Below are 57671 nucleotides of genomic sequence, written 5' to 3'. Positions count from 1 at the left end.
GCGAATACCATGTATTTGAATTACTTTGGGTTAAGCGATAATCCGTTTTCAATCGCACCAAACCCCGATTACCTCTATATGAGCCCGCGGCACAAAGAGGCGTTAGCTCACCTTACTTTTGGGCTAAGTGAAAGTGGCGGTTTTGTTATGCTTACCGGCGAGGTAGGTACAGGGAAAACCACGGTTTCTCGTAAGTTATTGCAACAATTGCCGGATAACACCCAAGTAGCAATGATACTAAACCCAACGCTTTCTGCGCTGGAGTTGCTCGCCACGGTATGCGATGAACTTGGTTTACCGTACCAAGAAGAGAAAGCCAGCTTAAAATACTTCACCGATTTGATTTTATCTAAATTGGCAGAAAATCACCAACAGGGCATGAATACGGTGTTGATGGTTGATGAAGCGCAACATTTATTGCCTGAAGTGTTGGAGCAGTTGCGGTTACTCACGAATCTAGAAACCAACCGCGAAAAATTACTAAAAGTGGTATTAATTGGTCAGCCTGAATTACAGCAACTATTGAAGCGTAACGAGCTAAGACAGCTCGCTCAGCGTATTACTGCGCGCTATCATTTACTGCCCCTTACCGCCCCAGAAGTTAGTGCTTACATAGCGCATAGGCTTAGTGTGGCACACGGTGATGTGAGTATTTTTAGCAAATCTACTTTGCGGGCAGTGCATCAAATAACCGGTGGTATTCCAAGAGTTATAAACTTGCTTTGCGATAGGGCATTAACGCTTTCTTTCACCAAACAACATGCCGTAGTGCAAAAGCCTATTTTCCTTGCTGCGGCACAGCAAATTCTTGGTGAAGATGTGGTCAGCCAGCGTATACAGGGTAACCGTAAATGGTGGCTTGCTAGCGCATTTGTAGTGGCTGTGTTTTGTGGCTATGGCCTAGGGAGTTTATATGTCTAACATTCTTAGTATTAGTGACCTAAAGCCCGGCATGGTGATTGTTAGAATTACGCAACAGAATGGCCCGGTTAAAATTCGAAAATCCGGCCTGGTCTCCAGTGATGCTATGGTGGAAGGCTTAGCAGAAATGGGGGTTCAGGAAATAGAAATAGATCCCGATCAAACCGTAGAGATTGCGCCTGCAGCGACAGCTGGCGTCGGACATCGAACGCAAACCCAAGCGCTATTACGTGGCCAGCACGATACCAGCGCAAAGTTCGACAAAACGCTATCTGACCAATTTAATCGCAGTTTGTTTTTGCCTACCGTGCAAGGGCTGCCTTCCATGTGGAAGGTATATGGTAAAGAGCTGGCGACTTACTCAGCGATTGTTGCAGGTGGTTTATGCTTAGGGTTTCTGATTGCCACGCGAGGGGAGTGGTGGCCTACCGTTACTGCGTCGGTTGTGGAATCTATTCGACCTGAAGCTCCAAACACCATTGGCATCTCGGAGCAAGGCTCCCAAGCGCTTGCACAAGCCCCTTCACAGTTACCTGCGCAAGTGAACTCTCAAGGCAGCGAACAAGGGGCTGAACAAACTACAGCGCCTGAAACTACGCCACTAATGGTGCCCAATGCATCTGAACAAGTATCAACGACTAGCGATAATTCACCTTCTGAAAATATCGCTTCGCAAGAAGATGGTTCAGATCGCATAGCGCAAGCCGCTAATACCAACCCAAATTCGCAGTCAGTGCCAAGCCAAGCACGGACGGAAAACCCATCACGGACGGAAAATCAGACGCGGTCGGGAAATCAAAATGACGCTGATGATACCCTCGACTTAGCCGCGGCTGAGGAAGAAGGGCGGGTGCTTAATTCTCAAGGTAACCAAGATGACAACAAGATTGAAGTATCGCCAGAACTGTTAGCGCGTTTTAATCAAGCGGTGGCAGCGCTTGATACTCAAGCTGAGAACAATGATTTTGAGCCGGAAACGAAAGTGACGGTACGAGATAATATTCAGCGTGTTGATCAGTTGCCTGTACGGCTATTAACGCGGTTGCCCTCTATGAATTTCAGTGCGCATATGTACGCTTCACGACCAGACGATCGTTGGGTGCGAGTGAATGGCATACAAATGAGTGAGGGTGATTGGATTGACGATAAAGTGCAAATTGTCAATATTGAAGCGCAGCAAGTGGTGCTAGGTTTTGAAGAAGAACTCTTCACCATGGCGGCGCTTACTGACTGGTAGTAAAGGCGCTAGGTAATGGGTATTGAAGTGAATGTTAATACCCTTGGCTTATAGTCAGGGTGCTCATTAGTCTGGCGCTTGATTTACCAATACGTCTTGAAAGAAATTCGACAAGTTCACGTTGAAATCATCGGGCCGCACGCCCGAAACAATTTCATCGTCATTATCACTTAAATCTAACCGAGTAATATCATCATATTGCTGGGATGGAACGCTATAAAATGTCATTACAATGGGACTCATTGTACTAAGTGGGTTTTGTTGGCTGACAATGGCAAGTTTCCCACTTTTTAGCCTAACAATTGAGCCTACAGGGTGCACTCCCATGCATGTGACAAATTGGCTAACCAAGGCTTGATCGAGGCTCTTATCTTCCGTTAATCGTTTGAGGGCCTGGGTGGGGCTAATACTTTCTTTGTGGGGACGATTGGACACCATAGCATCGTAGGTATCAATAATACCTGCAATGCGCGCAAATTCTGAAATTTCCATGTCTTTGAGTGCTTTAGGGTAGCCACTGCCGTCTATGCGTTCGTGATGTTGCGCAATAATCGATAACACTAAATCCGAAATATCACCGCACTGCTCCACAAGCTCAACACCAATATCAACATGGGTTTTCATCACTTCCCAATCTGCCGCTGACAAGTCTTGAACACTGTTGTGAACATCCATAGGTAACGACGACATGCCAACGTCCATTAACAATGCCCCTAGACTCGCTTGGTCTATGGTTCCTCTGTCATAGCCAAGAAACTGGGTAAACATGCCCATTAAAATACTACAGTTGATAGAGTGTTCTAGCAGGTAAGCGTTATTGTTTTTTATCAGGGTTAAGCAGGACAGGGCGTCCTTGTTATCAAATATACTATCGATAAGGCTCTGAGCTAGTTCTTTCACTAATTTTAAGTCGTTTACCGCACCACGATTAAGTGCAGATAAAAAACCGTTTTGTATATTTATCGCATCAAAGTAAAGCCCATTAGCTTCTTTCATTGCGTTTCTTGTAAGGCTATTTGGGGCTGGCGACTGCTCTTCTTTTACGTTAGTAGACGCTTGAACGATTGTTTCTGAAGTGGGAAGGGGAGCTGAGTCGGTTGCTGGTTCGTGAATAACAGACTTCTCGAAGTCTACTTGAACAATCTGTATCCCGCGAGATTTTAAGGTGTTGATGACCGTTTGATGTTTTATAAGGCCCTTTGAACGCATCCGTAAGCTGCCAGTTTGTTTAAGTACTTGGTTGATGTACATCCCTGGTTTGAGATCATCAATAGGTACTGCTTTCAGCATAAAGACTCCATTCAATTTTTTGAGCGATGTTAATTACTTACTAAAGTTAGGCGAAGTACGAGTACTTCGCCATCACTACGGCGCAAAATTCCACTGAACGATACTAAAGTTTAAACTTTACGTTTAAGAGTGAGTATTTTACAGCCAGTATTTAAATCCAAGCAGGTTGCTTAGCTTCGTAAGCCGAGATTTTGTCGGTAAGCTCAAGCGTTTGGCCAATTGCATCTAACCCTTTTAGCAAGTTAGTTTTATGGTGATCCGCAATGTCGAAGCTAAAGCTATTCTCACCAAAAGTTACAGTTTGCTCTGGTAAGTTAACCGTAATTTCTAGCGCTGGATTGGCTTCTACTGCTGCAAATAGCGCGTCCATTTCACTGCTGGCAAGCGCAACTGGCAACAATTGGTTGTTAATGCAGTTGCCGTAAAATATATCAGCATAGCTGGTGGCAATAATGGTTTTAAAACCAAAATCGTTCAGCGACCATGGCGCATGTTCACGGCTAGAACCACAACCGAAGTTTTCTCTGGTAAGTAGAATACTTGCACCGGCAAACTCAGGTTTGTTCAATGAGAACTCAGGGTTAGGTACTTTTTCTTCTAAATCCAAATAACGCCAATCGTGGAACAAGTGCTTTCCATAGCCCGCACGGGTTACACCAGTTAGAAACTGCTTAGGAATAATTTGGTCGGTATCTACGTTAGCTTGGTCTAGCGGTACCGCTGTACCTGTATGCGCGGTAAAACCTTGTGTTGTATCAGACATTATTTACTCCTGAAAATCTCTAACGTCGGCGAAACGGCCCGTAATAGCGGCGGCAGCTGCCATCGCTGGGCTAACCAAGTGGGTGCGTGCACCACGGCCTTGGCGGCCTTCAAAGTTTCGATTACTGGTTGATGCGCAGCGATCGCCAGCCACCAGTTTATCGTCGTTCATACCCAAGCACATAGAGCAGCCCGGCAAGCGCCACTCAAAGCCAGCATCGGTAAAAATTTTATCTAACCCTTCAGCTTCCGCTTGTTTTTTCACATGACCTGAACCCGGAACCACAATGGCGGTAACCGAATCGACCACTTTGCCGTTTTTAGCAATATGGGCAGCTGCACGTAAATCTTCAATCCGACCATTAGTACAAGAACCGATAAACACATGGTTTACGGCAACATCGGCAAGTTTATCGCCTGCTGATAATCCCATATAGCCCAAGGCTTTTTTGGCACTTTCTTTTTCGATAGGATCAGAGAAATCATCTGGGCCCGGCACGGGTGCATCAACACCAATAACTTGGCCTGGGTTTGTGCCCCAAGTAACCTGAGGTGCAATGTCAGCCGCTTCAAGCTCTACTACTGTGTCAAAGCTTGCGCCTTCTTCAGTGTAAAGGGTTTTCCAATAGGCTACTGCGTCTTCCCAGTCTTGGCCCTTCGGCGCATATTCACGGCCTTTAAGGTATTCAAAAGTAGTGTCATCTGGTGCAATTAAGCCTGCTTTAGCACCGGCTTCGATACTCATGTTACACACGGTCATGCGCTCTTCCATGGTTAAACCGGAAATAGCTTCACCCGCGTATTCAATAACGTGCCCCGTTGCGCCTGCGTGACCAATTCTACCAATGATGGCAAGAATAATGTCTTTCGCAGTAATACCAACAGGAAGCGTACCATTTACCTTAATAAGCATGCTTTTCGCACGGCTTTGCTTAAGGGTTTGAGTTGCTAATACGTGCTCAACTTGAGACGTACCAATACCAAATGCTAGGGCACCGAATGCGCCATGGGTGGCAGTGTGTGAATCGCCACATACTACTGTCATGCCCGGTTGAATCAGGCCTAGTTCAGGGCCCATAACATGCACAATACCCTGCTTTTGATGGCCAACAGGGTACAGCTGAATACCGTGTTGTTCACAGTTATTCGCAAGGGTGTGAAGTTGAAGCGCATTTTGCGGGCCGCATGCATCTATCGCCAACGAGCGAGTAGAAATACTGTGATCCATGGTACCAACAGTGCGCTCAGGGCAACGTACTTTACGGCCTTTTTCATTTAAGCCAGCAAAAGCCTGAGGCGAAGTTACTTCGTGTATAAGGTGGCGATCGATATAAATTAAGCTGTCTTCGCCCAATTGATCGATAATATGTGCTTGCCACACTTTGTCGTATAAGGTCTTGGCCATGGTGTTAATTACTCCTGCGCCATTAATTGTTTTACTATTTCATCACCTACTTGTGAGGTGGTAGATGCGTTCTCTCGCTTATCATCAGGAAGGAGTTCGCCTGTAAGAACCCCCGCTTCTAATGTGGCAATAACCGCTTTTTCGATAGCGTCGGCAGCATCAGTTAGGTTCATACTGAAACGCAACATCATGGCGGCAGAAAGCACCTGTGCAATTGGGTTGGCAATACCTAAACCTGCTATGTCAGGTGCAGAACCACCCGCTGGCTCGTATAAACCAAAGCCATCTTCATTCATACTAGCAGAAGCCAATAAGCCCATAGAGCCTGTCATCATGGCACATTCGTCAGAAACGATGTCGCCGAATAAGTTTGAACACAGCATTACATCAAACTGCGCTGGGTTCTTCATGATTTGCATTGTCGCGTTATCAATGTAGATGTGGTCAAGCTCTACATCAGGGTAGTCTTTTGCCACTTCTTCAGTCACTTCGCGCCATAAGCGGCTGGTCAGTAATACATTGGCTTTATCGACTGAAGTTACTTTACCACGACGTTTCTGTGCAGCTTCAAAAGCGGCAACTGCAATACGGCGAATTTCGCGTTTGCTGTAACGCATAGTGTCATAAGCAAACTCTTCTTCGCCTTCACCTTCGCGACCCTTGGGCTGGCCAAAGTAAATGCCGCTGGTAAGTTCACGAACCACCAACACATCTACACCCGATTTAGCAATGTCTTCACGCAGTGGAGACAAGGCTTCTAACCCAGGATAAATGCGGGCAGGGCGTAAGTTACTGAATAAATCAAAATGACTACGCAGTGTTAGTAACGCAGCGCGCTCTGGGCGTTGCTCTAACGGTAAGGTGTCCCACTTAGGGCCGCCAATACTACCAAATAAAATGGCATCGGCTTGCTCACAACCTAACAAGGTTTTTGAGGGCAGGGCTTCACCTTCAGTATCGATAGCATAACCACCTACAGGGTAGGCTGTGCGGTTAAATGCTACGTTGAATTTCTTTTCTACCGCATCTAAGACCTTGTTAGCCTCTTGCATTACTTCTGGGCCTATACCGTCTCCGGCTAATACGGCAATTGAGAACTGGCTCATTTAAACTCCTGCAACGCGTTCTTGTTGATTTTTCTGCTGGTCAATTTGATCAGCTAAATAAGTGTTGTTTAGTACGAAAATAAGGGCTTTAACACCAGCTTCAACAATATCGGTGGCAAGACCAATGCCGTGGAAACGACGCCCTTTATAAGTGGCGATTACACTTACTTGTGCTAGGGCATCGGCCCCTTCGCCTTTTGAATCTAATTTGAAGTCTACAACTTCAACATCTTCATGGCCCAAGATGGCTCTAATCGCATTGTATGCTGCATCAACAGGGCCGTTACCAATACTAGATTGGATAATCTCTTCTTCACCTACCTTCAGTTTAACCGTCGCGCTTGGAATGATTTCTCTTCCTGACGTTGCTTGAAGGTTCATCAATTGATAGTGAGCGTGGTCGTGCTTTTGCTTATCGAAGAATAATAAAGCTTCTAAGTCGTAGTCATAAACTTGACCTTTCTTATCAGCCAACTTCAAGAAGGCGTCGTAAACCGCTTCTAAGTCGTAATCTTCTACCTTGTAACCCAATTCAGTTAAGCGATGCTTAATCACATGGCGTCCTGAACGAGAGGTTAAGTTTAGGTTGTTTTTATTAATACCTACACTTTCCGGTGTCATGATCTCATAGGTATTTTGCGCTTTTAATACACCGTCTTGGTGAATGCCCGATGAGTGACTAAATGCGTTCGCACCTACAATGGCCTTATTCGCTTGAACGGGCATGTTACACAATTGGCTAACCAACTTAGAAGTACGCGAAATTTCTTGCGAATTGATGTTGGTGTTAATACCCAACATGGCTTGACGGGTTTGCAAAATCATTGCAATTTCTTCAAGGGACGCATTACCCGCACGTTCACCAATACCGTTAATAGTACATTCAACTTGGCGTGCACCTTGTTCTACAGCGGCTAACGAGTTAGCTACTGCTAAGCCCAAATCGTTGTGGCAATGCACAGAGATAATGGCTTTATCGATATTTGGAACGCGGTTAAACAACTGCTGAATAATGCCGCCGAATTCTGTTGGCGTTGTGTAACCTACCGTATCGGGAATATTCACCGTGGTAGCGCCGGCATTGATGGCGGCTTCTACCATACGGCATAAATAGTCTATGTGAGTACGGCCAGCATCTTCACATGAAAATTCAACGTCATCAGTGTATTTGCGAGCATGTTTAACTGCTGCAACTGCCATATCTACTACTTCATCGTGAGATTTACGTAATTTCGCGCCTACGTGAATTTCTGATGTAGCAATGAAAGTGTGAATTCTAAATTGCTCAGCCACACTAAGTGCCTGTCCGCAGGCATCAATATCGCCTGCCAATGCACGAGATAAACCACAAACTACAGAGTTCTTAACTTCTTTTGCGATCATTTGAACCGAGCGGAAATCACCAGGCGATGAAACAGGAAAACCTGCTTCAATGATATCAACACCTAAACGTTCGAGTGCTAGAGCGATCTGCAGCTTTTCTTTGGCACTTAAGCTTGCAGGTAAGGCCTGCTCACCGTCTCGCAATGTGGTATCAAAGATTTTCACTTGATTTGTCATAACGCTCTCTCGTTTATAAAAGTTAAAAAAAAACCCGTGCTAAGCACGGGTTTCTGTGTAATTAATCGCTGGTCGCAATCTACCCGTGCAGTCTTGCTGCCATAAGGAGTAGAGTTAGAAGAAAGCGATTGCGCATCATTTGCGTATTTTCTTTGCCGACCAGTTGATAGCGACAATGTACCGATCCACGCCTTTAAGGTCAACCTTTGATTCTAATAATGCGTATAAATTTTGGTTATAAATAATGGTTTTTTGAAAATAGGGTTTTTATCCTACTTTTTGTTGTAATTTAACACTTTCATTTCACCTGCTTTGAATCCAGTGGGTAAAAAGCGGGTCGTTAGGATGTATATACTAATTTCATCAAATTGGTGAAGCGCTGGTATTGCCTATTCAATTAGCCAAATTGCGATGGAACAGCGAAATTTGCTGCTTAATCAAGGCGTATTGTTTTAGTGATTTTGATAGGGTAAATCACTTACTATCTTCTTGAGAGCAAAATGATGAAGCGCGCTATTTTTTCTTTAGGTTATTCGTTTCTTATCTTCACGTTTTCAACCATTGTTTTTGCAAAACCCTTTTCGAAAAATCTAACCGACTTCGAGTATCCCTTTGATGTTCACACTTTGACATTTGAATCTCAAGGGCGGGGATTGAACATGGCATACATGTATTTGCCGGCAGAAGAAGGGCAACCAACAGTACTGTTGTTGCATGGTAAGAACTTTGCCAGTAGTTATTGGGAAACGACAGCTAATTGGCTACACAATCAAGGATATGGGGTGGTTATTCCTGACCAAATTGGCTTTGGCAAATCAGATAAGCCGGTTAATTATCAATACAGCTTTGCAGCATTAGCGAATAATACCAAAGATTTGCTCACCTCTTTGAATCTAGACGATGTGATTGTGACAGGTCATTCAATGGGCGGCATGGTGGCATCGCGATTTGCACTGCTTTTCCCTGAAATGACGAGCAAATTGATATTAATCAACCCTATAGGGTTAGAGAATTATCTGCATTATGTTGAGTACAAAGATGTGGAATTTTTCTATCAAAATGAACTGAAAAAAACGCCTGAAGATATCGTTAATTATCAAAAGAAAAACTATTACGATGGTGATTGGAATAGTACCTATGCGGAACATGCTAGTTTTCTAACAGGGTGGATTGAAGGTGATGATTGGCCTCAGCTAGCCAAAGTGAGTGCGTTAACCTACGACATGATATTTACTCAACCGGTTATCGAAGAATTCGATAATTTACAAATACCTGTCACCTTAATTTTAGGTACACGGGATAGAACCGGACCTGGGCGAGGTTGGAAAAAAGAGGGCGTTACGCGAGAGTTAGGTCGTTACGATAAACTTGGCGCTGAAGTTAAAGCCCGCAACACTGCCATAACGGTGAAAGAGCTTGACGGTTTGGGGCACTTACCACACGTTGAAGCCTTTTCTCGCTTTATAAAGCGCTACGAAGAAGCGTTGGATTAAATACCGACACTGTGCAGGGAAGTATGTATCAAGGTAATCATTGCGTTGTTGTTAAAGCCTGCCATAGGTGTGCCTTAAATAAGAACTCGGCTTAACCTTTCAGGGTGAAATTTTTCCAGTTTATGTGAGTAGACAGACGCATTTCTCGCAATGAAAGTGCTCGAGGTGCTCCCTTCGATTTATGTCGCCACATATGTCCGCTGCACGCAGATGCCATAATTGCCGTCGTAGGTTTTAGAAGTTGCCGTTTTAATACCGCATTTGCGTCGGTGAAGCAGGGAGTGTCTTTTTCTGGGGTGTACTGATTGGTTTCAATCTCACTATGCGCCACCTCGCCGTCAAGAGAAAACCATCCGTGTTTATTAGTATGAAGCGTGTTTGTGGTGCGGTTCACGCTATCTATTGAGTCGAGCTCTATATGCATACCTTCTAGCGTAGTGATGCATATCGGTACAACCAAACCGTAATCTGCATATTGCCTATACCACTGATATTTTTTATCAATAGATTGGGTGATCCCAGGGCACTTTCCAGGTTGCTTGATAAACCAACTTCCATTGTGGGGATCGATGTCTAGCGGTGAGTTATTGTCAATGAGGTATCGCGCCACACTTCGAATATGGTGGGGCAGGCCGGCTAATCGGCGGCGCAGTATCGACACATTGGCTGGGCCCTTGTGCGCGATAAGCAAAAGCTCTCTTTCGTATAACGCAGTACAAATTTCAGTGAACTGTGGTTGTGCACCACCTAGCTCGCCTGAATTGCTAAAAAAGCCTGATTGTGTGGAAGACGTATGTCCGTCGGATGCCATAATACTGGTAAGACAATAAAAAAGACGCAATAAACCTACGTTAGCAGGATTTAGGCTGGGTATCCAGAAACCCAATGCTACCAACTAATAAATATAAGTCACAGTTTGGCAGCAGGAGAATTATAGGCTGCGTGACTGAATTAACAGCCTTGAAACGCTAACTAGTTTTTCTGTAATGAATGCCCACAAATGAAAGTATCTATCCCGCCAGCGTACGGCAACAATAGCCGTAAACATTTTACATTACCAATCTAGTCGCATCGAATATATTTATATAAGAAATTAGTACTACCGCTTTCGAATTGGTCTTCATTTGACGAATCAATACTAAAGAATAATTATTTAATTTATCTCACGTTTTCTACTTAAAAAATAAACTCAAATTGTAGCTTTTTATTGCTAACCGTTTGATAACTATATGTTAGTATCTGATTTAGATGGTGAGTGCTTTAATTGGTTAGTTGTTTGGTTATTAATTGGTATTACAATTGGTATTAATGAATCTGTGTTTTTGAGTGATCAAAGGTTGACCATTGTATGTTTTTCGTCTGGCTTTGTAATTATCTTGTAAGTGAAGTGTATCTTTAATGGTGCAGGGTGTAACCACACATAACTTAGCAACGCTGATTTGAAAGCCTAAAAGCTCGGTTCAAAACGCTGCAAGAGGAAACACACATTATCTAAGATTACCTTAGCGATGTTATCTGCAACATCGTTGAGTTTTGCCACTTCTACCCTTGCTCAAGACGCTCAACAAGAAGCTGAAAAAGACGTAGAAGTTATACAGGTTTCTGGTATGCGCGCCTCGCTTGCCAGTGCACTAAACGAAAAACGTTTTACAAACAATTTAGTAGAAGTCATTGAAGCTGAAGACATTGGTAAATTGCCTGACCAAAACTTAGCGGAAGTGTTAGAAAACATCACGGGTATACAAATTACGCGTGAAGCGGGTGTTGGGACAGGGGTTCAGATTCGTGGTACCGACGCTAACCGAACAGAAATAAACGGCGTATCTACAGTGGGTTCAGGCGCAGGCCGAAGCGGTATCGATTTTGAAGATGTGTCAGCAGCAATTATTGCCGGTTTGGAAGTTACCAAGTCACCAGATGCGAAAACAATTGAAGGTTCTGTTGGTGGTACCATCAACCTTAAAACAATTCGTCCTCTTCAATTAACTGAGAGATTGACGTCGATTCGTATTCAAGGTGAAAACAGCAGCTTGTCTACAGACAGTGGTTTCCAACCTCATCTTTCAGCGACGTTTGGTGATAACTGGGAAAACGATCACGGTAAATTCGGTGTGGTAGTGAGTGGTAGTTATTCGGAGCAAGATGTATCGGCGTTCAGACCACGTGCTGACCGAGATAACTTAATTGCATCAGATAGCGGCGTGGCCAGTGCGCAATCCTTCGATTTCCTACCCATTCAGTTTTTCGTACAAGATTATGATAACTACGAATATGAAACGAAAAACTTTGTAGGTACCTTTGAATGGCAGCCAAACGACAACACTAAGTTTTTCTTCGATGCAATCATCAATGACCAAGAACGTTTGCAAGAAAGCTCACGTGTTCAAGCGTCAGGCGTAAGTGCACTTAACGATATTTCAGTACCGGATGCCTTCGAAACGATTAATTTCGGTTCTTTAGGTGGCACTGATTTAGGTTCAATGCAGGCTGCTCTTCGCGGTGTCATTCCAGTCAATCTTGATAACGATGACGACGATCCTAATCTTCGTTTGTCTACCGATACAAACTCTCGTATTACAGAGAGCCAAATCTTTAGATTAGGTGGTGAGTGGCAAGGCGAGAAATGGTTTGTAAGTGCTGAAGTTGCCTCTTCATCTTCAGATACTACCACTCCTAGCTTTAATACTACCCTTAACTTTATCAACCCCAATGCACCGCTAGATGCTGGTGGTGGTAACGACAACAGTGTTCCGTTTGAATATGACTTATCTGGCGGTTCATTAGCGTTCGGAATTGCTTCTGGTGCAGAATACGCACCAACAGTAGAACAGCTTTTAGACCCTGCTAACGTTGTTTTACGTGATGTGAATATAGGTAGAGATACCACTGAAAACTCAGAAGATGCGATCCGTTTTGATTTTTCTTATTACGTAGACTCGATGATCACGTCAGTTGACTTTGGTTATCGCTACAATAAATCAGCGAGCACCCGTGACGATGTTAACACCAGTGTTGGTTTAAGAAGTATGGAAGACAGCCCTCGAGGTGATTTGTTCTCTGAATTACTAGTCGCTGGGCCTAATAACTTCAACGATGCGGATGGTCGCGAACTTTACGTTAGAGATTTCTTAATCATTAACCCTGAATTAGTGGCTTCAGATCCAGATGGCGTATTAGCTACACTACAACAAGCTATGGACGCACACGGTTCGACGGCTACATTGAATGCGCCAACATCAAGTTCATCAGGTTTCTTCGACATCGAAGAAGAAACACATGCACTTTATGCGCAAGCAAACTTTGAATATGAGATGTTCCGCGGTAATTTTGGTTTGCGTTATTTGCAGACAGACGTTACCTCTGTAGGTAACTCAATTACTGTTGACGGTGATGGAAACGAATTGGTATCGCAAGTAACTAATACCGGTGATTATGATTTCATTCTACCTCGATTAAATATTGTTGCTGATGTGGCTGATGATGTTGTCCTTCGCTTCGGTGCCGGTAAAGATATACGCCGACCTGACTTCGACGACTTATCTACTTCAGTAACATTTAGCACAAGCCCTAACCCAAATGTAGCTATCGGTAACCCTGGTTTAGAGCCTGAAGAAGTAACCTCTTTCGACTTAGCGGCAGAATGGTACTTTGCTGAAGCGAGCGTGTTAAGTGTTGGTATATTCCATAAAACACGTAAAGCGCTTCATGTTGACCAGATTGTAAGTGCATTTGAAGATCCAGTAACAGGTTATCGTGATCTTACCGACCCTTGTGAAGGTGGCGGTGTGTTTAACCCAATTGCTGATATCAACGTTTTTGGACCTGAACTAGGCACAGGTATTTGTGTAGGTACAGAAACTAAGATTAACGACGCTGGCGAAACCACGCAAAAAGGTATCGAAATTGCGGTTCAATATGACCTTTCAGGTTTTGAAAAAGAACTTGGTTGGGCTTCAGGTTTCGGTGTACTTGCTAACTACACGATTCAAGAGTTCGATGGTGGTGATTCAGAGAATACAGCCACTAGTCGTGCGGCAAATGTATTTGCAGCTTCTACGGGTATCGATGATATTGAAGTGTCAACAGTTCAAGGCTTACTAAACTTATCTGAAAATGCCTATAACTTTACCTTGTACTACGAGAAGTTTGGTTTGTCAGCCCGTATGCGTTACACATGGCGTGAAGCGTACCGCTCGGACGACTTCGGAAGCACATCTAGTTTCCCTTGGGGTTTCCCAGTAGTTCAGGAAGACCGTGGTCAGCTTAACGCTAGCATCAACTACGACGTGAACGAAGACTTGAACATAGGTATTGAGGCGGTAAACATTACTGAATCAGAAGTTGAGCAGTCTTGTATTAATGAAGGTGCACTGTTGTGCTTCCAAGGTCTTACCGACCGCCGAGTGACTTTAGGTGCTAACTACCGCTTCTAAATAGCGTGTAGCTTCGCTAACAACACTAAAATTGAAATACCCCAGCACGAGCTGGGGTATTTTTTTGTCTTAAATTAAGCTCGCTAGTCCTTAATTATTGTCATCTTTTTTGAAAGGGACGTTATTGAAGGAGCATTATTGAAAGGGTGTTAGGAAAAGGCTTCAAGCAGACACAAAAAAGCTGCGTTAAGAGACCATAAAATATGGGCCTTAACACAGCTTTCAATTAGATAAGTAATAAGCGCTTATTTAATATAAGCGCGTGCTATTACTGACCTTTAATTTCAGAGCGACCTTTATAAGTTGCAGCATCACCTAGCGCTTCTTCAATGCGAAGAAGTTGGTTGTACTTAGCAACACGGTCTGAACGACATAGTGAACCAGTTTTGATTTGGCCAGCCGCAGTACCTACTGCTAAATCAGCAATAGTGGCGTCTTCTGTTTCGCCTGAACGGTGAGAGATAACAGCCGTGAAGCCTGCATCTTTCGCCATCTTAATTGCGTTCAAGGTTTCAGTTAGTGAACCAATTTGGTTGAACTTGATAAGGATTGAGTTACCAATACCGTTATCAATACCACGCTTAAGAATCTTGGTGTTAGTTACAAATAAGTCGTCGCCAACAAGTTGTACTTTTTCGCCAATTTTATTGGTCAAACTTGCCCAACCGTCCCAATCACTCTCGTCTAGACCATCTTCAATAGACACAATAGGGTACTTGTCAGAAAGGTCAGCTAGGTAATCACCAAAGGCTTCAGAATCGAAGCTCTTGTCTTCACCAGACAATACGTATTGACCATCTTTGTAGAATTCAGATGCCGCACAATCGAGTGCTAGCGTAATATCTTCATTCATTTTGTAGCCAGCGTTTTCTACTGCTTCAACGATAACCGCTAGCGCTTCAGCGTTAGAGCTAAGGTTTGGTGCGAAACCACCTTCGTCACCAACAGCCGTGTTTAGGCCTTTAGCAGAAAGTACTTTCTTCAGTGAATGGAAAATTTCAGCACCCATGCGAAGGGCTTCTTTGAAGCTCTTTGCGCCTACTGGCTGTACCATGAATTCTTGAATGTCTACGTTGTTGTCAGCGTGCTCACCACCATTGATGATATTCATCATAGGTACTGGCATCGAGTATTGACCAGGAGTGCCGTTAAGATCTGCAATGTGCTCGTAAAGGGCAACGCCTTTCTCTAAGGCCGCTGCTTTAGCTACTGCTAGCGATACCGCTAGAATGGCATTTGCACCATGAGTTTCTTTATTTTCTGTTCCGTCTAGGTCAATCATGATAGCGTCAATATCAGCTTGTGCTAGTGCGTCTTTACCTAAAAGCGCAGGGGCAATTTCATCGTTAATAGCGGCTACGGCTTTCATTACGCCTTTACCTAAATAACGAGACTTGTCACCGTCACGAAGTTCTAATGCTTCGCGGCTACCTGTTGAAGCACCAGATGGAGCAGCAGCACGGCCCATAACGCCTGATTCTAAGTACACATCGGCTTCAACGGTAGGATTACCGCGTGAGTCCAAAATTTCGCGACCAATAATGCGACTAATTTTCGCCATGTTTTTTCCTTAACAATTGTTTGGAAACACAAACGGGAGCAAGTGTTCCCTTATTAGAAATTAATGATTCTCTTTTTGATACTGTCCAGCAGCAGCGACAAACCCTTTAAATAATGGGTGTCCATCACGAGGGGTTGACGTAAATTCAGGGTGGAATTGACCCGCGATAAACCAAGGATGGTCAGGTATTTCGATAACTTCTACAAGTCGTTTATCAGTGGACAAACCACTTACCTTTAACCCTGCGGCTTCAATTTGTTCACGAAGGTTGTTGTTAACTTCGTAACGATGACGGTGGCGCTCGTAAATTTCAGCACTGCCATACATTTCATGCACCTTAGTGCCCTCAATTAAGTGGCAAAGCTGACTGCCTAAGCGCATAGTGCCGCCGAGGTCTGAATTTTCACTACGTATTTCTGTGGTACCTGCTTCATCAAGCCATTCTGTAATTAAACCAACAACCGGATACGGTGTCTCAGGATCAAATTCAGAACTATTGGCATCTTCCATACCCGCTACATTACGCGCAAACTCAATAAGCGCTACCTGCATACCTAGACAAATACCTAAATAAGGCACTTTGTTTTCACGGGCATAGCGTGCAGTGGCAATTTTGCCTTCGATACCGCGCTCACCAAAACCACCAGGCACTAATATAGCATCTAGTTTTTCTAAAATTTGCGCGCCTTTACTTTCAACGTCTTGAGAGTCGATATAGTGGATATTTACGGTTAAACGGTTCTTCAACCCAGCATGTTTAAGGGCTTCGTTAACTGACTTATAAGCATCCGGCAATTCAACGTATTTACCAATCATACCGATGTTAACTTCAGCAGTAGGGTTAGACTCTGCATAAAGTACCTGTTCCCATTCTGATAGGTCGGCTTCTTTACAGTCTAAACCAAAACGGTCTACCACAAGCTGATCCATTCCTTGCGCTTTAAGTGCTGCTGGAATGCGGTAGATGCTGTCTACGTCTTTAAGCGATATGACCGATTTGTCGTTTACGTTAGTGAACAACGCAATTTTAGAACGCTCAGTCGATGGTAATGCGCCTACAGAGCGGCACACTAGAATGTCTGGCTGAATACCAATCGAACGAAGCTCTTTCACTGAGTGCTGGGTTGGTTTCGTTTTTACTTCGCCTGAAGCTGGCATATAAGGCACTAAGGTTAAGTGCATGTACATCGCTTTTTCTCGACCTAGTTCGGTGCCTAGTTGACGAATTGCTTCTAAGAAAGGTTGTGATTCGATGTCACCTACCGTTCCACCAATTTCAACAATAGCCACATCGTGGCCTTCAGCGCCTTCAACCACACGGCGCTTAATTTCGTTGGTAATGTGTGGAATAACCTGAATAGTGGCGCCTAAGTAGTCACCTCGACGTTCACGTTTTAGTACTTCTTCGTATACCCGTCCGGTAGTGAAGTTGTTACGCTTGGTCATACGGGTGCGAATGAAACGCTCGTAGTGACCAAGGTCAAGATCGGTTTCTGCGCCATCATCGGTAACAAATACTTCGCCATGTTGAATAGGGCTCATGGTGCCTGGGTCGACATTAATATACGGGTCGAGTTTTAACATGGTGACGGTGAGCCCGCGAGCTTCAAGAATTGCGGCTAACGACGCAGCGGCAATACCTTTACCTAGCGATGAAACTACACCACCGGTGACGAAAATATAATTTGTCATGCGAAACCTAGAACGTTGAGTTGTATTGGGTAAATATGAGTGTAGTTTAGGAACTAAACTACCCATACTTTGGACGGGTTAATAGTATACGCAAGTTAGTGTGAGCAAACAATCTGTTTGCCCACACAATCGCTTCTTTTACCTATTTGAGCGTGGCTTTCGCCGCAAGCGCTGTTTTTTATGACTGACTTAAACGCTTGAGCGTGTAAATAAGGTCTAGTGCTTGGCGTGGTGAAAGTTCATCTGGGGATAAATTTTCCAACGCTTCTACAACCGGATGGGGTTTATCTGGGAACAACAGTTGTGACTGAGATTGTAAGGAACCATGCGCCGTTGACGCTGCTTTTTTGTTGGCGCGTCTATCGTGCTGCTTGCCAGTTTCATCCCCAATGTTAGATGATTTATCAGTTTTAATATCAGCACTGGATTCAGTTTCAGAAATAAGATGCGCGTTTTCCAAAATAGCGAGTTTTTGCTGCGCCGCTTTAATAACCGGCTTAGGTACACCTGCAAGTTGTGCAACCTGTAAACCAAAGCTTTTACTCGCCGCGCCATTTTGTACGCTATGCATAAACCGGATGGTGTCGTCGTGCTCTACCGCATCCAAATGAACATTAACTACACTTTTCTCGGAATCAGGTAACTCGGTAAGCTCAAAATAGTGAGTTGCAAATAAGGTGTAAGCATTCAGTTTTTGGGCGAGGTAGCTGGCGCACGCCCATGCGAGCGATAAGCCATCGTAAGTACTGGTACCGCGGCCAATCTCATCCATTAACACTAACGAATGCTCGGTGGCATTGTGCAGAATGTTGGCGGTTTCCGTCATCTCTACCATGAAGGTTGAGCGACCAGATGCTAAATCGTCAGAAGCGCCAATACGAGTAAATATTCTATCAATTTTACCAATATGGGCGTTTTGTGCGGGCACATAGCTGCCAATATACGCGAGCAGCGCAATTAACGCGGTTTGGCGCATGTAGGTTGATTTACCGCCCATGTTAGGGCCGGTAATAATAAGCATGCGCTGGCTATCGTTAAGTGTTAATGGGTTAGCAATGAACGGGTCTTTCATAACCTGTTCCACCACAGGATGCCGACCTTCTTCGTAGGTCAGCGCGCTTTCCATACTTAACCTTGGGCGATACCAATCCAGACTTAACGCGCGCTCGGCAAAACAGCATAATACGTCGAGTTTGGCCAATGCTGCGGCCGTTTCAATTAGCGCATTTAGGCTTGGCGCGACTTCATCGAAAAGTGCTTCATAAAGCTGTTTTTCGAGGGCTAGCGCACGACCTTGACTGGTAAGTACTTTATCTTCGTGCTCTTTAAGCTCTGGGGTGATAAAGCGTTCAGTATTCTTAAGCGTTTGCCTGCGAATATATTCGGCGGGCGCTTTGTCGCTATTGGCACGACTAATCTCGATAAAGAAACCATGAACCCGGTTGTAGCCTACTTTTAGGGTTGAAATGCCTGTGCGTTCACGTTCGCGTTGCTCCATGGCGTCAAGATAATCAGTAGCACCTTGAGACAATTTTCGAAGCTCATCTAATTCGCTATTAAAGCCTTCAGCAATAACCCCGCCATCGCGAATAACCACAGGCGGGTTATCGATAATCGCGTTATTTAATAAAGCTTGTAGCTCTGGGTAAGTACTGACGGCCTGTTTTAATTCATTTAGCTGTGCAACGTTATACGCCCCCAACGCTTCTTGAAGGTCGGGCAGGGTATTCAACGCGTTTTTAAGTCTAGCGAAATCCCTGGGCCTTGCTGAACGTAATGCCAAACGTGCCATTATGCGTTCAATATCGCCAATCGTTTTTAAATGACCGCGAATAGCATCTGGCTCATTGTCGATAAGTGCTTCAATGGCATCTTGACGGTTATGTAATTCGTGTTGATCGGTAATAGGCGAGTGAATATAGCGTTGTAGTAACCGGCTACCCATGGCGGTAGTGGTCGTATCCATCACGCTAAACAGGGTATTTTCAATGCCGCCGGCTAAATTGTGGGTAAGCTCTAGATTTCTGCGGGTAGCTGCATCTAATTGTACGCGGCTGTCTTGCTGTTCTTTTTGAATACGGCGAATATGGGGAAGGGCTGTACGCTGGGTATCTTTCACATATTGAAGCACACAACCGGCGGCGCCAATGCCTTTGGTTAAATCTGATACCCCAAACCCCGCCAGTTCTTTCGTTTGAAACTGAGCGGTTAATTGTTCGGTGGCGGTATCGATATCGAATTCCCACTCGGGCCGCCGACGCAAGCCTTTACGCTGTTCAATCAAGGGTAAGCTTTCAAAGCCTTCAGGATAGAGTAGTTCAGCAGGATTAATTCGTTGTAGTTCACCTAACAAGGCATCGTCGGTGTCGCACTCGACTACTACAAACCGGCCACTGGTGACATCTAATGTAGCCACGCCGTAATGCATACTGTGACCGCAAACTGCCGCTAGTACATTATCGCGGCGTTCTTCTAATAAGGCTTCATCGGTAACCGTACCTGGGGTAACAATGCGCTGAACTTGGCGCTCAACTGGGCCTTTGCTTGTAGCTGGGTCGCCAACTTGTTCGCAAATCGCCACTGACTCGCCCATTTTCACCAACCGGGCTAAATAGCTTTCAACCGCGTGGTAAGGAACGCCAGCCATAGGAATAGGATCGCCACCGGATTTGCCCCGTGCGGTTAATGATATATCAAGCAGTTCTGCGGCTTTCTTGGCATCATCGAAAAACAACTCGTAAAAGTCGCCCATACGGTAAAACATAAGAATGTTAGGGTGCTGCGCCTTTATCGTTAAATACTGGCGCATCATAGGAGTGTGTGATTCCAAAAAATGCCTCGTGCTTTTTATTGCTGCTACTTGCGATAACTCAATTTGTTATATTAACAGAAGAATTATTAACAGAAGAGTGATTAAAAGAGCAGGAGTGCTAAAATAATCACTTTTCGTATTTGCTGTGTATTATTGATACGAGTATGGAATTTTCAACCATTTCCTGAACTCATTAGTTAAATGATAGCTCTCACCAATAAGTACATCGGCACAGCCTAATGCTTCAAATTAATGCTTTAACGGCCGAAGCTGATAATAGCGCTGATAGCGATAAAGGACATTCATGGTATCTGACAATATAACAGAGATGGTGACGGCGCTGGGTAATGCGCTTCGCCGTAAAGGCTGGACGGTTTCAAGCGCAGAGTCTTGCACCGGGGGCGGCGTTGCGTTCGCCTTTACCAGTATTGCTGGCAGTTCGGATTGGTTTAATCAAAGTTGGGTGACGTATTCAAACGACGCAAAAATACGTGAATTAGCTGTAAAGCCAGAAACTCTAAATGCACATGGCGCGGTGTCAATGCAGACCGTTGAAGAGATGGCGGCGGGCGTTAAGCACAAGAGCGACGCGAATGTCGTGGTAACCGTAAGCGGTATTGCAGGCCCAGGTGGCGGCAGCGAAGAAAAGCCTGTGGGTACTGTTTGGTTTGGGTTTATCTGTGGTGCTAAGTCAGAAACGATTAAGCAGGTTTTTGCTGGAGACCGAGAGACTGTTCGTCTGCATGCAATAGAATTTGCGATTACCCATCTATTGGCGATGTTGGCTGATTGAACAGACGGTCATCTAAGATGCTGCCAATAAGAACCCATTAAGCAAAATAAAATGAAAACTCAGGTTGAAACTGTATGCTTGTACAGTATAGAATGCACGCAACACTTGGTAAGGTGTCGGTAAGCAAATGTTGATGCAATGAATGCTAGCTGTATAGATGAATAATACTGTTAGTAAAGATAGCTAGTATAAATAGCAAAGGCAGCTTCAACAAAGACATCACCAACTAAAGAATTTAACCGCTAATCCTAGAGGATATTGACGTGGACAGTAATAGATCTAAAGCTTTAAGTGCCGCACTTGGGCAAATTGAAAAGCAGTTCGGTAAAGGCGCTATTATGCGTTTAGGCGACAACCAAGCGATGGACATTGAGGCTATCTCTACTGGTTCACTCACCATTGATATCGCTTTGGGCATAGGCGGTTTGCCATGTGGTCGTGTGGTAGAAATTTACGGACCTGAAGCCTCGGGTAAAACGACACTTACCTTGCAGGTAATTGCAGAGGCTCAAAAGAATGGTAAAACCTGTGCCTTCGTAGATGCTGAGCACGCACTTGATCCAATTTACGCGTCGAAGCTAGGTGTAAACATCGATGAGCTTTTAGTTTCTCAGCCTGATACGGGTGAACAAGCGCTTGAAATTTGTGACATGCTGGTTCGTTCTGGCGGTGTTGATGTCGTTATTGTTGACTCGGTTGCTGCCCTTACGCCAAAAGCGGAAATTGAAGGCGACATGGGTGACTCACACGTTGGTTTGCAAGCGCGATTAATGTCGCAAGCATTGCGTAAACTTACCGGTAATATCAAGCGTTCAAATACCTTGTGTATCTTCATTAACCAAATTCGTATGAAAATTGGTGTAATGTTCGGTAGCCCAGAAACAACAACCGGTGGTAACGCACTTAAGTTCTACTCTTCAGTACGTTTAGATATCCGCCGTATCGGTGCGGTCAAAGAAGGCGATGAGGTAGTAGGTAACGAAACTCGCGTTAAAGTAGTGAAAAACAAAGTAGCACCGCCATTTAAGCAAGCTGAATTCATGATTCGCTACGGCGAAGGTATAAGTAAAGAAGCTGAGCTTATCGACTTAGGTGTTAAGCAGAAATTGGTTGATAAGGCCGGTGCTTGGTACAGCTACAAAGGTGATCGTATCGGTCAGGGTAAAGCGAACGTAATGAAGTTCCTAAAAGAAAACCCAGCTATTGCCGATGAGATTGAAAAACAAATTCGCGCTGAGCTACTTTTACCTAAGACAGTGAAAGTAGAAGAAGCACCTGCTGCAGAAGATGATCAGCAGTAGCTACTAAACTGACTATAAAATAGCGCATTTGTGTTATTTAAAAGCCCACCAAATGGTGGGCTTTTTTGTGTTCAAAAAACATACTTTTTAACACTTTAATTCTATATCTTGGATTGAATTAAAATAAAAAAACAGTAAAGCTGTAATAAAAATAGAAAGGCAAAGACTAGTACTGTAAGCATTCGATTTAAATAATAAAAAAAGGGAAGGGATAATGATTGATATATCTAGTCTTGCTAAACGCTTTGAGGTGGAGAACCCCAAAAAGCTAAGTGAGCAAGAGAAAAAGGATCCACGATTAAAAGGGCGCTACTTTCAATCAGTGAAAGATGTATCGTTTTCATGTGGTCAAGGAGAAGTGCTTGGTTTGCTTGGCCCTAACGGAGCAGGAAAAACCACTACATTACGCATGCTTTCAACCGCACTTAAGCCAGATAGCGGCACCGTGGTAATTGATGGTGAAGACGTGCTAGCCAACCCAATAATTGCGCGTAAAAAAATAGGTTTTCTGTCTAGCTCAACTGGTTTATATGGCAGGCTGACTGGGCGAGAAAATATTGCTTATTTTGGCGAATTACACGGCATTACTAAAGCGATAATTTCTGCACGTATTGAAGAAATGGCTGACTTACTCGACATGCAGAGCTTTTTAGACAGACGGGCAGAAAACTTCTCATCTGGTATGAAACAAAAAACAGCCATTGCCCGCGCTGTTATTCATGAACCTTCCTTAGTTGTGCTTGATGAGCCTACTACAGGCTTAGATATTATGGCCACCTCAACAGTGATGGACTTTATTCAGCGCCTTAAAGATAAAGGAACGCCAGTTATCTTTTCTACCCATCATTTGGATGAAGTTCAAATGCTTTGCGACCGTGTAACGGTGATTAATCAAGGCGAAAGTGTATTTAATGATTCCCTTGCTGCTTTTAGTGCGCTATCTGACGGACAAATGCATAAAAGCTTTTTGCACACTTTAAAAATGAATACAGCGGAGGTGGGGCAATGTGGTTAATTTTTAAAAAAGAATTCAAAGAGTTATTGCGCGACCGTAAAACTATTATTTTTATGATTGTGTTGCCTTTACTGCTTTTCCCATTAATTTTCGGTGTCGCCATGTTTTTCATGAATTCCGCCGCTGAAAAGGCCGAAAACGTTGTATTGAAATATGCCATTGTGGGCGAGCAATATGCGCCAGACATGTCGCAACAATTCGCTAATGAAACTGACAAATTTACGATGGTGGATATCCAAGGTGAAGCTGACTATGCCAAGCTCATTAAAGATGAAACACTAGACTTCGTTTTAGTTATCCCAGAAACCTTTAACAACGAGGTGCTCACTTCTGGTCAGCATAAGCTGCAATTGTATTTAAATGACGCAGGCTTAAATAAAGTGTTAGGAAGAGTGTCTGAAATTGTCGATGTTTACACTGATGAATTTCAAAAAACGGCCTTTGCTAATTTAGGACTGAATGAGTCACAGCAGCAAGCGTTACTCGCGCCTATTGTCATTGAAAAAGAAAACATAGCGGATGATCGTGAAGTATGGGGTGAACGCTTGGGCGGGTTATTACCTTATTTCATTTTCATTTTATGCCTACAAGGTGCTATGGCACCAGCATCAGACTTAGGTGCGGGTGAAAAAGAGCGGGGTACGCTAGAGACACTATTAATATCGCCGATGGAGCGTTATAAACTGGTTTTGGGAAAATTCTTTACCATCGGTGTCGCGGGTCTAATTACAGCACTTATCACCGTATCTTCCATGGCCATATGGGGCATAGTTTTGTCTCAAGGGTTGGCAATTGAATTTGTAGCAGAGGTGATGGCGATGATTGGCATCATTGATTTTGTGCTTATCTTTTTAATGCTAATTCCGGTAGTGGCAATATTTGCCGCGGTCTTATTGTCTCTTTCTATTTATGCTCGATCATTTAAAGAAGCCCAAAGTTATATGGGGGCACTTGTTATGGTAGTAGTTTTCCCTGTGTTAATTGCAATGATGCCGGGTGTTAAATTAGAAGGTGGTTGGATTTGGGTGCCACTCACCAATGTAGCATTAGCGATGAAAGAGTTATTCAAAGGCACTATGGATTATTTTGCCTTGTTCGGCATATTTACTTCTACAGTCGCCATCGCCGCCGCACTCATTGCATTTTGTGTGTACTGGTTTAATAAAGAGAAAGTACTATTTAGATAGTAGGGTAAATCAACCCAACATAACTTAAGATGAAAAGCAGCGACTTTGATAATTTCAAAGTCGCTTTTTATACCTCATAATTTATATGCTTAACCACACCTTCCCAGCCAGGCGGTATTTTTCCTTGTAGTACATAGGAATATGCTAGCAGTTCGGCGATAACAAAATACAACGATTCGGGTATATCTTGCCCTAAATCTAAGGTGCTAAGCACTTCGCTAAGATAGGGGTCTTCATGAATAAGAATGCCAGACTCTTCAGCCATGGCGATAATCGCTTCTGCAAGATCTCCGTAGCCTTTTGCGACAACTTTTGGGGCTGTTTTTTTATCGCCACCATCATACTTAAGCCCAATCGCACGCTTTGCTTTCTCACTCATACTCGTGTCTCAAAAATTTGATGTGGGCGTTTATTTAGTGTGTCAGGAATATGACCCCGCTGAAAACTCATTTTCTCGACATTCAGCCCTAAATCAGCCAATCGTCGTTCTAAATACGGCAAGGTATCAGCAACACGAGTCAGTACGGTTTCGTTGGAAGTATAGAGGTCGATGGTAATGGTATCGGTGTCTATCTTGGATTTAGCGAGGAGTTGGCCCGCATCACCGATATCTAGCTTCATTGTGACATTCCATAAACGTTTCTCGCCATCTTTGTCTTCTTTTCCGTGTTGTCGATCTGGCTCTCTTTGCACTAAAAGTTCAGCCGGTGCGTAATGTTGAGATACAGAAGGTAATGCATAGAAAAAACTATCTTGCCCCTGAACCCGGTTTTCGGCTTGAGCCACTTTGCTGTGTTGATGGTTCGCTAATAAGGTTTTTAAATTAGCCAGTAAGTTTGTGCGACTATCAAGATTGGCAACATCTTGCGCAACGCGGCTAGAGGGGGCAGAACCAGAGGTATTCGTTATTGTTTTACTTATAATGCTATCAGGTGAATCAATTTGTACTTTGAGAGATGGCTGTCTCGATAGTGCTCTACCCGCTAAAGACAGTTGTAACAATGCCACTAAACCTTGTACAAAATTAGAGGCGGCAATGGGGGACGTCAATGATAACGGCGTTACCGCGATAGCGGGAGCGTTAAGTAAACCATAAATGCGCGACGCTATAGATGAATCGGTATTATTTTGAGTCGCCTGCATGCTCTGTTGGTTGTTTGGCGTTGAGGTTTTTGCCTCTACATTATTTTTCTCTATATCCTGTGAACCAGTAACTTGATTTGCAGTTTTATCGTTTGTAGTGGGCGTATTTGAAGCTGCCCCAGTGTGATTACCTAGCGTATCTTTACCTTGAGTGGCAGTACCTTGAGTAGCAGTACCCTGAGAGCCTGTACCTTGAGAGGTATTGCTCTGTATAACATTACCGCGAATGCTGTTCCCCGAGCCACCGAGCAAAGCTATTAGCTGAGAAATGCCTTTTCGTAAACTGTTATCCGCGTTACCTGTATTAACATCCCCAGCGCCCGTTTTTAAACCAACAGTATTGTCATTTGTAAAAGCGTTAGTCTCTTGGCTCGAGTTAGGTGAAGCAGGTGTGGTAGTTGCATTCGATACCTGCGGTGCTATTAATGGTCTAGCACTGGGCAATGCGTTGCTGTTTATGCCTGTAATTTGCTTTGCTATTTGACTTAATACGGCAGTGGTTTTATCGCTGCCTTCTGCAGTCCCGCTAAGTATTGATGTCAATTGTGTTAGCGCTTGTTGAGTGGACCCCGTCTGACTAAGTAATGCTCGAGATAAAGTAACAATAGCCTTGTGAACATCGGTCCCTTGTATCGAAGCACCTTTGCTATCTACCGCAGTTGAGAATTCTGGTGACAACGTAATTGATGACGAATTTGAAGCATGATTAGCACTGTCTGTTTTTGCTCGTTGAGCTACATTTTCACTACCATTTGCCGAAGTTTTTCCTGTAGTCTCAGTCAAAGCGGAACTATTTCCAGCCGTTTTTTCAACCATAGCTCCCACAGGTATAGCTGAAGCACTAAGTTTGGCGGCAAGCTGCTGTGAAGCTCTTGGAATGACAGTACCGCTATCGGATGTGGGGAACGTCAATACTGCCTGACTGGCAGCGGAATACGATGTTAACGTATTGCCCTTAGCGGAATACGATGTTAACGTATTGCCCTTAAGGCTGAGCATAGATACTTGCTGCAAAGTATTTTGTGATTGAATATTAGGGAGTAGCTTAGCGATGGCATCAGGCACATTCCCGTTAACAGGGTTACCATGCCCGAAGGCGATACCTTGGGAACGCAATGCATTGGTGAGCACAGTCGTAATTTTGCTGTCGGTCACTGATAGAGGCGCGGCTTGTAACGTGGAAGCTGCTGATTGAGTACCTTGACTCGCTAAGTTTGCTTGTTTCGCTGACGTTACTGAAACAGTCAATTTACCAGTATCACCAGGCACTTGATTAAGTGAAAGTGAAACCAGCTTGCCATTGTTTTTGATATCGGCGCTCAATTGCGCTGCGGCGTCAGGCTTTAGTGATAAATTTAACGGCTGGCCATCTGCTAGCGTTAGACTCAGTTGATTACTCGTTAATTGCGTAACCGTTGCTTGCACGCTAACGCGCATGCTCTGTTGTGGTGTCGGCATAGAAGCCAGCATCGTCGCAAGAGAAAGTGAAAGGGTTTTAAGCTGCATCGCGGTAACTTGACTGGTACTCATGCCTGTTTCAGTGCTAATAAGGGCAGCTTGAGTTACTCCACCTTGGCTGAAAGAGGTTAATTGAGGGCGCTGTGGCGGCAATAAATCTGCGCTTTTCAACAGTGAAACCCGAGTTGCCGGTTGCCCTTGCGTTTGAATAGCAAGTATCTGTTCAGGCAATCGCGCCACAGTTACCTTTGCGGCGGTATCGAGCGCCGCAGCTTGGGATAAATTATTCAGCACTGATGCTGCCGACGATTTCGACCCTGAAGTACTTTGAGTTATATTTGAAAGCAGTGCGCTTAACTGTGATGTCATATGGAGCTTATCGGCCAGGTGAGCGACGAGTTTAATCCGTAATGGAAAGTATAGGTAATAAGCGGGGCATATCATCGCGTTTGTTGTTGAAGTAAATCATATTTAATCATAATTCGCGACTGCGAAAGAAACTTACTGTGATAAACTACGCCGGTTTTAAACAGTGAATAGTAAAGGAGCGTGCGTGTCCGGTTTATGTGCATCTGGACTAACTTGCATAAAACGCGATCGTGTTTTGTTTGACGACTTTTCGTTAAATCTTAATGCAGGGGAATTAGTATATTTGCGTGGGCCTAACGGTGCGGGCAAAACCAGCTTATTGCGTATTCTTACTGGCTTGAGTTCGCCTGAGCACGGTGACGTGATTTTCAATGGCGCGAACATCAGCAGCAACCCTTCATTATATTATCAAACTCTTATTTATTTAGGCCACAAAAGTGCATTAAATGGCGCTTTGTCTGCCATTGATAATTTGCGCTTTTGGTTAGCGCAACACGGTATTCAAAATAAGGATGTTACCCAAACATCCGATATCGAAAGCATTTATCAAGTGCTTGAACGCTTAGGGTTAGTTGGCCTTGAAGATGTGCCTGTCAGATTCTTATCCGCTGGACAACAACGTCGTGTTGCACTGAGTCGGCTGTGGCTCAAGAGTGCAACGGTATGGGTATTAGATGAACCTTTCACCGCACTTGATAGCGCAGGTGTAATATTACTTGAGCGTAAAATGAAACAGCATGTGGCAGACGGCGGCATGATTATTACTACTTCCCACCAAGCGCTGTCTCCTGAAGCGGGTACGCACCGCTGTGTTGATTTGGAGTACCGGTTTTGAATCCCTTACTACTCGGTATCTTCAAACGAGATATGCAGATTGCGTTTCAGCAAAAAGCTGAGTTGGTTCAACCCCTCATGTTTTTATTGATGGTGGTTACCCTATTCCCCTTGGGCGTGAGCCCTTCTCCAGAAACACTGCAACGTATTGGCCCAGGCGTTATTTGGATTGCGGCTATATTGTCATCCTTGTTAGGGATGGAACGGCTTTTTCGTGATGATTTTATTGATGGTTCTTTAGAACAATATACCTTAAGTGGCATGTCATTCCCGGCCGTTGCGACGGTTAAAGTACTGGCACATTGGCTGGTGAGTTTTGTGCCCTTATTGATTCTGTCGCCGTTGCTTGCGATGTTTTTAAACCTAAGCACGGATATGTTTATAGCATTAATGCTTACTTTGCTAATTGGCACACCTTTGCTGTCGCTAATTGGTGCTATTGCAGTGGGATTAACGGTGGGGCTAGCACGGGGCGGACTGCTTTTAGCATTGCTTTTAATCCCCGTTTTTATTCCGTTACTGATTTTTGCCACGTCTGCTGTAGATTCTGCCGCACTGCAATTACCTTATCATCCTCAACTTGCTATTATTGGCGCCATGCTGTTACTGGCTGCTGCCGCTGCGCCGTTTGCCATAGCTTATTCTTTGAAAGTGAGTCAAAACTGATGTGGAAGTGGTTACATCCTTACGCTAAAACAGAAAATGCTTACCAATTGTGCCTAACTTTGCAGCCTTGGTTGTGGCTTGGTACATTGTTATGCTTGGCCGTAGGCACAGTGTGGGGGCTAGCCTTTGCACCACAAGATTATCAACAAGGTGATTCGTTTCGCATTATCTACATTCATGTGCCTAGCGCAATGTTGTCTATGGGCACCTATGTGGCTATGGCGATTGCGGCCTTGGTAGGAATGGTATGGCAATGGCGAACGGCCTATATGAGCATGATAGCCATGGCGCCAGTGGGTGCCGTCATGACTTTTATTGCGTTATTTACCGGTGCAGCCTGGGGTAAACCTATGTGGGGCGCGTGGTGGGTATGGGATGCACGCCTAACCTCAGAACTTATTTTGTTGTTTTTGTATATCGGGGTTATTGCGCTTTATGGTGCCTTTGAAGATAAACAACAGGCGGGTAAAGCAGCAGGGGTGATGGCTTTAGTCGGCGTAGTAAATATTCCTATTATTCATTACTCCGTAGAATGGTGGAATACCTTGCATCAAGGGGCCACCATCAGCAAATTCGATCAGCCTTCTATTGCGCCTGAAATGTTGTGGCCGTTATTAATTAGTTTATTAGGTTTTGCATTTTTTATTGGGGCAGTGACTACGGTAAGGCTACGCAGCGAAATTGTGCGCCGTGAGATGCATCGCCCTTGGGTGCAAAAGTTAGCGCACGCAACAAGTGAGAATAGCTAATGCAGTTTGATTCATTCTCAGCATTTTTAGACATGGGAGGCTATGCCTTCTACGTTTGGTTATCTTTTGGTGTGACCTTTGGAGCAATGATACTGCTAGTAGTATTAAGCTTTCGGCAACATAAAGGGTTACTGAAGTCGGTTTTAAAAGAACAACAGCGTCAGGTGCGAATTAAAGAAGCGAGAGAAAAATCACACGCTTCATCAGCACAGTAAGTTGTAGTCAGTAGTTTTTAAAGTGAGATAGTGGCATGAACCCTAGAAGAAAGCAGCGTTTGGCGGTAGTGAGCATTGTTGGGCTGTTAATCGCCAGCGCAATTGGTTTAATGCTTTATGCATTAAACGACAGTATCGATTTATTTTATACACCAAGTGAAATTATTGAAGGTAAGCAAGGGCAAATGCCACATGTTGGTCAACGTCTTCGTATTGGCGGTATGGTCGTACCGGGTAGTGTGAGCCGAGACAGCAAAAGCCTAGCGGTGTCCTTTGATTTAATAGATACGGGGCCCACCGTTACGGTGACCTACACGGGGATACTGCCTGACTTGTTTCGTGAAGGCCAAGGGATCGTGGCTACCGGTGTGCTTACTTCGGCAACAGAAATTACTGCGCAAGAAGTTCTTGCTAAGCATGATGAAGAATACATGCCACCAGAGCTGGCAGAAAAAATGAAGGGCATTAAGCATGAAAAACCTGCCAATATGCCCGTCACCGATGCTTCATCTTCTTATCAGTATGAAGCAAGTCCAGAAGTAGCGTCAGAAACAGCATCAATGACGGTATCAGAGCCAAGTTCAAAGCCAAGTTTAAAGTCTAAACCAGGAGGCCAGTAACCATGGTGCCTGAGATTGGGAACATTGCATTAACACTCGCCCTAGTATTATCTATTTTGCTTGCAGTTTACCCGCTTTGGGGGGCTCATCGTCAACACGACACGCTAATGGCTACCGCAAAGCCCTTGGCGATTGGATTGTTTGTTTTTACCCTAATCGCGTATTTGTGCTTAACCTATGCCTTTGTTACCGATGATTTCAGTGTTGAGTATGTGGCGCAGCATTCCAACAGCCAGCTTCCACTTGTCTATAAAATTACTGCAGTTTGGGGCGGCCACGAAGGTTCGTTTTTGCTGTGGGTTTTAATGCTGTCAATTTGGACGGTAGCAGTCGCCATATTTAGCCGAGGTATTCCTCTTACAATGGTTGCAAGGGTGCTATCGGTGCTAGGTATGGTTGGTATTGGCTTTTATTTGTTTATGCTGCTTACCTCAAATCCCTTCAATAGTATGTTGCCGTTTTTCCCTGTCGATGGCCGAGATTTAAACCCGCTTCTGCAAGATTTTGGCATGATCATTCACCCACCAATGTTATACATGGGGTATGTAGGCTTCTCAGTGGCGTTCGCTTTTGCTATTTCTGCATTGATTTCAGGTCAACTCGATTCCACATGGGCGCGTTGGGCTCGTCCGTGGGTTATTGCTGCCTGGGCGTTTCTTACTGTGGGTATCGCCCTTGGTAGCTGGTGGGCTTACTACGAACTTGGCTGGGGGGGCTGGTGGTTCTGGGATCCCGTAGAAAACGCATCCTTTATGCCTTGGTTGGTGGGAACCGCCTTGATGCACTCTTTGGCGGTAACGGAAAAACGAAAAGCCTTTAAGTCGTGGACGGTATTACTCGCTATTGCTGCGTTTTCGTTAAGCTTGTTGGGAACCTTCTTAGTTCGCTCAGGAGTGATTGTTTCCGTTCACTCTTTCGCAAGCGACCCAACCCGTGGTCTATTTATACTCGGTATTCTTATCGTGTTGAGTGGCTTTGGCTTGTTACTATATGCCATGCGCGCTTCGGCTTTAAAGAGCCCCGGTCGATACCAAGCGTTTTCTCGTGAAGTATTGCTCATGGGTAATAATGTATTTTTGTGTGCCGCTACGTTAGTGGTGTTACTTGGTACCTTATTGCCACTGGTTCATAAAGAACTAGGGCTAGGCAGTATTTCAGTGGGGGCGCCATTTTTTAATCAAATGTTTACCCTGTTGATTGTGCCGTTTGTGTTGTTCTTAGGCCTTGGCCCTTTAACTCGCTGGAAACACCAGACTGCAGGTGCACTCAAAAATCAGTTGCTTGTCGCTGGTGGAATTGCAATAAGTGCAGCGCTTTTGGTCAATTTTAGTTACGACACGGCACAGTATATGGGTGTACTGGGCATGATACTCGTGTTTTGGATTTTGGTTACTACCGTGCAAGAAGTGTTTCAGCGCGTTAACGCTAACCCAAGTAATACCAGTACATTTACAAAACTACGCAAGCTTACGCCAAGTCATTGGGGCATGGTATTAGGCCATATCGGGTTTGCCATCAGTATTATCGGCATTACTTTAGTGTCTAACTATGAGTTAGAGCGGGATGTGCGAATGGAAGTGGGAGAAACTGTAGAGCTTGGCGGTTATGCTTTTACTTTTACCGATGTTAAGCCATTCCAAGGCCCTAATTACACCGCTGATGTGGGTGTATTTGATGTGAACAAGGCGGATGAATTTGTTGTACATTTAGAACCAGAAAAGCGTATGTATACAGTTCAGCGTATGCCAATGACAGAAGCAGCAATTCATTCTACGGTATCGCGGGATTTATTTATTGCCATGGGCGAGCCCCTTGATGATGGCGCTTGGGCAGTTCGTATTTACATAAAACCGTTTGTAGCATGGTTATGGGCGGGCGCGGTTGTCATGGCGATTGGCGGTATATTCTCGATCAGCGATAAACGCTATCGCATGACCAAAGTGAAAAAAGTGGCGAAAGCTATTAACCGCATGACAGGAAAGGCACACCCCCTTGAAGCGGATAAGAAAAATACAAGTGATGCCGGCAGTCAGGAGGTCACACAATGAAAAAGGCGCCTTTAGTTGTCATTCCATTGGTGCTGTTCTCTATGCTGGTGATTTTCTTGTTCCAAGGGTTGTTTTCAGACCCACGAGAGCTAGATTCACAAGTTAAAGGCAAGCCACTGCCCGAATTTACATTACCCGATTTAATGCAACCCGATACCACCTACACCCCAGATTCACTGAAAGGTGAGGTGACTATTGTGAATGTATGGGGAGTGTGGTGCGTAACCTGTGCGGTAGAAATGCCGTATTTAACCCAGCTTAAAAATGAGCTAGGAGTAAAGTTTGTAGGTTTGTACTTTGACCAAGATCTTGACCCTGACTTTGGGACAAAAACACTCACCCGAGTGCAACAAGAAGTTACTAGTATGCTAAGGCGTTACGGTAACCCTTATGCATTTAATATTTTTGATGTATATCGCGATACGTCTCTAGATTTAGGGGTTACTGGCGCCCCAGAACACTTTGTACTGGATGCTAACGGGGTTATTCGCATGCATCATATTGGTGATATCAACGAACGTGTATGGCAAAACAAAGTGGGGCCGCTTTATCAACAGTTAGTGGCCGAGGCCGATGGTAAAAAGGAAGCAGAAAGCACTAAGAGAGTCGGCGAATGAAACGTTTACTATTCGTTATCACTTTATTTATCGCTTTTTCTGCTTGTAGCGCTGAAGATAACTTTGCGTTTGATACGCCTGCGCAACGTGCTCAGTTTTTGAGTTTAACCGCCGAACTACGTTGCCCTATGTGCCAGAACCAGAATATTGCCGACAGTGATGCCATGATTGCCCACGATATGCGCCGTAAAGTTTATGCGTTGTTGAAAGAAGGCAAGTCTGAGCAGGAAGTTATTGATTTTATGAAAGCCCGTTACGGGGATTTTGTGCATTACCAACCACCGGTAACCATTGCCACCATGTGGCTGTGGGCTGCACCTGTGTTGTTTGTCGTTTTCGCGATTTTTTTTGTAGTACGCCGGAAGTCTTCGACAGCTCCGCAGGATATCAAAGCCAAACTGGCTAAGGCAGATGCATTGCTTGAGCAGGAAAAAGAATGAGTTGGACTGAGTTTTATATTGTTGTTTCAGGGTTAATTACCTTAGTACTTATGCTGTTGGCATTCCCTTGGCTTCGTAGAAAAAATCACGCTAAAGCGGATAACCTAAGCAACACGCAAATTGTAAAGCAGCGATTGCAAGAGCTTGAAAGAGAAGTGCAAGAAGGCTTAATCACCGAGCACGATATGCGAGTGGCTGTTGATGAACTAAAAGTCGCATTGGTTGATGAAAGTAGTTTTGAATCAACACGTACTGGCACGGCAGGTCTTCCTTTACTTATTGGTGGTCTAGTCGCCGTCGTTGCGGGTGTAGTGGTATACGCTTCGGTGAATCAATTTAGCCAAGTGCAGCGTGCCTCTGATGCTATTGCAGCGTTACCAGAGTTAAGCGCACAATTAGCCAGTGGCAATGGAAGTGATTTAGGGCCCGAAGACGTGGCTAATTTGGCATTGGCCATTCGTCAACGCCTACGAGAAGCCCCTGAAGATGATACGGGCTGGCTATATTTGGGGCGGCTTATGTTAAGCCTAGGCCAAGAAGTGCAGGCCATTGAAGCCATAGATAAGGCCGTTGCGCTAAAACCTGGAAATACGTCTCACCAAATTACGCTAGCCCAAGCTTTGATGACTACGGGTGATGTGAATAACCTCAATCGCGCACAAGGTGTGCTTAAGGGGTTATTACGCAGTACGCCAGAAAATGATAATTTAGCGCTAATGATGGCGGTGGTTTCTGCGCAGCTAGGCGATTTAGAAAACCTAACCCGTTATTACGGGCAAGTTAAAGATAAGCTACCTGCGGGTAACGATATTGGTCAGCGACTTGCCATGCGAGAGCAAGAACTTCAAGCGCAAGACGGGCAAGTGCTTGTACTAGATAATAGTCCCATAGATGAATCATCTGGTACGCAAGCGCCCGCGATTGAAAAGACGACTAGTACGAAAACAGGTTTTAATATTACCGTTAATGTATCTGATGAAGCCCGTTCAGCGTTACCGCAATCCGGCTTTCTTATTGTGTTTGCGCAAGATGCTAACTCAGAAAACAGAATGCCGGCGGCCGTGGTTAAGATCCCGTTACAAGATTTTCCTGTCACTATTGCATTAGATACGGATAATGCAATGATGCCGCAATACACATTAGACTCACTCAGCAAAGTTACGCTTACCGCTCGAGTATCTGCTGATGGCGATGTATCTGTATCGCCTGGGGAATGGGAAGGTAGTCAAGTTACCGAGGTGGCACCTCAAAACGTGAAAGACATCAACGTGATGATAGAGAAGGAATTATTGTGATTAAATTTTCAAAATGGGTCTCGGTAAGTGCGCTTTTATTAGCGAGTTTGTTAGGCGGGTGCGCAAGTCAGCAAGTGTCTCAACAAGTTGAACAAAATAGTACATCCGTTCAAGATACCAGTGATCCTAGAGATCCCCTAGAGCCTGTGAACCGCGTGATGTGGGATTTCAACTGGGAAGTATTAGATGCCTATTTACTGCGACCCATTACAGTAGGGTATGTCACGGTTATGCCTCATTTTGCACGTGTTGGATTGTTTAATGCTGCAGAAAACCTTCAAGAACCAGCAAACTTTATGAATAATATGTTTCAAGGCAAGGTAGACGACGGTTTAGATAGCCTTGCTCGTTTTGTGCTTAATTCGACCGTTGGCCTATTCGGTACTATTGATGTTGCTAACCATATAGGTATAACTAAAAAAGAAGAAGAGTTTGGTGAAACCATGGGAACATGGGGTGTAGGAACGGGGCCATTCTTAATGTTACCCGCGCTTGGCCCAAATGACCCACGCAGTTTTTCCGGTAACGTTGTAGACGGCATGGTATATCCTATGGCGATTATCGATGGGCAGTTTGCTATTGCACGTTATTTGGTTTCGTTGTTGGAAGGGCGAGCTTCATTAATTGACCAAGAGCAACAACTTGAACAGTCAGTCGATGACTATGCATTTGTAAAAAATGCGTACTTCGAAAACCTCGCATTTAAAGTTACCGATGGCAAAAGTGGTGATAAGGCATTAGATGAAGAGCAGCTTGATGATTTTGCTGAGTTCGAAGCCATGCTGGAGTATGAAGAAACGGATGTTGAAGATAACACTTCGACAGATGAGCCAGAAGAAGATGGCCCTCAAGGAAACGAGCTTTAACGAGAAGTTGCCCTAAGGGGAAAATAGCCCCTGAAGCTAAAAGGTAATTAGCCCTAACGTAGCTTTTAACTTACACAAAGAATAAAGCCCCTTAACGAAATGCCGTTAAGGGGCTTTTTTAGGTTCAGTATTCGGTGCTTGCACACTTCACTTCACGGAAGCAGCAGCATAATGTCACTAGCCTTTAGGATATCCTTGAGGGTTTTGTGATTGCCAATTCCATGTGTCTGCACACATGGCCTCTAAGCCTTTCTCAGCGTGCCAATTAAGTTCAGTAGCTGCCTTAGTCGGGTCTGCGTAACATGCCGCTACATCGCCTCCACGGCGCGGTGCTATAGCATAAGGGATTGTTTTACCCGATGCCTTTTCAAACGCTTTGATCATATCTAACACTGAGTAACCTTGACCAGTTCCCAAGTTATATTTATCAAGGCCCATATTCAAAGCAATTCTATCAATCGCTTTCAAGTGCCCATTAGCCAAGTCTTCTACGTGAATATAATCACGTACACCAGTACCATCATGGGTATCGTAATCGTCACCAAATACGCTGAGTTTTTCTAATTTTCCCGTAGCGACTTGTGAAATATAAGGCATGAGGTTGTTTGGAATACCGTTTGGATCTTCACCAATGCTGCCTGATGCGTGTGCGCCTACTGGGTTAAAGTAACGAAGTAGCACAATGTTCCATTCGCTGTCTGACACAAACAAATCAGCCAACACATGCTCTACCATTAACTTAGACATACCGTAAGGGTTGGTTGGGTGTCCCGTGGCCATGTCTTCGCGTAAAGGAAGGGCTGCAGGATCGCCATATACTGTAGCAGAAGAGCTAAACACAATATTCTTAACGTTGTGCTTTTGCATTGATTTACACAGGGTAAGCGTGCCATACACATTGTTTTCATAGTAAGACAGGGGCTGCTGAACCGATTCTCCTACGGCTTTTAGGCCCGCAAAGTGAATAACCGCATAAATCGTATGCTCGCTAAATATACCATCAAGCACAGCAGTGTCGCGAATATCACCTTGAACGAAAGTGACGGATTTTCCTGAGATAGCCTCAACACGTCTCAGTGACTCTGCACTCGAGTTCGCCAAGTTGTCCAAGACAACAACGCTGTAATCTTGTTCGAGTAGTTGAAGTACAGTATGACTTCCAATGTATCCTGCGCCACCGGTAACCAAGATGGTTTTCATGCATGCTCCTTGTCTGAATTAGGTGCCAAATGTTTAGCACAGATAGAATGTTGTATAGGCTTAACTAAAAGCGGGTACAGCAAAAATACGAGTCCCGCCCACAACAGTGATGTCCAGTTCGATGCGGTTTGTAATATAAGCACAAAAGCGGGTATGAAAACCAGTAGCTTGAGCACGTTCATGAGTGTTTTTTCTGGAACGGTCATTCGTGAAGCTGCTCTGTCTAAACGCTTAACGCGTTCAGTAAGAGGGAGACCTTTTAGCTGAGGAATATTTCGGGTGGAAAAATAAAATTTCATAGCGTACTCAAATAAAAACCGCCGACACATATTGTGTAACGGCGGTTATTGTAGGTGATTGCAGGAAAGGTTCAAACCGTAATTGGTCTAATGAGCTCTTTTCAACAAAAATTTAATCACCTGTTCCTATCTTTATTAATCAACTTAGGCTTGCGACTCAACGCCAGCTTTTTCCCAAAAACGTGATTTGAGACTCAGCAGTGCGATCACAATACCGATAGCAATACTAAACAACGCGATTTGTAGGTAAAGGTTAGGCATTTCGGCTACATTTTCAGGATCGAAATTACCTGACAATAGGCCGGCAATAATGTTACCGATAGAGTAGGTTAGAACGAAAACCCCCATCATTTGACCAGCAAAACGCTTAGGCGATAGTTTACTTACCGCACTAAGTGCAACGGGGCTTAAACATAACTCACCAACAGTATGTAAGAAGTAAGTAGTGACCAACCACATAGGGGCTACTTTTAAACCTTGAGCAGCGTACTGAGAGGCCATAAACATTACCAAGAAGCCTGTTGCCATAATCACAAGACCAATTGCACACTTAAGGGTATACGAAGGGTCAATCATACGCTTAGCAAGGTTAATCCAAAGCGCAGCGAAGAAAGGCGAAAGGATAATAATAAATAGCGAGTTAGAAAGCTGGAACCATACGGTTGGAATGGTAGAAAGCCCGAACCATGACGTGAAAATTGAACCAGCAGATAAAGCTCTGTCGGTATAGTTTTGAGCGAACAAGTTTAAAGATGAACCGGCTTGCTCAAAGCCTGACCAGAAACAAGCCGAGGCAATACAAACTAAAAATAATGCCCACATGCGTCTTTTTTCATTGTCGCTTAATGCGCCTTTGAAATAGATAAAACCAAAATAAGCAAAAAATACGACAGTGAAAAATACAGCCACTTGCTGAGCGAGTGCAAGAGGGTCAATAACAATTGTCCCCATGTGAGCAAGAACAATAACAACGACAGCTAACGCTACGGTTGTAATAACGGCTGTCCACGCGGTTTTCTTAGCGCTGCCTGTGTAAGGATTAGTTGGAGCCGTTGAGTCTGACGCTAGCGACGAGTTGGTGAAGTAATATTGAATAAGACCAATAGCCATACCAATCGCTGCCGCACCAAAGGCATAGTCCCAGCCCCAGTTTTCTTGTAGGTAACCTGTTACCAAATAGGCAATAAGAGAGCCGATGTTGATACCCATATAATAAAGGGCATAACCACTGTCCCTGCGAGCATCATCATCGCCATACTGCTGCCCTACCATGGCCGAAATATTGGGTTTTAATAGGCCAGTCCCAGTTGCTACAAGGATTAAACCTACAAAAAATAAGTTCTGTAAGTCGATAGCAAGTACCACATGGCCTAAGAAGATGATAATACCACCGTACCACACGGCTTTTTTACCACCGATGAGACGGTCAGATAACCAACCTCCTGGTAAACCTAAAAAGTAAACTGCGCCGGTATAAAGGCCGTAAATTGCCCCTGCGGTGGCTACCGTAAAACCAAGCCCTTGAGTTTGTAGGCTGGCTGTCATAAATAAAACAAGAAGGGCACGCATACCGTAATAACTCATGCGTTCCCACATTTCTGTGAAAAACAGCGTTCGAAGGCCCCCTGGATGGCCGAAAAAGCTGGTGTCGTTAGATTTTTTTATAGTCACGTTATCATTCCATATTAATTATGGTTGTTATAGTAGAGTGCTTAATGCATACACTCTTTTGATATAGGTCCAATAAAGGATAAGCCGTTATACTAAAGCTCGAGTGAAGACACAAGATTTGGGCGATAAACTCTACTTTTAAGCCTGTCAAAAGCACGTTTTGTTTGAAAATTGAGCGTTGCCGCTTGGGTTGCTCTTTATGCTTTTCGCGGGCTGGCGCTAAAAATATGAGGGAATAGCTTACTGCCTGTCGTTTACTTGAAAATTTGTATCGCACTCTTTTTTACGACGAATGTATTACTACGAATGCTATTAAGAATATAGCAGCGAAGTGCGATACAAATCAGGTTTCAAGGTATTGTCCGTTATAGCTCTCTAATTGTAGCTAATACAATTCGAATGATGCCATAAAGCAATAAAAGTATTACGCCAAATAACACCAAATTGTAAACCACTGTTGGGTACTTATTGTCATCCGGCAGAGTAGGCGTCTCAATAGTTACTAAGTGCTGTAATTTCTGATAGGTTTCCACTCGGGCATTTTCAAGGGTAATCAGTGAAGAAGAAAATGCTTGTATAGCTAACTGTAACTGAACCTGTAGGTTGCTGTATTGCGCCATCAGTTCACCTACGGAAAGGTCAGTATCAGAGCTATCTGGGTCAGTGGTACTAATCTGCTCTTTGCGCTTATTAATTTCACTCTGCAGTGCACCAATTTCTCGCTTGATATTAATCACCTCAGGAGCAGCATCAGACATCATGGTTGAAATGGTACTCAACTCTGCTTTCTTTTGTGCCAAGGTGGCTTCTAACGAAAATGCAATTTGCTGGAAAGCTGCGCCTTCTGCGGTAGGGTCAAGCACATTATATTTTGACTGAAAGCCTAAAATTTCTGTTTTAGCTTGTTGAAGTTTTTGCTCAACAATCTCGTGCTCACCCTTAGCGAAGGTTAGCTTTGATTTGGCTAGATTGTTGTTGATATTGTTTATAAATTCTTCCGCTTTTACCACAATAGCTTGGTTTATGACTTGCGCGAATTCGGGGTTAAAAGCACGGGTACGAAGTGAAATAACAGAAGAGGCTGAATCTACACTCACTTCAACGTGGTCTAAGTAAAACTGATAGAAGCTTTCCTGCTTATGAGAACTTGATAAGCCGCTAAAAAAGTCGGCCTCGTCAGACATGTAATGTTCTCTTAGGTTAATGGTCTCATCCAAGTACTTAATCATGTCTGCAGATTTGATATAAGCTTCTACTAGTTGGCTTTCATTTCCCATGCCGCCAGAGCTAATACCTGCCGACATCAGTAATGAAGATGGGTCGAAACTACTGCCGCCATCACTTGATTTTACGATTAACTGACTTTGGCTTTCGTATTGAGGTGCAGCCCATACAATGAGATAGAAGGCATATAAAAACCAAGGCAGCACAAGCAAAAGCGTTTTATGCTGTTTCATCAGTTCATTCAGCTTAGTAAGAGTTTTTTCCACGTGTAATAAACCTATTTTAACGATTTTTTGTTAGCTGCATCTTGCGTGTACACGTCAATGCCTTCTTCGAGATCAGCGTAATACGATAATTTACCATCATCTATAATGACGGCGGATGTACAGAATTCTCGAATTTGATCGAGTTCATGACTTACCATGATAACGCCGGCAGTTTCACTTTTTTCTTTAAGTGACGCTCTGGCTTTTTTTCTAAAAAGTGGGTCGCCTACAGAAGTGGCTTCGTCAATAAGATAAATATCAAAGTCAATATTCATACAACAAGCAAATACAAACTTAGCCCGCATACCTGATGAGTAAGTGCGCACGGGTAAGTCAAAGCGCTTATCTAACTCAGCAAAAGCTTGAACCTTCTCTTCGTATTCCGGTAACGACGCCACGTTATTGATACGACCGATGAAACGTGTGTTCTCACGGCCTGTCATTTGGGGATGCACGCCTGTTTGCAGTGCAACTGGCCATGACATCGCTTTATTAGTAAGCACGCGCCCTTTATCAGGGTATTCACTCTTCGCTAACATGCGAAACAAGGTGGATTTACCCGCACCGTTTTTACCCAATATGGCTACGTTGTTCTCGGTTGGAAAATCAAAGTTAAGATTTTTAAATATATATTGGGGCCCCATTTTACTTGGGTAGCTTTTTGTCACGTTCTCTAGTTTGATCATCGTGACAATACCTTTTTCCACGTAATGTGATACAGAGAAAGACTCAAGAATAAGAATACAATGGTAATTTCTACCACAAAGCTAAACGATACCCCTTTATGTCCGTAAGACTCAAAACAAGCATATCGAGCAAGCTCGTTAAAGTGGACTAGTGGATTCCAAGTGAAATACGGCCAGAGGTATTCGGGCAAATCTTGAAGGCTGAAAAATACACAGGAAATAAACATAAGGGGGCGTGTAAGCATTGATTTTATTTTGTCTACTTCAGGAACGAAAGCAAGCGCAATACCAAACACCAAACCAATTGAAACAGAGAATAGCCAAAGTAGGATGTAAAGGGTGATCAACAGCAGTGGGTCATGAATCTCAAAGCCATCACCCAAAAGATAAAGTGACAACGCAAGGAGTGCAATCACTACGGTTTTTATCGATAATTCTACAAAGCCCGCAGTCACTACAGCGGCAAGCGGTTGAACCTGCCTAAACGCATACAAAGGTTTATTGCGGCGAATAGACGTGGACACTGATTGAAGGTTGGTGGTTAGGGTTTGCAGACCAACGAGCCCAATCATCATAAATATGAATAATGGTATAGAGTGAACATCGTCACCGCTGATCAAGCCTCTTATAAACGAAAGGGCAGCAATGAAAATAAAAGGCTCTATAAAGGCCCAGCTGAGCCCAAATTTATCATTGAACTTACTTTGAAACTCACGCAGGAAAAGTGCGAAAATCACACTTCTCCAAGCGTAAACTTGTTCTTTGAACGTTACCATAACTAGTCTGTGGCTACGTTCGCAGCAATGGCGATTTGATAGACAATTTGCGTAATATCTTTTACTGCCTGAAGCACTTTGGTATCAATAGCCGGCAGTACAATGATTTGATCGCCAGGTAATAATTTAGCGCCACTGCCGTTAGCCGTTAAAATACCATTATCAATATTAGCAAACGCAACGTTGCCATTTTTGCGCACAATCAAGATACGCTCATCTTCAGCCCGTTCGGTAAAACCGCCAGCCCATGCAATATAATCTTCAGTATCTGCGTCAGGGTTAAATACAACCGATTGAGGGAGTAAAACTTCGCCACCAATATGAATAAGATCCGTAATTTCTGGGATCACAATCGTATCATTAGGTTCTAAAAGAATGTTCGCAGTGTCGCCATTTTCAGACACAACCACGCGGCCTTGGGGTTCAACTTGGCGTGCTCTGGCAATAAAATCAGCTACAAGTTGAGCTTCCTGTGCGCGAATAGCACCTTCACCGGTAGAACTGATAGGAGCAGTATACATACTGCGCTCTAATCGCTCTAAGCCTTGCTCGATAATTTCTCTTTGCTTTATAGCAACACTTTCTCGCAGGAGATAAATATTCTGCGTATCGGACAAGGTTGTATCAGCTTCAATATGATCAAGCACATCAAGCAAGCGTGTACCTTTGTCTACCATCAATTGTGATGCACCTGAAAATGCGCCAGCTACATTAATACGATAAATTTGTGCTTCATTATCAGCCACGTACTCTACTGTATCGCCGGCTTTTAAAGGCAAGCTTTCAAAGTCGGTTAAGCTTAAGTAACGTGCAAACTGTTTATTATCTCTTACGCCAGCGACAGAAGCATGAGAAGCAAATTCACCCGGTCGTGCAAAGTAGTTCACTACCTCGCCAGTGAGTTCCTCATCTGAAAACTCAAAGGTGAAACTATTTCTGGCACCGGTTTCCACCACGATAGTATTGCCGATAGGGCGAACTAATATGGTGTCACCATCTTTAAAAGAAATTTTTGGAAGCTTGCCGTTCCTGAAAAATGCATATAAATCAGCGGTTGCAATAACTTCGTTGTCGCGAATAACATCTATTTTACGGAAGCTACCACGTTGAAAATCGATACCTCCCGCCCGTTTCAAGTAATACAGAACACTATCAGATGCTAAGCCCGCATATTGCCCAGGACGTAAAATTGGACCAGAAACATAGACTGCCACAGGTGTTGAAGTAAGTAGGTTGACGTATACGTTTACATCGTTGGTATAAACCTGACGAATTTTACTACTGACTGTCTGGTTTACTGAACCCGCTGGCGTGTTAGCAACCCGAATTGGGCCAATATTGGGTATAAATATGTTGCCTTGGTTATCAACAGTAGAAACATCTGAATAATTGATTGCACCCCAAAGCCATATAGAAATTTTATCCCCAGGCGCAACCAAGTAGTTATCGTTTAAACCTGTGGTTCTTTCTGACTCGAAGCCGCCAAGAAAAAGGTTCGCAGCAAACGGTGGGTTAGCCATTGCTTTTTGTTGGGGGAAAACACTTTCAATAGTCGGCTCACCCGGAAGAGAAAGGCCGTCTCTTGGCTGAGTGCTAAATTGCCCCATTGTACTTTGTGCGCTACCTGCGCCGGGCAGTGTACGTTGACTCTGAACGCTGAGAGGGGACACGCCAGCTGCAGTACTAGAGGTTGATGACGAGCCTGTTTGTTGGGCGCGTTGTCTTAACTGTTCTATTTGTTCCGCACTCTGCGCGTAAACTGTTTGAGAAAATAAACTGATTGAAAGTACAGCTGCAGCGGTAAAAGAAACTAAATTTAACAACTTCAACTTATTCTCCTCGTGATTGAGCCGAGGCTACTAATGGGCTCAAAATAGACCAAGCTCCGTCGCGTTTACAAACGGTAACCTTGTCTTTGGTATATTCATTTTTGGACTGGGTGGCAGAAAGTGTAGCTTGAAAGCGAATGCAGTCGTTACCGGTTGCCGAGGTATACAATTTAGTCGCCTCGTAATCAATGCCTTCAAGCATAATTTGAATGCTCTGGCCCTGACTAAACGAAGAATTTAAATTTGGAATGCTTATTGCTACACCTTCTTCGGCAGACAAAGAGTATGCTAGCGAAGCGTGTACTAGTGGAATATCGGCGGTTGTCGATTTAGGCACATTACTGCACGCCGCGAGCAAGCTGGTAAGCGCAACAAGTAAGAAAGCCCTATTTTGCGTATTTAACATTGACTGTCATATCCATATAGCAATTTGGCGCTAGGATACCATAAGAATAAAAAAAAACATGTTTTCGTCACGGGTTCGGCATGAATTACGTTTTGATGGATGCTTATTTGCTCTAAAGACAGTGTTCACAAGGCATTGTGTATGAAATTTGTTCAAAGTGTTGTGTTAATTAGCCTGGATTCATTCTGTTACAAAAGTTTTTGCTACTAAGGGTGGTTACAACAAAGAATGTTTATTATGATAAGGAGGGTTTTCCTATCCTGTTTAAATAAAAGAATGAAACCCTCGGTAGGTCGTTAAAGGACGTTGTTTTAATATGGATACCAATTTGGTTCACATGTCACACTTTAGAAGAACACCTATCAGTGAAGCACTGATTGTTGGTGGTATGGGCCGTGGTGGCACGAGGTTTTGTTTAATATGTTAGCGTACCTGCAGTTTGTTCCCCTTTTTACTGCGTTTTTTGTAGCTCTCATTTTGTTAGTGGTGATGACACCGTTAGCACATCAATTTGGCTTGGTTGATCAACCAAGCGCAAGAAAGCGCCATGCGGGCATTATCCCATTGACTGGCGGCGTCGCCATCTTTATGGCGGTATTGGTTGCGAGTGTTGCTACTGATGTATGGATGAAAAATAATCCTCTATTTTTTACTGCTTCTGCTTTTGTTGTGCTTCTTGGTATGCTTGACGACCGTTTCGACTTAAGTGCCAAAGGACGTCTAATGTGTCAATTCGGTGTGGCTTCAATTATGGCGTGGAGTGCGCAAAATTATGTCACCTCGTTAGGTAATATTTTTGGTAATGGCGATATTGCGTTAGATATAAGTGGGTATTTCTTTACTGTTATTTGCGTAGTGGGTGTTATCAATGCCTTTAATATGATTGATGGTATAGATGGTCTTGCAGGAGGCATGAGTTTGGTCATCCTGCTTACCTTGGCGGGGTTTCTCACTGCTACTGGCAACGGTGCTGCCATTATGGAACCGTTAATTATTGTGGCTGCCATCGTACCTTTCTTGGCCTTTAACTTAAGTTGGAAGGGTTTTAAAGGAAATAAAATATTTATGGGCGATGCGGGCAGTATGTTCGTGGGCCTAACGATAGTATGGTTATTAGTCGACCATACCCAAGGTGATAGTGCTGCATTTAGACCGATTACCGCCGTGTGGTTGGTTGGATTGCCATTGATGGATATGGCGGCCATTATGTACCGTCGTGCACGCAAAGGGCAGTCTATGCTCCGCCCCGACCGCCAACACTTACATAATATTTTTATGCGTGCTGGGTTATCGAGTCGTCAATCTCTCATCGCGATACTATGCATGGGCGCCTGTTATTGCGTAATTGGGATCTTGGGTGAAATATACCTTGTGCCTGAATACGTCATGTTTTGGGGTTTTATTTGTTTACTTGTCTTGTATAGTATCGTCATTCAGAACATTTGGAGCGTACTTCGCTTTATCAAAAAGCGTTAGAGTAATATTTCTAATGCGTTGATAAATTGAATGCTAGAAACAAATTTCGAACGCCGGTGTAATAAGATTAGAAAGCGCTTTTCTTTTACTTTCCCATGTATCAACGCTTTAAAATTGGTAATTCTGTTTGGACTCAAACCTTTCAATTCTTCACAACAACTATAAGAAAAAACGTGTTGAAACCTTAGTCGCCATGGCGGTTTACGGGGGAGACAAGGTTGAGTGGGTAGAGCAAGCAATTGATAGTATCCTCAATCAGACCTATCAAGACTTTGTCTTTACCATTGTAATTGACGGGGAAATCTCCGTTAAGATGATGAATAAACTCAAAGATAAAGCCTTTTCTGATCATAGGATTATACTAGCCCAAAATGTGACTAAACCTGGTTTGGCTAGCTGCATGAACAAAGCGGCTGAATGGGGATTATCGTTGAACCCTTCCTACTTCGTGAGAATGGATGCGGATGATATCTCGATTTCTACTCGACTCGCACGGCAAATAAGTTACTTGCGAAAGCATGCTTATATATCAGTACTGGGTTCAGCACTGACAGAAATAAACGAGCATGGTGGCAAAGTGGGGGCGCGAGTTATGCCTTCATCTCACAAGCAAATTGTCAGCATATTACCACGGCGGTGCTCACTGAATCATCCAACTGTAGTAATACGTTACACGGTGTTTGAACAGGGTTATAGATACGACAGCAACCTAATGAACACACAAGACTATTTTCTTTGGGTAACCCTGGCTTCTAACGGCTTTGTATTTAGAAACCTTAAAGATCGTTTATTGAACTTCAGACGCGTAAACAACTTTTATAAGCGTAGAGGCTTTAGTAAATCACTCAACGAATTTAGAGCAAGGTTCAATGCCATGCTTAAACTAAAAAAGTTAACGCCTTACAATGCTGCATATGCATGTGGTGTGCTAGCGCTTCGATTGATGCCAGGTAAAGTCGTTAAATTAGCGTATAAACTCGATCGTCATTTATTGGATAGGTTTGGTAAACATTGAACTGTGGAATTGTCGTTGTACTTTATCACCCTGATATTCAACATGTGCAATCACTCATCGATGGGTTCATTCACTGTGAATGGCCGATTGTATTAGTCGACAATTCTTCTGAAAAAACTGTCTTATCGCTTTCTTCTCACTGCCAGTACTTCCATTATCCTGAAAACGTAGGCATTGCCGAGGCTCAGAATGTAGGCCTCAATTATCTATTTAAAAATGGTCTTTCACATGCGGTGGTGCTAGATCAAGATAGTCTATTTACGGTAAATATGGCAGTAGACTTATTAGCTCAGTACCACGAGCTTGAGCGTTCCCATAAAATAGCGGCACTTGGCCCTTCAATACATTGTCAATTTACTGATAAGGTTGCCGTAGGCCGAGTTCAAAAGGGACGTCAAATCGATAGCAAGGTTAGAGAAGTAAAACAAATTATTGCTTCAGGTATGATGCTATCTTCTTCAGCATTTTCTAAAGTCGGAAATAAAGAAACAGGCTTATTCATAGACGGTGTGGATCATGAGTGGTGCTGGCGCGCCAATAAGCTCGGTTTTTCTATATTTCAGTCTTTATCAGTATGCATGCCGCACCGTCAGGGCGATGATCGTGTAAAGGTGCTAGGCCTAACATTCAAGCAAGGCGCACCCATTCGACTTTACTATCAAATGAGGAACGTATTACTCTTAGCGCGAAGGGGATATGTACCACTTTATTGGAAGTGCCGTCATCTTCCCGCAATACCGCTACGTTATATTGTCAATCGATTCTATTTTCCTGATGGGAAGAAGCGTGGGCATTATTTATTGAAAGGGCTGGCCGACGGTATTAGTGCGAAGAAAGGAAAGATTCAAGAGCCTAGTATAAAGTAGGCTTTACGTTGTTTATGCAATGGTTTTAGTTGGAATTCTAAAAGCACTGCTTAACGAATGTAAGCTTTCACTAAAGATGTGCAGGTGATAATTTTTGGTGCATATCGCTGAATTAAAAAGGGGCGTTGATTAGCCAAATCCTTTTATTTCAAAAACATTATTTTTCAATGATGTTGCGCTGATTAGCACCAGTTATATGTGATATGAATTGAAATATGTGCTTCATGATGAAGCTTTTTATTTTTATAATAGAAATCATAGTGAAGTGAACTTTGAGTTTTATTAAAGCGTAACCGTTTCGAGCCAAAATGAAATTGTGAGTATGGAATGTGGATTGCATACATCATTTTAGGTTGAGGATTATCAGTACAAGGACATTAAATTATGAGTCAAGTAAAGAAAGCCGTTATTCCAGTTGCGGGTCTAGGTACCCGAATGCTTCCTGCTACAAAAGCAATTCCTAAGGAAATGCTTCCAGTGGTAGATAAGCCACTTATTCAATATGTTGTGAAAGAATGTGTCGCAGCAGGGATAAAAGAAATTATATTGGTAACCCACGCTAGTAAGAACAGTATTGAAAACCATTTCGATACGTCTTTTGAGCTTGAAGCCACATTGGAAAAGCGTGTTAAGCGTCAGATACTTGAAGAAGTACAGTCAATTTGTCCGAAAGATGTCACCATCATGCATATACGCCAAGGTGTAGCGAATGGTCTCGGTCACGCTGTATTGTGTGCCCGTCCTATCATTGGTGATGCACCTTTTGCGGTAGTATTACCCGATGTGATTATTGACGATGCAGCAAGTGATCCGAAAAAAGATAACCTTGCAGACATGGTTGCTAAGTTTAATACCACCCGTGTTAGCCAAGTTATGGTCGAGCAAGTTCCTCAAGAAGATGTAACTAAATTTGGTATTGCTGACCTTGATGGCGCCGCAATTGAGCCCGGTGAGTCTGCGAAAATCCACAAAATGGTAGAAAAACCTGCGCTTGATGAAGCACCGTCTGATTTAGCTGTCGTGGGTCGTTACGTGCTATCTGAGAAGATTTGGGACTTACTAGAGTTCACTCCTCCTGGTGCCGGCGATGAAATTCAACTTACAGATGCTATCGATGCATTAATGAAGGTTGAACAGGTTGACGCTTACTACATGAAAGGTAAGAGCCATGATTGTGGTAGTAAACTAGGTTACATGAAAGCTAACGTAGAGTACGCGCTTAGACACCCAGCGTTAGGCCAAGAATTTAAAGAGTATATTGCTAGTCTTAGCATCTAGGGTTACAGTATCTAGGATCACAGTATCTAAAATTACAGCTATTTAAAAGCGCGCTCATGGCGCGCTTTTTTGTGCGTGTCTTCCAAACTGAGTAACACCAATTGTGTTTTTTAGTCTTTTACTACAACATAACCCTGTAACTTAGATAGCATCTTTTCACCAATGCCCTTTACTTCAGTTATTTGGGCAACTTCTAAAAACGGTCCAACATCTTGACGGTAAGCGATAATCGCTTTTGCCTTAGAAATACCTACGCCGGGTAATGTTTGAAGCTCTTCAATACTCGCGATATTAAGGTCGATTTTTGTCGCGATACCAACACTTACCATCGATGATGAAGCATCATTATCTAATGGGGCAGCCGATATGCCTGGTGTGTAAATAAATAGCGCAGATAAAACCAGTAAGCTTGTTAATTGTCTTTTCATTGTCATTCCTTGTTTGGGTGTACACCATTTGTACAGCGTTGATGTTACCTACAGAGACAAATATGAAAAGACCAGTTTTGGGACAGTTTTGTCAGACGGCCATCACTAGCTTAAGGCGTTTTTTCTTTTTTGTGTGAGGGAGGAGAAAAGAGAAGAATGTATGCAGTAAGAGACAGATACAAAAAAGCGGGCTTGAAGCCCGCTTTATCAATGAGGTCTATTTAGCCTTAAAGGCGGTCAATTAACGCTTGAGTAAATTCATTTGTACCGGCTTCACCACCAAGGTCGCGAGTAGTGCGGTCGCCAGTTTCAATAACATCTTTTAATGCGCTACGAATCTTTTCTGCTTTATCACCCATGTTCAAGTATTCAAGCATTTGAGCCGCTGCAAGAATAACTGATGTTGGGTTAGCCAAGTTCTTACCTGCAATATCAGGAGCAGAACCGTGAACAGCTTCGAAAATAGCACAGTCTTCACCAATGTTAGCACCAGGAGCCATACCAAGGCCGCCAACAAGTCCTGCACACAGGTCAGAAAGGATATCACCGAATAAGTTAGTCGTAACAATTACGTCGAACTGATGTGGGTTCATTACCAACTGCATACAGGTATTATCTACAATCATTTCTGTAGATTCGATATCTGGGTAACGTTCGCCCACTTCACGAGCTACTTTTAGAAATAAACCCGAAGTAGACTTCAAGATATTAGCTTTGTGAACGGCAGTAACTTTCTTACGGCCTTCACGACGCGCTAATTCGTATGCGAAGGTTACAATTTTTTCAGCGCCGTCACGGGTGATTTTACTCATCGCTTCAGCTTCGTTACCGTCTTCTGAAACCACTTGTCCAAGACCCGAATACATACCTTGAGTGTTTTCACGCACGGTAATGATATCAATATCTTCGTAACGCGCTTTAGTGCCTTTGAACGAGATCACTGGGCGTAAGTTTGCGTAAAGTTTAAATTGTTTACGTAAGCTAACGTTAATTGATGTGAAACCTTCGCCAACTGGTGTAGTTAGTGGGCCTTTAAGTGCCACTTTATTTTTAGCAATAAGGTCTAGTGTTGCTTGTGGTAGAAGTTCACCATGCTCTTCAAGGGCAACTAAGCCTGCATCTGCGTAGTCATAGGCAAAATCACAGCCAACTTTATCTAAAATTTTAGTGGTTGCATCAATAATGTCTGGGCCAATGCCGTCACCGCGAATGACTGTAATGTGTTGCTGAGTCATGTGGAAGGATCCTCTGATAATTCTATTGTCAAAATCGTTAGGTTTACTACATTTTAGCTTAGCGAGCGAAACGCGCCAAAGAAGACCGCCTCATCTTGTTATTGTTATGAAAATTAGGGGGAGCTCATTGAAGCGGCGCTAAGCGGCGTATTTTATACGATAGCGGGGCTAAGTTATAGCCATTCGTAAAGATTAATTTTACTAGTGCAAATTAAGTGGGCAAAACAGATATTCGCCGAGTCCTTCCATCACGCGGCAAACGTCTTCACTTTTCAAGTCTATGGTTCTTCGCAGTGTATCGAAGGTGTTGTCAGTGGCGGTATCTCGCACCTTCAACGGGAATAAGTATTCTCTGGCAAGACCGAAAGACAGTTGTAAAATGGCATGTTCCTTTTTCAAAGAAGCGGCCACCTCTGCGTGGCGCCGACCAGACTGGTGAATCACTGCTCGCCATGTCGCACTTTGGTGCCAATTTCCTGCAAGTTCACCTGAAATAATATGCCATGAAGAAACGCCTTTAACCTTGAAAGCGTTATCTATCTGAAAGTAGTCTTTGTGATTAACGGGTAGTTGAGTCGCTACTTTTAATCCTGGCAGCGTGAATAAAGGCGCACACAAAAATGTGGTCACTAGAGCGGCAGATTGAGGGGTAAATTTGGTTTTTGTTATTGATGCTAACTGCGCTGCAATACCACACGCCAAAGAGGTAAATTGTTTGCTGATGGCAAGCAATGGATATTGATGTTGGGTTAAGCGTTCTATTAAGGCATGTTGTACCAGCATATCGCCCACTCTTTCCAAACCATAGGTTAATATTGCTTGTTTAAGGCTTGTAACCGGGAGTTTAAGGCGATTGTCTAGGCTAGCAGTGGAAAGCAAGAACTGCTGGAAGCTGGGTACCTTCTCTACCTTTTGACATAAATTAGGTACATCCACATCAGCTTTTTGCAATTCATCAATAATCTCTATCAGGGCTAAGGGGGGGCGCTGAATAGGGAAGGTTGTGGGTAAAAAAGGCTGCTCTCCTTTCACGCTTCGGGCGTTCTCACAAGCTAGATATTGATCTGAGAAATCTTCAAAGCTCAGATACAGCTCTTTAGGGGCTAAAAGGGTATTACGCTTAACCCATAGTATTTTCTCGTCCTCATTCCTACTTGGTGAATGAACAAGCGCATGCTGTTTTTGTATATCTATCACAATAGCGGGGTGCGCTTTTACGTATACCCTAGCTCCAGGTGAAGGTATTGAAATGAGTGATGCAATAGGATGCAAGAAAGTTCGCTGCATGGTGGGTACACGCTGAGCGATAAACGCCAGAAGACTCGACCTCGAGTGACTGTCAGTACAATAAGAAAACACACTGGTTATTAGGCTTATGCGTTGCAGTGAGGTTAATTTTGCTTCGCCAATATGTTTTATGGATTGTGAGCTGAAAAGCACTTTTTGTAACGCGATAATCTGTCGCCACATGGTGAGGTTATGGTCGTTAATGAACGTAAGTAACGCTTTTTTTTGACTAATTATCTGGCCTTTTGAGGTATTAGCCACATTAGAAGAAGCTAGATTAGAAGCGACTAAATAATACGTAGCCAAGTGGGCCGCAATAATATGCTGTAAAAAGTGGTCGTTATAGTTATTGAGTTTGCCAAACAGTGCTAGGTTCAACATATGCCGGGTGAGAGTATCAATGTCACTCGTACACTTTTGAAGTGCTAAAGGAATGGCGGGGTGGGTTTGAGTAAATGAAAGTGTAAGCTTAGCTCGCTGAAGACAGGTATTAACAGTGTCTTGAGGCGATGAAGTCAGTGCAGGTAGCGAAAGCAGAGCGTCAGAAAGCTCAGAAGCATCATTGAGCTCCATTTGGCTAGCTTTGCTGGTAACTTGAATACGCCCCGTCGCCCCACGCAATTAATTTCTCATTTTCAAACAATAATGGCGTGCATTCGTCTTGCGTGGTTAAACCATCTGCACGAACGTGCTGTGTACGGTAAAACATCACTTGAATAGCATTTTCATTTTGTCGTTTGGCTTCGGTAATATCAGGCGAACCAAGCAAGGCCAGCACTTCCTCTCGGGTGCTACCCAGCTTTAATTTGGTAATTTGCACGCGGTTATATTCTTCGCGATCTTTCCAGTCCATATTTTCAGGTTTATCGGGATAAACTGAAATCACTAGAAATACAAAAGCTGCATACAATGCTATGCCAGCAAAAATGAGTCGAATTACCTTGGAGTTCATAACCCTAACTTTTCGTTTTTCTGCGCTAAAATAAACAATTTACAACATGTATATAGGTTACAAACTGTAATTTCGCAGTTCCTTTATTTGAATAACTACTTAAGTCTACAGTGTACCGTAAAAAGTTCATGGACGGTAAGTGTTAAACGTAAGGAAATGCGTCTAGCTATTTCTCAATGGTATAGCACGGTGTGTATGCAGAGCCGGGAAGCTTCATTCTCTGTTGAGAAACAAAAGATTCTAATAGTGTATCAACCCGCTCCATCAACGTTGCATCACCTGTCAGCCTAAATGGCCCATGCTGTTTAATGTGCTGAATCCCTTCTGCCTTAACGTTACCAGCCACAATACCTGAGAATGCTTGCCTTAGCGCTATCGCTAGCGAAGCATTATCCTGATCATGATGTAACGCTAAATCTGACATGGTTTGATGCGTAGGAATAAATGGACGCTGAAAGTCTTCTTCTATCTTTAGTGACCAATTAAAGCTGTAGGCATCGCCCATTGCTTCTCGGTACTTTTTAACTCTCCCAAGCCCTGTGCGCATAACCCGAGCAACTTCTTCAGGATCGTCAACAATGATCTGGTATTTGCTCTGTGCTTCTTTCCCTATCGTCGTACCGATGAATTCATCAATGGCTTCAAAGTAAGTCTCAGAACCCGCTGGACCGGTAAGGATGACAGGGAAGGGCTGCTGGGCATTTCGTTCATTCATTAATATGCCAAGCAGATAAAGTAACTCCTCAGCGGTGCCAACGCCGCCGGGGAAAATCACAATGCCGTGGGCTAGGCGAACAAAGGCCTCAAGGCGCTTTTCAATATCTGGCATGATGACGAGTTCATTAACAATCGCATTGGGTGGCTCTGCTGCGATAATGCTAGGTTCAGAGATACCAATGTAACGGCCTTCCTTATATCGTTGTTTAGCATGCCCAATGGTAGCCCCTTTCATGGGCCCTTTCATTGCACCTGGGCCACAGCCTGTACAAATATTCATTTCTCTGAGCCCTAACTGGTAGCCCACTTCTTTTGTATATTTATACTCAGTTAGATTAATAGAATGCCCGCCCCAGCACACCACCGTATTAAGGCTATCGTTTCCTTCAAGTGCCTGTGCATGGCGCAACATGTCAAACACCATGTCGGTAATGCTCACACTATCGGCTGGCGCACTTTTGTGGGTAAACGCATACTTATTACCCATATAAAGCAGATCGCGAAGCACGGCAAAGATGTGCTCATGTACACCAGTAACTAAAGTGTCATCCACAAAAGCAACTTCTGGTGGATTTACCAATTCAATTTTAACGCCGCGTTCTCTACGTACCAGCTTGATATCGAAATTTTCGTAAGGCGCAAAAAGCACTTCGTAATCATCTTCATCGACACCACTATTTAGTACTGCTAAGCAACAGTTTCTGAACATGCCATACAGTGCACTATTTGTTGTATCTTGTAATTGAGCCACTTCAATTTGCGACAACTGACTCATCCAACCAACAGGATTTAACTGCACTTTCTTCATACTTATTCGTCTCTGTCAGTAATAACGCGGTTGCGACCGCTATTTTTAGCTTGGTAGAGCAAGTTATCAGCACGTTCAAAAACAGCGTCTGGGGTGTCACCTTTATTGAAAAATGAAGCACCAAATGATGCCGTTATAGTGACTTTTTCTTGCTTAAACTTAAACGGTAAAGAGGCCAGTTTCGTTCTCATGGTTTCAAGTAAACTGATGACTTTTTGTTTATTCATACCGGGTAGAAGTAAAACAAATTCTTCACCGCCCCAGCGCGCCATAAAGGTGTTCTCTGTTAATTGTTGTTTAAGGTTCTTTCCTACCACTTGTAGTGTTTTATCGCCGGCAGCATGACCGAAACGGTCGTTGATTGACTTAAAGTGGTCTATATCGATGACGGCCACCGCTAAATCATCACCGTTATCTTGCCAAGACTGAACTGCTTTCGATAACTTTTCATTGTAAGCTTGGCGATTAGGTAAGCGGGTAAGCGGGTCGGTTTGGCTCAGCATCATTTGCTCAGCCAGTTTCTTTTTATAGGTTAGGGTTTGTTTTTGCAGCTGCTCAATTCTGCTTTGCATTGAGCCAAGTAACCCCATTAACGATGCTTGACCTTGTGAGTCTAATTGCGCTTGTTCATTCAATGTGCTGGCAATATTTTGAACACAGAATTGTGTGTGTTCTTTTAGAGACTCCAAAGAGTCGCTGTGTGATACCGCCTCTTCAATACTTTCAATATGCGACTGAAGCTGCGCATTACCGACTTGTCGTTGCTCAAACTGAGTCCGGCTATTTTCCATGCTTAGCTGAATGTCTCCTCCCATTTTGCCTATGGAGTTATGCAAGCTTTGAATAACCTTGCCAGTTAGGCTGGCCTCAGCCATGGCGTCTTGTACTATCATTCGAAGGATAACAACACAGCTTTTAAGCAATTGGTCTTCCGACATACCTTCCGTCAGTTTTTTCTGTATATCAACTAATTGACAGTCGTCAGGTTGGCGCTGGGCATAGCTGGCAATAAGTTGGTTTAGTTCCTCTAAAATAGACTTATAAAGCGGGTTCACCGTATTGTCTTTATTGCTTTCTTTACTATTTTCCAGTGCAGGTGCTTCACCCTTATTCTTTCCAGCTTCAAGCTCACTGGCTGCACTACTCGCCAATGCCGCATGATGCAACTCAATAGCCTGCTGGAATAGCTTGTAAATACTAAAAATATCCCCTACCGGCTGGTTCAGAGTTATCAATTGCTGTGTGGCTCGTTTTTGAAGCACTTCATCTTCAAACACTACTTTTTGAAGACGCTTAGTTGCACTTTCCAGCAAAGCCACAGTTTCAATACTGTATTTTTTTAATGTCAGTTCTTGATGTTGAAGCGCGCTATTAAGCTTGTTGATGCTTACCGTAGCAAGAGTAAAGTTTGGCGTGCCGGACAAATGCCCTCTCAATATTTGTAGTTCGCTATCAACTTTGTCGGAAAACCCTTCATAAAAGGCAGACAAGCGAACGATAAATTGTGAAAGTAGCGTATTGTGTTGCTTATAAGTTTGAAGCTGTTTGGCGTCCATAATTGTTGTTTACTCAACCTTAGGTGAAGTCATCCTGCACATTTAATGATTCTATTAAATCTGTGCGCTAAATTATTGGCGAGCTTGCCTTTTATTTGCGTAGGGCGTTTCAAAATTAGAGCGGAAAGGGTTTATGTCGAGCCCTCCACGTCTTGTGTAACGCGCGCATACTGTCAACTTCTCAGGTTGGCAGTGTTGCATAATGTCACAGTAAATTCGCTCTACACACTGTTCATGAAATTCATTGTGCTGCCTGAAGCTAATCAAATATTTTAGTAAGCCTTCGTGATCTATGCTTCTCCCTTCATAACGAATTTGCACACTGGCCCAGTCAGGCTGACTGGTAATAAGGCAATTCGATTTAAGTAAGTGGGAAACCAAACTTTCAGCCTTTTTCTCGTCCGTTACTTTTAACAGCGATGTGTCAGGCTCGTAAGTTTCAACTGAGATATCAAGTTCATCAAGCAGTACACCTTCAAATTCTTTAAAAGTTAATGTATTGAATTGATTGGGAAGCGTTAAGCTGACCATCACGGGCTCACCCGCACATTTTGATAGGTCGGATGCCAGTGTGGCTCGCACATCTTCAGGGCTTTCAAAAGCGGTTTGATTAAAGCTATTTAAATATAACTTGAATGACTTCGACTCTATGAGATTTGCAGAAGTAATAGGTACATTACATTCAAGCAAGGCTACGTGAGGCTTTCCTTTTTTGTTGAGCCAAGACAATTCATACCCAGTCCATGTATCAATACCTGTAAAGGGCAGGGCTTCAGCGTTCAACGATAACGTATCTCGGCTTAAGCTACGGGGTACGCCCTGAAGTAGGTTAGGGTTGTAATGAAATTCATATTCAACCTGCTTCCCCAATGAAAGATCCTTGGGCGCTGAAATAGAAATTTTATCGTTTACCTTCGAAGTCATATTTACCTATATATTCTAACCGTTTTAGATGTGCCGTCTTACTTGAACTTGGCACCTTATACCTATAGTGTACCTCAAAAATATTGGTGTAACCCCATAATGGCCTTAACAATTAGTAATGAATTAACCCAACTTATCGGTGCTTTCACTTCCCATCATGAGCGCAGTGGCAGTCTGCTGACTATACCTTATGATAGTCAATGGCCCTCACCTTGCTACTTAAAGCAGGGTGATGAGGGTGAATTGGTACCGTGGGAGCCCAAGCGCCAAAGTGACAGTCAGCAGTCTGCGCTAAGTTTTAAGAATGTTGAAGAGGCATTAGACATTAAGCTCAACGCTGATTTTTGTCAGTTCTTTACCCAATTTTTCAGTAACAATTTACCAGTAGCTGCAGAGCATGGGGCTTGTGAGTTATTGCAAGTTTGGAATGAAGAAGACTTTGAGCGGCTTCAACAAAATTTAATTGGACACCTATTAATGAAAAAGAGACTGAAACAAGCGCCAACACTCTTTTTTGCATTAACCGATGAAGATGATTTTGTTTTGAGTGTGTTAAATAGCACTGGAGAAGTGGTGTTAGAACAAGTTGGAAGGCCACCACAAAAAGTCATTTCGCCAAGCCTGCCGGCATTCATAGCCACACTACGAGCTGAATGAGTTTTTTGTGTCATGCCGTGCTGAAAAAAGACACGGCATGTAGTCGTTACCAATGAAGGTGGCGTTTAAAGCTAGTGACGTCAGGGACTTTATTAAGTGTTTAGGCTTACTCAATAGATGCTTCTAGCCGCTTTTGTAGCATCGCCATTTGCTGTTCAAGCAACGCCACCCGTTTTGAAAGCGACGCAATGGTTTCTACTTCCTTCCCGTTAATAGATGCAGGATCT

General features: G+C 43.6%; 50 protein-coding genes (1 of these 50 running past the window's edge). 23 read left to right on the top strand and 27 right to left on the bottom strand.

Annotated elements, in window-relative coordinates:
- Positions 1-9 precede the first annotated feature (9 nt).
- Both C7Y69_RS05640 and C7Y69_RS05635 read left to right on the top strand, forming a co-directional pair.
- Positions 10-921, top strand: coding sequence for an ExeA family protein (locus tag C7Y69_RS05640; RefSeq protein WP_013785254.1), 912 nt, complete (start codon positions 10-12; stop codon positions 919-921).
- Complete coding sequence (locus tag C7Y69_RS05635; RefSeq protein ID WP_126872054.1) at positions 914-2158, top strand: general secretion pathway protein GspB; 1245 nt, start codon at positions 914-916, stop codon at positions 2156-2158. Before C7Y69_RS05640 ends, C7Y69_RS05635 begins: the two co-directional genes overlap by 8 nt.
- Positions 2159-2224: 66 nt before the next feature.
- Here C7Y69_RS05635 and C7Y69_RS05630 read toward each other — a convergent pair whose 3' ends face one another.
- From C7Y69_RS05630 to leuA, 5 genes are all read right to left on the bottom strand, one after another.
- Positions 2225-3448 (bottom strand): HD-GYP domain-containing protein, encoded by a 1224-nt coding sequence (locus C7Y69_RS05630; RefSeq protein ID WP_126872053.1) that lies wholly within the window; start codon positions 3446-3448, stop codon positions 2225-2227.
- A 151-nt stretch (positions 3449-3599) separates the two neighbouring features.
- Positions 3600-4211, bottom strand: coding sequence for a 3-isopropylmalate dehydratase small subunit (gene leuD / locus C7Y69_RS05625; RefSeq protein ID WP_013785251.1), 612 nt, complete (start codon positions 4209-4211; stop codon positions 3600-3602).
- Between the two features lie 3 nt (positions 4212-4214).
- Positions 4215-5615: a 3-isopropylmalate dehydratase large subunit gene (leuC, locus tag C7Y69_RS05620; protein ID WP_013785250.1), complete on the bottom strand. Its 1401-nt coding sequence runs from the start codon at positions 5613-5615 to the stop codon at positions 4215-4217.
- Between the two features lie 8 nt (positions 5616-5623).
- Positions 5624-6721, bottom strand: coding sequence for a 3-isopropylmalate dehydrogenase (gene leuB, locus C7Y69_RS05615; protein ID WP_013785249.1), 1098 nt, complete (start codon positions 6719-6721; stop codon positions 5624-5626).
- A complete protein-coding gene (leuA, locus tag C7Y69_RS05610) occupies positions 6722-8281 on the bottom strand; it encodes a 2-isopropylmalate synthase (RefSeq protein ID WP_013785248.1) in 1560 nt (519 codons plus the stop codon). It abuts the gene before it with no gap.
- A 503-nt stretch (positions 8282-8784) separates the two neighbouring features.
- On the opposite strand from leuA, the gene C7Y69_RS05605 reads away from it, so the two are divergent.
- Positions 8785-9774: an alpha/beta fold hydrolase gene (locus C7Y69_RS05605; protein ID WP_126872086.1), complete on the top strand. Its 990-nt coding sequence runs from the start codon at positions 8785-8787 to the stop codon at positions 9772-9774.
- 91 nt (positions 9775-9865) lie between these two features.
- Here the strand turns inward: C7Y69_RS05605 and C7Y69_RS05600 are convergent, their stop codons facing one another.
- Entirely contained in the window at positions 9866-10660 is a 795-nt protein-coding gene (locus C7Y69_RS05600; protein WP_232363144.1) for a hypothetical protein, read from the bottom strand.
- Positions 10661-11282: 622 nt separating this feature from the next.
- Here C7Y69_RS05600 and C7Y69_RS05595 point away from each other — a divergent pair.
- Positions 11283-14207 (top strand): TonB-dependent receptor, encoded by a 2925-nt coding sequence (locus tag C7Y69_RS05595; RefSeq protein WP_126872052.1) that lies wholly within the window; start codon positions 11283-11285, stop codon positions 14205-14207.
- A gap of 268 nt (positions 14208-14475) precedes the next feature.
- On the opposite strand, the gene eno is transcribed toward C7Y69_RS05595, so the two are convergent.
- The 3 genes from eno to mutS form a co-directional block, all read right to left on the bottom strand.
- On the bottom strand, positions 14476-15768 hold the full coding sequence (gene eno, locus C7Y69_RS05590; protein WP_013785244.1) for a phosphopyruvate hydratase: 1293 nt from the start codon (positions 15766-15768) through the stop codon (positions 14476-14478).
- A gap of 60 nt (positions 15769-15828) precedes the next feature.
- Positions 15829-17460, bottom strand: coding sequence for a CTP synthase (locus C7Y69_RS05585; RefSeq protein ID WP_126872051.1), 1632 nt, complete (start codon positions 17458-17460; stop codon positions 15829-15831).
- 178 nt (positions 17461-17638) lie between these two features.
- A complete protein-coding gene (mutS, locus tag C7Y69_RS05580; protein ID WP_126872085.1) occupies positions 17639-20272 on the bottom strand; it encodes a DNA mismatch repair protein MutS in 2634 nt (877 codons plus the stop codon).
- Positions 20273-20576: 304 nt separating this feature from the next.
- Here mutS and C7Y69_RS05575 point away from each other — a divergent pair, with 304 nt between their 5' ends.
- The 4 genes from C7Y69_RS05575 (at position 20577) to C7Y69_RS05560 (ending at position 24568) form a co-directional block, all read left to right on the top strand.
- Positions 20577-21065, top strand: a complete 489-nt coding sequence (locus tag C7Y69_RS05575) for a CinA family protein (RefSeq protein ID WP_126872050.1) — start codon at positions 20577-20579, stop codon at positions 21063-21065.
- Positions 21066-21328: 263 nt separating this feature from the next.
- Positions 21329-22366, top strand: coding sequence for a recombinase RecA (recA, locus tag C7Y69_RS05570; RefSeq protein WP_013785240.1), 1038 nt, complete (start codon positions 21329-21331; stop codon positions 22364-22366).
- Between the two features lie 214 nt (positions 22367-22580).
- Positions 22581-23381 carry an ABC transporter ATP-binding protein gene (locus C7Y69_RS05565; protein WP_126872049.1) on the top strand — a complete coding sequence of 267 codons (801 nt, stop codon included), beginning with the start codon at positions 22581-22583 and terminating at the stop codon, positions 23379-23381.
- On the top strand, positions 23372-24568 hold the full coding sequence (locus C7Y69_RS05560; RefSeq protein ID WP_126872048.1) for an ABC transporter permease: 1197 nt from the start codon (positions 23372-23374) through the stop codon (positions 24566-24568). The genes C7Y69_RS05565 and C7Y69_RS05560 overlap by 10 nt, the downstream gene beginning before the upstream one ends.
- 67 nt (positions 24569-24635) lie before the next feature.
- On the opposite strand, the gene C7Y69_RS05555 is transcribed toward C7Y69_RS05560, so the two are convergent.
- Together C7Y69_RS05555 and C7Y69_RS05550 are read right to left on the bottom strand one after the other, a co-directional pair.
- Positions 24636-24947, bottom strand: coding sequence for an EscU/YscU/HrcU family type III secretion system export apparatus switch protein (locus tag C7Y69_RS05555; RefSeq protein WP_013785237.1), 312 nt, complete (start codon positions 24945-24947; stop codon positions 24636-24638).
- A complete protein-coding gene (locus C7Y69_RS05550) occupies positions 24944-27538 on the bottom strand; it encodes a flagellar hook-length control protein FliK (RefSeq protein ID WP_185864141.1) in 2595 nt (864 codons plus the stop codon). Before C7Y69_RS05550 ends, C7Y69_RS05555 begins: the two co-directional genes overlap by 4 nt.
- Positions 27539-27722: 184 nt before the next feature.
- On the opposite strand from C7Y69_RS05550, the gene ccmA reads away from it, so the two are divergent.
- Genes ccmA through C7Y69_RS05500 form a run of 10 tightly spaced genes read left to right on the top strand, consistent with a single transcriptional unit; the run spans position 27723 to position 35888 of the window.
- Complete coding sequence (gene ccmA / locus C7Y69_RS05545) at positions 27723-28373, top strand: cytochrome c biogenesis heme-transporting ATPase CcmA (RefSeq protein ID WP_126872046.1); 651 nt, start codon at positions 27723-27725, stop codon at positions 28371-28373.
- Complete coding sequence (gene ccmB, locus C7Y69_RS05540; RefSeq protein WP_126872045.1) at positions 28370-29038, top strand: heme exporter protein CcmB; 669 nt, start codon at positions 28370-28372, stop codon at positions 29036-29038. The genes ccmA and ccmB overlap by 4 nt, the downstream gene beginning before the upstream one ends.
- The gene (locus C7Y69_RS05535) at positions 29038-29787 is read left to right on the top strand and encodes a heme ABC transporter permease (protein WP_126872044.1); all 750 of its coding nucleotides are present in this window, start codon (positions 29038-29040) and stop codon (positions 29785-29787) included. Before ccmB ends, C7Y69_RS05535 begins: the two co-directional genes overlap by 1 nt.
- Positions 29787-30002 carry a heme exporter protein CcmD gene (ccmD, locus tag C7Y69_RS05530; RefSeq protein ID WP_013785232.1) on the top strand — a complete coding sequence of 72 codons (216 nt, stop codon included), beginning with the start codon at positions 29787-29789 and terminating at the stop codon, positions 30000-30002. Before C7Y69_RS05535 ends, ccmD begins: the two co-directional genes overlap by 1 nt.
- Before the next feature lie 35 nt (positions 30003-30037).
- The gene (gene ccmE, locus C7Y69_RS05525; RefSeq protein ID WP_126872043.1) at positions 30038-30622 is read left to right on the top strand and encodes a cytochrome c maturation protein CcmE; all 585 of its coding nucleotides are present in this window, start codon (positions 30038-30040) and stop codon (positions 30620-30622) included.
- Between the two features lie 2 nt (positions 30623-30624).
- On the top strand, positions 30625-32670 hold the full coding sequence (locus C7Y69_RS05520; RefSeq protein WP_126872042.1) for a heme lyase CcmF/NrfE family subunit: 2046 nt from the start codon (positions 30625-30627) through the stop codon (positions 32668-32670).
- Positions 32667-33287, top strand: coding sequence for a redoxin family protein (locus tag C7Y69_RS05515; RefSeq protein WP_013785229.1), 621 nt, complete (start codon positions 32667-32669; stop codon positions 33285-33287). The genes C7Y69_RS05520 and C7Y69_RS05515 overlap by 4 nt, the downstream gene beginning before the upstream one ends.
- On the top strand, positions 33284-33727 hold the full coding sequence (locus C7Y69_RS05510; RefSeq protein ID WP_126872041.1) for a cytochrome c-type biogenesis protein CcmH: 444 nt from the start codon (positions 33284-33286) through the stop codon (positions 33725-33727). The genes C7Y69_RS05515 and C7Y69_RS05510 overlap by 4 nt, the downstream gene beginning before the upstream one ends.
- A complete protein-coding gene (ccmI, locus tag C7Y69_RS05505; protein ID WP_013785227.1) occupies positions 33724-35022 on the top strand; it encodes a c-type cytochrome biogenesis protein CcmI in 1299 nt (432 codons plus the stop codon). Before C7Y69_RS05510 ends, ccmI begins: the two co-directional genes overlap by 4 nt.
- Complete coding sequence (locus C7Y69_RS05500) at positions 35022-35888, top strand: VacJ family lipoprotein (protein ID WP_260563428.1); 867 nt, start codon at positions 35022-35024, stop codon at positions 35886-35888. The genes ccmI and C7Y69_RS05500 overlap by 1 nt, the downstream gene beginning before the upstream one ends.
- Positions 35889-36065: 177 nt before the next feature.
- Here C7Y69_RS05500 and galE read toward each other — a convergent pair whose 3' ends face one another.
- The 8 genes from galE to C7Y69_RS05460 all read right to left on the bottom strand — a co-directional run bounded on the left by galE (position 36066) and on the right by C7Y69_RS05460 (position 44245).
- Positions 36066-37088: a UDP-glucose 4-epimerase GalE gene (galE, locus tag C7Y69_RS05495; protein ID WP_126872039.1), complete on the bottom strand. Its 1023-nt coding sequence runs from the start codon at positions 37086-37088 to the stop codon at positions 36066-36068.
- Entirely contained in the window at positions 37085-37387 is a 303-nt protein-coding gene (locus C7Y69_RS05490; protein WP_041452577.1) for a DUF6170 family protein, read from the bottom strand. Before C7Y69_RS05490 ends, galE begins: the two co-directional genes overlap by 4 nt.
- Before the next feature lie 144 nt (positions 37388-37531).
- The gene (locus C7Y69_RS05485; RefSeq protein ID WP_041453010.1) at positions 37532-39052 is read right to left on the bottom strand and encodes a peptide MFS transporter; all 1521 of its coding nucleotides are present in this window, start codon (positions 39050-39052) and stop codon (positions 37532-37534) included.
- Positions 39053-39423: 371 nt separating this feature from the next.
- Positions 39424-40548: a capsule polysaccharide transporter gene (locus C7Y69_RS05480; protein WP_013785222.1), complete on the bottom strand. Its 1125-nt coding sequence runs from the start codon at positions 40546-40548 to the stop codon at positions 39424-39426.
- Positions 40549-40559: 11 nt separating this feature from the next.
- On the bottom strand, positions 40560-41234 hold the full coding sequence (locus C7Y69_RS05475) for an ABC transporter ATP-binding protein (RefSeq protein WP_013785221.1): 675 nt from the start codon (positions 41232-41234) through the stop codon (positions 40560-40562).
- Entirely contained in the window at positions 41231-42010 is a 780-nt protein-coding gene (locus C7Y69_RS05470) for an ABC transporter permease (protein ID WP_126872038.1), read from the bottom strand. Before C7Y69_RS05470 ends, C7Y69_RS05475 begins: the two co-directional genes overlap by 4 nt.
- Before the next feature lie 2 nt (positions 42011-42012).
- Positions 42013-43833, bottom strand: a complete 1821-nt coding sequence (locus C7Y69_RS05465; RefSeq protein ID WP_409513416.1) for a polysaccharide biosynthesis/export family protein — start codon at positions 43831-43833, stop codon at positions 42013-42015.
- A 7-nt stretch (positions 43834-43840) separates the two neighbouring features.
- A complete protein-coding gene (locus C7Y69_RS05460) occupies positions 43841-44245 on the bottom strand; it encodes a hypothetical protein (protein ID WP_126872036.1) in 405 nt (134 codons plus the stop codon).
- A gap of 420 nt (positions 44246-44665) precedes the next feature.
- Between C7Y69_RS05460 and wecA the strand changes: the two genes are divergently transcribed.
- The 4 genes from wecA (at position 44666) to galU (ending at position 48880) form a co-directional block, all read left to right on the top strand.
- Entirely contained in the window at positions 44666-45721 is a 1056-nt protein-coding gene (wecA, locus tag C7Y69_RS05455; RefSeq protein WP_126872035.1) for a UDP-N-acetylglucosamine--undecaprenyl-phosphate N-acetylglucosaminephosphotransferase, read from the top strand.
- 127 nt (positions 45722-45848) lie between these two features.
- Positions 45849-46736, top strand: a complete 888-nt coding sequence (locus C7Y69_RS05450) for a glycosyltransferase (RefSeq protein WP_013785216.1) — start codon at positions 45849-45851, stop codon at positions 46734-46736.
- Complete coding sequence (locus C7Y69_RS05445) at positions 46733-47602, top strand: glycosyltransferase family 2 protein (protein WP_126872034.1); 870 nt, start codon at positions 46733-46735, stop codon at positions 47600-47602. Before C7Y69_RS05450 ends, C7Y69_RS05445 begins: the two co-directional genes overlap by 4 nt.
- A gap of 384 nt (positions 47603-47986) precedes the next feature.
- Entirely contained in the window at positions 47987-48880 is an 894-nt protein-coding gene (gene galU / locus C7Y69_RS05440; protein WP_013785214.1) for a UTP--glucose-1-phosphate uridylyltransferase GalU, read from the top strand.
- Positions 48881-48990: 110 nt separating this feature from the next.
- Here galU and C7Y69_RS05435 read toward each other — a convergent pair whose 3' ends face one another.
- The 7 genes from C7Y69_RS05435 to queF all read right to left on the bottom strand — a co-directional run bounded on the left by C7Y69_RS05435 (position 48991) and on the right by queF (position 56787).
- Positions 48991-49308: a ComEA family DNA-binding protein gene (locus tag C7Y69_RS05435; protein WP_013785213.1), complete on the bottom strand. Its 318-nt coding sequence runs from the start codon at positions 49306-49308 to the stop codon at positions 48991-48993.
- Positions 49309-49535: 227 nt separating this feature from the next.
- Entirely contained in the window at positions 49536-50543 is a 1008-nt protein-coding gene (locus C7Y69_RS05430) for an isocitrate dehydrogenase (protein WP_013785212.1), read from the bottom strand.
- A 201-nt stretch (positions 50544-50744) separates the two neighbouring features.
- On the bottom strand, positions 50745-52451 hold the full coding sequence (locus C7Y69_RS05425; RefSeq protein ID WP_126872033.1) for a histidine kinase: 1707 nt from the start codon (positions 52449-52451) through the stop codon (positions 50745-50747).
- Positions 52408-52782 carry a DUF3192 domain-containing protein gene (locus C7Y69_RS05420; protein ID WP_013785210.1) on the bottom strand — a complete coding sequence of 125 codons (375 nt, stop codon included), beginning with the start codon at positions 52780-52782 and terminating at the stop codon, positions 52408-52410. Before C7Y69_RS05420 ends, C7Y69_RS05425 begins: the two co-directional genes overlap by 44 nt.
- A 166-nt stretch (positions 52783-52948) precedes the next feature.
- On the bottom strand, positions 52949-54307 hold the full coding sequence (ppnN, locus tag C7Y69_RS05415; protein ID WP_041452576.1) for a nucleotide 5'-monophosphate nucleosidase PpnN: 1359 nt from the start codon (positions 54305-54307) through the stop codon (positions 52949-52951).
- A gap of 2 nt (positions 54308-54309) precedes the next feature.
- A complete protein-coding gene (locus C7Y69_RS05410) occupies positions 54310-55863 on the bottom strand; it encodes a GGDEF domain-containing protein (RefSeq protein WP_126872032.1) in 1554 nt (517 codons plus the stop codon).
- 72 nt (positions 55864-55935) lie between these two features.
- Positions 55936-56787: an NADPH-dependent 7-cyano-7-deazaguanine reductase QueF gene (gene queF / locus C7Y69_RS05405; RefSeq protein WP_013785207.1), complete on the bottom strand. Its 852-nt coding sequence runs from the start codon at positions 56785-56787 to the stop codon at positions 55936-55938.
- A gap of 99 nt (positions 56788-56886) precedes the next feature.
- Between queF and syd the strand changes: the two genes are divergently transcribed.
- On the top strand, positions 56887-57444 hold the full coding sequence (syd, locus tag C7Y69_RS05400; RefSeq protein ID WP_013785206.1) for a SecY-interacting protein: 558 nt from the start codon (positions 56887-56889) through the stop codon (positions 57442-57444).
- 106 nt (positions 57445-57550) lie between these two features.
- Here syd and C7Y69_RS05395 read toward each other — a convergent pair whose 3' ends face one another.
- On the bottom strand, positions 57551-57671 hold the 3' end of the coding sequence (locus tag C7Y69_RS05395; protein WP_013785205.1) for a hypothetical protein. 170 nt of this gene lie beyond the right edge of the window; only the last 121 of its 291 coding nucleotides appear in the window; its start codon lies off the right edge, out of view; its stop codon occupies positions 57551-57553.

The organism is Alteromonas sp. KS69 (assembly GCF_003989595.1).
GTDB classification, from domain to species: Bacteria; Pseudomonadota; Gammaproteobacteria; order Enterobacterales; family Alteromonadaceae; genus Alteromonas; species Alteromonas naphthalenivorans.
Note: the sequence above shows the minus strand (reverse complement) of the source record. Positions and strands in the feature narration are given on the sequence as shown.

What these genes read in the sequence shown, in the direction of transcription:
- C7Y69_RS05560 (WP_126872048.1), top strand. Translation starts at nt 23,372, where the DNA reads ATGTGGTTAATTTTTAAAAAAGAATTCAAAGAGTTATTGCGCGACCGT.
- C7Y69_RS05460 (WP_126872036.1), bottom strand. Translation starts at nt 44,245, where the DNA reads ATGTTAAATACGCAAAATAGGGCTTTCTTACTTGTTGCGCTTACCAGC.
- ccmE (WP_126872043.1), top strand. Translation starts at nt 30,038, where the DNA reads ATGAACCCTAGAAGAAAGCAGCGTTTGGCGGTAGTGAGCATTGTTGGG.
- C7Y69_RS05435 (WP_013785213.1), bottom strand. Translation starts at nt 49,308, where the DNA reads ATGAAAAGACAATTAACAAGCTTACTGGTTTTATCTGCGCTATTTATT.
- C7Y69_RS05630 (WP_126872053.1), bottom strand. Translation starts at nt 3,448, where the DNA reads ATGCTGAAAGCAGTACCTATTGATGATCTCAAACCAGGGATGTACATC.
- eno (WP_013785244.1), bottom strand. Translation starts at nt 15,768, where the DNA reads ATGGCGAAAATTAGTCGCATTATTGGTCGCGAAATTTTGGACTCACGC.
- C7Y69_RS05535 (WP_126872044.1), top strand. Translation starts at nt 29,038, where the DNA reads ATGTGGAAGTGGTTACATCCTTACGCTAAAACAGAAAATGCTTACCAA.
- leuC (WP_013785250.1), bottom strand. Translation starts at nt 5,615, where the DNA reads ATGGCCAAGACCTTATACGACAAAGTGTGGCAAGCACATATTATCGAT.
- galE (WP_126872039.1), bottom strand. Translation starts at nt 37,088, where the DNA reads ATGAAAACCATCTTGGTTACCGGTGGCGCAGGATACATTGGAAGTCAT.
- C7Y69_RS05555 (WP_013785237.1), bottom strand. Translation starts at nt 24,947, where the DNA reads ATGAGTGAGAAAGCAAAGCGTGCGATTGGGCTTAAGTATGATGGTGGC.
- C7Y69_RS05420 (WP_013785210.1), bottom strand. Translation starts at nt 52,782, where the DNA reads ATGAACTCCAAGGTAATTCGACTCATTTTTGCTGGCATAGCATTGTAT.
- C7Y69_RS05475 (WP_013785221.1), bottom strand. Translation starts at nt 41,234, where the DNA reads ATGATCAAACTAGAGAACGTGACAAAAAGCTACCCAAGTAAAATGGGG.
- C7Y69_RS05490 (WP_041452577.1), bottom strand. Translation starts at nt 37,387, where the DNA reads ATGAAATTTTATTTTTCCACCCGAAATATTCCTCAGCTAAAAGGTCTC.
- C7Y69_RS05605 (WP_126872086.1), top strand. Translation starts at nt 8,785, where the DNA reads ATGAAGCGCGCTATTTTTTCTTTAGGTTATTCGTTTCTTATCTTCACG.
- C7Y69_RS05510 (WP_126872041.1), top strand. Translation starts at nt 33,284, where the DNA reads ATGAAACGTTTACTATTCGTTATCACTTTATTTATCGCTTTTTCTGCT.
- galU (WP_013785214.1), top strand. Translation starts at nt 47,987, where the DNA reads ATGAGTCAAGTAAAGAAAGCCGTTATTCCAGTTGCGGGTCTAGGTACC.
- ccmD (WP_013785232.1), top strand. Translation starts at nt 29,787, where the DNA reads ATGCAGTTTGATTCATTCTCAGCATTTTTAGACATGGGAGGCTATGCC.
- wecA (WP_126872035.1), top strand. Translation starts at nt 44,666, where the DNA reads ATGTTAGCGTACCTGCAGTTTGTTCCCCTTTTTACTGCGTTTTTTGTA.
- C7Y69_RS05470 (WP_126872038.1), bottom strand. Translation starts at nt 42,010, where the DNA reads ATGGTAACGTTCAAAGAACAAGTTTACGCTTGGAGAAGTGTGATTTTC.
- C7Y69_RS05520 (WP_126872042.1), top strand. Translation starts at nt 30,625, where the DNA reads ATGGTGCCTGAGATTGGGAACATTGCATTAACACTCGCCCTAGTATTA.
- leuA (WP_013785248.1), bottom strand. Translation starts at nt 8,281, where the DNA reads ATGACAAATCAAGTGAAAATCTTTGATACCACATTGCGAGACGGTGAG.
- C7Y69_RS05640 (WP_013785254.1), top strand. Translation starts at nt 10, where the DNA reads ATGTATTTGAATTACTTTGGGTTAAGCGATAATCCGTTTTCAATCGCA.
- C7Y69_RS05595 (WP_126872052.1), top strand. Translation starts at nt 11,283, where the DNA reads ATGTTATCTGCAACATCGTTGAGTTTTGCCACTTCTACCCTTGCTCAA.
- C7Y69_RS05565 (WP_126872049.1), top strand. Translation starts at nt 22,581, where the DNA reads ATGATTGATATATCTAGTCTTGCTAAACGCTTTGAGGTGGAGAACCCC.
- C7Y69_RS05585 (WP_126872051.1), bottom strand. Translation starts at nt 17,460, where the DNA reads ATGACAAATTATATTTTCGTCACCGGTGGTGTAGTTTCATCGCTAGGT.
- C7Y69_RS05410 (WP_126872032.1), bottom strand. Translation starts at nt 55,863, where the DNA reads ATGGACGCCAAACAGCTTCAAACTTATAAGCAACACAATACGCTACTT.
- mutS (WP_126872085.1), bottom strand. Translation starts at nt 20,272, where the DNA reads ATGATGCGCCAGTATTTAACGATAAAGGCGCAGCACCCTAACATTCTT.
- C7Y69_RS05430 (WP_013785212.1), bottom strand. Translation starts at nt 50,543, where the DNA reads ATGACTCAGCAACACATTACAGTCATTCGCGGTGACGGCATTGGCCCA.
- leuD (WP_013785251.1), bottom strand. Translation starts at nt 4,211, where the DNA reads ATGTCTGATACAACACAAGGTTTTACCGCGCATACAGGTACAGCGGTA.
- leuB (WP_013785249.1), bottom strand. Translation starts at nt 6,721, where the DNA reads ATGAGCCAGTTCTCAATTGCCGTATTAGCCGGAGACGGTATAGGCCCA.
- ppnN (WP_041452576.1), bottom strand. Translation starts at nt 54,307, where the DNA reads ATGAAGAAAGTGCAGTTAAATCCTGTTGGTTGGATGAGTCAGTTGTCG.
- syd (WP_013785206.1), top strand. Translation starts at nt 56,887, where the DNA reads ATGGCCTTAACAATTAGTAATGAATTAACCCAACTTATCGGTGCTTTC.
- C7Y69_RS05575 (WP_126872050.1), top strand. Translation starts at nt 20,577, where the DNA reads ATGGTATCTGACAATATAACAGAGATGGTGACGGCGCTGGGTAATGCG.
- C7Y69_RS05550 (WP_185864141.1), bottom strand. Translation starts at nt 27,538, where the DNA reads ATGACATCACAGTTAAGCGCACTGCTTTCAAATATAACTCAAAGTACT.
- C7Y69_RS05515 (WP_013785229.1), top strand. Translation starts at nt 32,667, where the DNA reads ATGAAAAAGGCGCCTTTAGTTGTCATTCCATTGGTGCTGTTCTCTATG.
- ccmI (WP_013785227.1), top strand. Translation starts at nt 33,724, where the DNA reads ATGAGTTGGACTGAGTTTTATATTGTTGTTTCAGGGTTAATTACCTTA.
- queF (WP_013785207.1), bottom strand. Translation starts at nt 56,787, where the DNA reads ATGACTTCGAAGGTAAACGATAAAATTTCTATTTCAGCGCCCAAGGAT.
- C7Y69_RS05635 (WP_126872054.1), top strand. Translation starts at nt 914, where the DNA reads ATGTCTAACATTCTTAGTATTAGTGACCTAAAGCCCGGCATGGTGATT.